This is a genomic window from Hominisplanchenecus murintestinalis, assembly GCF_943193015.1.
Classification (GTDB): domain Bacteria; phylum Bacillota; class Clostridia; order Lachnospirales; family Lachnospiraceae; genus Hominisplanchenecus_A; species Hominisplanchenecus_A murintestinalis.
The window spans coordinates 1-57,671 of the sequence record NZ_CALPCM010000002.1; the positions used below are offsets into that span (position 1 = coordinate 1).

42 protein-coding genes, 1 other RNA gene and 2 pseudogenes (1 of these 45 running past the window's edge) are annotated in these 57,671 nt (G+C 47.9%); 10 read left to right on the forward strand and 35 right to left on the reverse strand.

What is annotated here, in order from left to right; translation table 11 throughout:
• The first annotated feature begins 290 nt into the window (after window positions 1-290).
• From NFR99_RS01190 to NFR99_RS01200, 3 genes are all read left to right on the forward strand, one after another.
• The gene (locus tag NFR99_RS01190) at window positions 291-1,001 is read left to right on the forward strand and encodes a trigger factor (protein WP_251352308.1); all 711 of its coding nucleotides are present in this window, start codon (window positions 291-293) and stop codon (window positions 999-1,001) included.
• Between the two features lie 85 nt (window positions 1,002-1,086).
• Entirely contained in the window at window positions 1,087-1,752 is a 666-nt protein-coding gene (locus tag NFR99_RS01195; RefSeq protein WP_251352309.1) for a hypothetical protein, read from the forward strand.
• A 24-nt stretch (window positions 1,753-1,776) separates the two neighbouring features.
• Entirely contained in the window at window positions 1,777-2,277 is a 501-nt protein-coding gene (locus NFR99_RS01200) for a hypothetical protein (RefSeq protein ID WP_251352311.1), read from the forward strand.
• Window positions 2,278-2,446: 169 nt separating this feature from the next.
• Here the strand turns inward: NFR99_RS01200 and NFR99_RS01205 are convergent.
• The 9 genes and pseudogenes from NFR99_RS01205 to NFR99_RS01245 all read right to left on the reverse strand — a co-directional run.
• Window positions 2,447-2,647: pseudogene (locus tag NFR99_RS01205) on the reverse strand (DUF3788 family protein); the annotation flags it as partial.
• A gap of 49 nt (window positions 2,648-2,696) precedes the next feature.
• Window positions 2,697-4,406: an AAA family ATPase gene (locus tag NFR99_RS01210; protein ID WP_251352313.1), complete on the reverse strand. Its 1,710-nt coding sequence runs from the start codon at window positions 4,404-4,406 to the stop codon at window positions 2,697-2,699.
• Between the two features lie 153 nt (window positions 4,407-4,559).
• Window positions 4,560-5,657 carry a sugar kinase gene (locus tag NFR99_RS01215; protein ID WP_251352315.1) on the reverse strand — a complete coding sequence of 366 codons (1,098 nt, stop codon included), beginning with the start codon at window positions 5,655-5,657 and terminating at the stop codon, window positions 4,560-4,562.
• The gene (gene eda, locus NFR99_RS01220; protein WP_120480820.1) at window positions 5,654-6,313 is read right to left on the reverse strand and encodes a bifunctional 4-hydroxy-2-oxoglutarate aldolase/2-dehydro-3-deoxy-phosphogluconate aldolase; all 660 of its coding nucleotides are present in this window, start codon (window positions 6,311-6,313) and stop codon (window positions 5,654-5,656) included. Before eda ends, NFR99_RS01215 begins: the two co-directional genes overlap by 4 nt.
• 1 nt (window position 6,314) lies before the next feature.
• Window positions 6,315-8,078 (reverse strand): dihydroxy-acid dehydratase, encoded by a 1,764-nt coding sequence (ilvD, locus tag NFR99_RS01225; RefSeq protein WP_120480821.1) that lies wholly within the window; start codon window positions 8,076-8,078, stop codon window positions 6,315-6,317.
• Between the two features lie 19 nt (window positions 8,079-8,097).
• Window positions 8,098-9,459: a GntP family permease gene (locus tag NFR99_RS01230; RefSeq protein WP_251352317.1), complete on the reverse strand. Its 1,362-nt coding sequence runs from the start codon at window positions 9,457-9,459 to the stop codon at window positions 8,098-8,100.
• 122 nt (window positions 9,460-9,581) lie between these two features.
• Window positions 9,582-12,719, reverse strand: a complete 3,138-nt coding sequence (locus tag NFR99_RS01235; RefSeq protein ID WP_251352319.1) for a response regulator — start codon at window positions 12,717-12,719, stop codon at window positions 9,582-9,584.
• A gap of 105 nt (window positions 12,720-12,824) precedes the next feature.
• Window positions 12,825-13,955, reverse strand: a pseudogene (gene rlmD, locus NFR99_RS01240) (23S rRNA (uracil(1939)-C(5))-methyltransferase RlmD); the annotation flags it as partial.
• Between the two features lie 10 nt (window positions 13,956-13,965).
• On the reverse strand, window positions 13,966-14,403 hold the full coding sequence (locus tag NFR99_RS01245) for a GatB/YqeY domain-containing protein (protein ID WP_120480825.1): 438 nt from the start codon (window positions 14,401-14,403) through the stop codon (window positions 13,966-13,968).
• A 273-nt stretch (window positions 14,404-14,676) separates the two neighbouring features.
• Here NFR99_RS01245 and NFR99_RS01250 point away from each other — a divergent pair, with 273 nt between their 5' ends.
• The gene (locus NFR99_RS01250) at window positions 14,677-15,741 is read left to right on the forward strand and encodes a PTS sugar transporter subunit IIC (protein WP_120480826.1); all 1,065 of its coding nucleotides are present in this window, start codon (window positions 14,677-14,679) and stop codon (window positions 15,739-15,741) included.
• Window positions 15,742-15,847: 106 nt separating this feature from the next.
• Window positions 15,848-16,381, forward strand: coding sequence for a cob(I)yrinic acid a,c-diamide adenosyltransferase (locus tag NFR99_RS01255; protein ID WP_120480827.1), 534 nt, complete (start codon window positions 15,848-15,850; stop codon window positions 16,379-16,381).
• 289 nt (window positions 16,382-16,670) lie between these two features.
• On the opposite strand, the gene NFR99_RS01260 is transcribed toward NFR99_RS01255, so the two are convergent.
• The 3 genes from NFR99_RS01260 to NFR99_RS01270 form a co-directional block, all read right to left on the reverse strand.
• Complete coding sequence (locus tag NFR99_RS01260) at window positions 16,671-17,558, reverse strand: S1 RNA-binding domain-containing protein (RefSeq protein ID WP_243126490.1); 888 nt, start codon at window positions 17,556-17,558, stop codon at window positions 16,671-16,673.
• A gap of 188 nt (window positions 17,559-17,746) precedes the next feature.
• Window positions 17,747-20,236 carry a hypothetical protein gene (locus tag NFR99_RS01265; protein WP_251352321.1) on the reverse strand — a complete coding sequence of 830 codons (2,490 nt, stop codon included), beginning with the start codon at window positions 20,234-20,236 and terminating at the stop codon, window positions 17,747-17,749.
• 17 nt (window positions 20,237-20,253) lie between these two features.
• Window positions 20,254-22,359 carry an efflux RND transporter permease subunit gene (locus NFR99_RS01270; protein ID WP_135975291.1) on the reverse strand — a complete coding sequence of 702 codons (2,106 nt, stop codon included), beginning with the start codon at window positions 22,357-22,359 and terminating at the stop codon, window positions 20,254-20,256.
• Between the two features lie 311 nt (window positions 22,360-22,670).
• On the opposite strand from NFR99_RS01270, the gene NFR99_RS01275 reads away from it, so the two are divergent.
• Window positions 22,671-23,537 (forward strand): homocysteine S-methyltransferase family protein, encoded by an 867-nt coding sequence (locus NFR99_RS01275; RefSeq protein WP_120480830.1) that lies wholly within the window; start codon window positions 22,671-22,673, stop codon window positions 23,535-23,537.
• A gap of 95 nt (window positions 23,538-23,632) precedes the next feature.
• Here NFR99_RS01275 and trxA read toward each other — a convergent pair whose 3' ends face one another.
• From trxA to NFR99_RS01290, 3 genes are all read right to left on the reverse strand, one after another.
• Complete coding sequence (trxA, locus tag NFR99_RS01280; protein ID WP_251352324.1) at window positions 23,633-23,938, reverse strand: thioredoxin; 306 nt, start codon at window positions 23,936-23,938, stop codon at window positions 23,633-23,635.
• Window positions 23,939-24,033: 95 nt separating this feature from the next.
• An RNA gene (gene ffs / locus NFR99_RS01285) (signal recognition particle sRNA large type) lies at window positions 24,034-24,295 on the reverse strand.
• Window positions 24,296-24,680: 385 nt separating this feature from the next.
• On the reverse strand, window positions 24,681-25,709 hold the full coding sequence (locus tag NFR99_RS01290; protein WP_120480832.1) for a LacI family DNA-binding transcriptional regulator: 1,029 nt from the start codon (window positions 25,707-25,709) through the stop codon (window positions 24,681-24,683).
• Between the two features lie 245 nt (window positions 25,710-25,954).
• Between NFR99_RS01290 and NFR99_RS01295 the strand changes: the two genes are divergently transcribed.
• Complete coding sequence (locus NFR99_RS01295; RefSeq protein WP_120480833.1) at window positions 25,955-26,803, forward strand: DegV family protein; 849 nt, start codon at window positions 25,955-25,957, stop codon at window positions 26,801-26,803.
• Here the strand turns inward: NFR99_RS01295 and NFR99_RS01300 are convergent.
• From NFR99_RS01300 to NFR99_RS01320, 5 genes are read right to left on the reverse strand one after another with little or no spacing between them, the layout of a single operon-like run.
• Window positions 26,733-27,848 carry an ABC transporter permease gene (locus NFR99_RS01300; RefSeq protein WP_251352326.1) on the reverse strand — a complete coding sequence of 372 codons (1,116 nt, stop codon included), beginning with the start codon at window positions 27,846-27,848 and terminating at the stop codon, window positions 26,733-26,735. The two genes, NFR99_RS01295 and NFR99_RS01300, sit on opposite strands and share 71 nt — an antisense overlap.
• Window positions 27,845-29,497 (reverse strand): biotin/lipoyl-binding protein, encoded by a 1,653-nt coding sequence (locus NFR99_RS01305; protein WP_251352328.1) that lies wholly within the window; start codon window positions 29,495-29,497, stop codon window positions 27,845-27,847. Before NFR99_RS01305 ends, NFR99_RS01300 begins: the two co-directional genes overlap by 4 nt.
• A gap of 9 nt (window positions 29,498-29,506) precedes the next feature.
• Window positions 29,507-30,364, reverse strand: coding sequence for a carbohydrate ABC transporter permease (locus NFR99_RS01310; RefSeq protein ID WP_251352330.1), 858 nt, complete (start codon window positions 30,362-30,364; stop codon window positions 29,507-29,509).
• A gap of 20 nt (window positions 30,365-30,384) precedes the next feature.
• Window positions 30,385-31,254, reverse strand: coding sequence for a carbohydrate ABC transporter permease (locus NFR99_RS01315; protein ID WP_251352332.1), 870 nt, complete (start codon window positions 31,252-31,254; stop codon window positions 30,385-30,387).
• 12 nt (window positions 31,255-31,266) lie between these two features.
• Complete coding sequence (locus tag NFR99_RS01320) at window positions 31,267-33,717, reverse strand: extracellular solute-binding protein (RefSeq protein WP_168354740.1); 2,451 nt, start codon at window positions 33,715-33,717, stop codon at window positions 31,267-31,269.
• 239 nt (window positions 33,718-33,956) lie between these two features.
• Between NFR99_RS01320 and NFR99_RS01325 the strand changes: the two genes are divergently transcribed.
• Window positions 33,957-34,652, forward strand: coding sequence for a response regulator transcription factor (locus NFR99_RS01325; RefSeq protein ID WP_135975279.1), 696 nt, complete (start codon window positions 33,957-33,959; stop codon window positions 34,650-34,652).
• 24 nt (window positions 34,653-34,676) lie between these two features.
• Window positions 34,677-36,002, forward strand: a complete 1,326-nt coding sequence (locus tag NFR99_RS01330; RefSeq protein ID WP_120480840.1) for a sensor histidine kinase — start codon at window positions 34,677-34,679, stop codon at window positions 36,000-36,002.
• Here the strand turns inward: NFR99_RS01330 and NFR99_RS01335 are convergent.
• From NFR99_RS01335 to NFR99_RS01380, 10 genes are all read right to left on the reverse strand, one after another.
• Complete coding sequence (locus tag NFR99_RS01335; RefSeq protein ID WP_251352334.1) at window positions 35,968-36,798, reverse strand: purine-nucleoside phosphorylase; 831 nt, start codon at window positions 36,796-36,798, stop codon at window positions 35,968-35,970. The two genes, NFR99_RS01330 and NFR99_RS01335, sit on opposite strands and share 35 nt — an antisense overlap.
• 38 nt (window positions 36,799-36,836) lie before the next feature.
• On the reverse strand, window positions 36,837-37,283 hold the full coding sequence (locus NFR99_RS01340; protein ID WP_251352336.1) for an RrF2 family transcriptional regulator: 447 nt from the start codon (window positions 37,281-37,283) through the stop codon (window positions 36,837-36,839).
• A gap of 161 nt (window positions 37,284-37,444) precedes the next feature.
• Complete coding sequence (locus NFR99_RS01345; protein ID WP_120480843.1) at window positions 37,445-37,930, reverse strand: deoxycytidylate deaminase; 486 nt, start codon at window positions 37,928-37,930, stop codon at window positions 37,445-37,447.
• Between the two features lie 16 nt (window positions 37,931-37,946).
• Entirely contained in the window at window positions 37,947-38,576 is a 630-nt protein-coding gene (gene upp / locus NFR99_RS01350; RefSeq protein WP_120480844.1) for a uracil phosphoribosyltransferase, read from the reverse strand.
• 26 nt (window positions 38,577-38,602) lie between these two features.
• On the reverse strand, window positions 38,603-39,067 hold the full coding sequence (locus NFR99_RS01355; RefSeq protein ID WP_120480845.1) for an arsenate reductase/protein-tyrosine-phosphatase family protein: 465 nt from the start codon (window positions 39,065-39,067) through the stop codon (window positions 38,603-38,605).
• Between the two features lie 13 nt (window positions 39,068-39,080).
• Complete coding sequence (locus tag NFR99_RS01360; RefSeq protein ID WP_120480846.1) at window positions 39,081-40,127, reverse strand: L-threonylcarbamoyladenylate synthase; 1,047 nt, start codon at window positions 40,125-40,127, stop codon at window positions 39,081-39,083.
• Window positions 40,128-40,185: 58 nt separating this feature from the next.
• A complete protein-coding gene (locus NFR99_RS01365; RefSeq protein ID WP_168354739.1) occupies window positions 40,186-41,604 on the reverse strand; it encodes a glycoside hydrolase family 3 protein in 1,419 nt (472 codons plus the stop codon).
• Between the two features lie 140 nt (window positions 41,605-41,744).
• The gene (locus tag NFR99_RS01370) at window positions 41,745-42,446 is read right to left on the reverse strand and encodes an N-acetylmuramoyl-L-alanine amidase (RefSeq protein ID WP_120480848.1); all 702 of its coding nucleotides are present in this window, start codon (window positions 42,444-42,446) and stop codon (window positions 41,745-41,747) included.
• A gap of 173 nt (window positions 42,447-42,619) precedes the next feature.
• Window positions 42,620-44,308: a glycosyl hydrolase family 18 protein gene (locus NFR99_RS01375; RefSeq protein WP_120480849.1), complete on the reverse strand. Its 1,689-nt coding sequence runs from the start codon at window positions 44,306-44,308 to the stop codon at window positions 42,620-42,622.
• Between the two features lie 176 nt (window positions 44,309-44,484).
• Window positions 44,485-44,760 (reverse strand): hypothetical protein, encoded by a 276-nt coding sequence (locus tag NFR99_RS01380; RefSeq protein WP_120480850.1) that lies wholly within the window; start codon window positions 44,758-44,760, stop codon window positions 44,485-44,487.
• A 466-nt stretch (window positions 44,761-45,226) separates the two neighbouring features.
• Between NFR99_RS01380 and NFR99_RS01385 the strand changes: the two genes are divergently transcribed.
• The gene (locus NFR99_RS01385) at window positions 45,227-45,826 is read left to right on the forward strand and encodes a TetR/AcrR family transcriptional regulator (protein WP_120480851.1); all 600 of its coding nucleotides are present in this window, start codon (window positions 45,227-45,229) and stop codon (window positions 45,824-45,826) included.
• A gap of 23 nt (window positions 45,827-45,849) precedes the next feature.
• Here NFR99_RS01385 and NFR99_RS01390 read toward each other — a convergent pair whose 3' ends face one another.
• The 5 genes from NFR99_RS01390 to NFR99_RS01410 form a co-directional block, all read right to left on the reverse strand.
• Window positions 45,850-46,368 carry an IbrB-like domain-containing protein gene (locus tag NFR99_RS01390; RefSeq protein ID WP_120480852.1) on the reverse strand — a complete coding sequence of 173 codons (519 nt, stop codon included), beginning with the start codon at window positions 46,366-46,368 and terminating at the stop codon, window positions 45,850-45,852.
• Entirely contained in the window at window positions 46,358-47,689 is a 1,332-nt protein-coding gene (locus NFR99_RS01395) for a phosphoadenosine phosphosulfate reductase (RefSeq protein ID WP_251352338.1), read from the reverse strand. Before NFR99_RS01395 ends, NFR99_RS01390 begins: the two co-directional genes overlap by 11 nt.
• Before the next feature lie 363 nt (window positions 47,690-48,052).
• Complete coding sequence (locus tag NFR99_RS01400; RefSeq protein ID WP_251352340.1) at window positions 48,053-51,550, reverse strand: LamG-like jellyroll fold domain-containing protein; 3,498 nt, start codon at window positions 51,548-51,550, stop codon at window positions 48,053-48,055.
• 16 nt (window positions 51,551-51,566) lie between these two features.
• Window positions 51,567-53,840 (reverse strand): hypothetical protein, encoded by a 2,274-nt coding sequence (locus NFR99_RS01405; RefSeq protein ID WP_251352342.1) that lies wholly within the window; start codon window positions 53,838-53,840, stop codon window positions 51,567-51,569.
• Window positions 53,841-54,001: 161 nt separating this feature from the next.
• A protein-coding gene (locus tag NFR99_RS01410; RefSeq protein ID WP_251352344.1) for an alpha-L-fucosidase crosses the window boundary here: on the reverse strand, window positions 54,002-57,671 show its 3' portion. The gene runs 215 nt beyond the window's last position; 3,670 of the gene's 3,885 nt are visible here — the last part of the coding sequence; its start codon lies beyond the right edge, outside the window; the stop codon is at window positions 54,002-54,004.

Below are 57,671 nucleotides of genomic sequence, written 5' to 3' on the forward strand. Positions count from 1 at the left end.
ATTGATTTCACGGGAACTGGTTCAAGGATTTGTAGTATCGAGCATTTTTATATGCTCATGAATAATTCAGGTTTAATATTATAATTATATATTTGACATTTTACAGAATATTATATATAATATAAAAGCAACCAGTATATAGACTGAATTGCAAGTTTTTGTGAGGCAAATATAGTCAATACAAAAATCAATACAATCGTTTACAGGAGCTACTAGTATATGAAAAAAAAGTCAAAAAACTGATTCTCTATTTAACTGTATGTATTGGCACTTTAGGCATTCTTATTCTTATGTCAAGTAACAAAATTGCATCATATCCGGAAATAGATGTGCGTATTCAAAAAATGCTAGATTATATGAAAATAGAAAATTGTAAAATCAAAAGAATAGCAGAATATGATAGATTGCAGATAGAATTACCTGAAGTTAGCGTCTCAAAAAAAGAAATACAAGAAAGCATTGATGAATTGCTGGATATTTATGGCGAGAAAAACATATCAGAAGATTTTGTTAAGAAAGAATTGGAAATGAATTCTGTTCAAGAATATTATGAAAGCGTAAGAAAGGAACTCACCGCAGGAAAAAGAAATCAGGAATTCATTTCAGCAAGAAATAAAGCTATGGATTATCTGATAAAAGAGAGCAAGTTTGTACTGGACAAAGAAAGTGTAGCAGAATACTCTGTAGAAATAGTGGATTCGTATGAAACAGAAGCGTATCTTTATGATATGGAGCTGGACAGATATGTTGCAGAGGAACTGCAAATGACAGAAGATGAGTTTTTTGAAGAATGTTATCGTGAAGGAGATGAGCTGATAAAGAATTATTTAATTGTGGGAGCTATTGTAAAGGAAGAAAATCTGGAGGTTACAGAAGCGGATATTAAAGAGCTTAGCGGGGTTTTTGAAAAGGATTTTGATGAATATTCAGAGGAAGAAAAAACATATATCCAATATCAAATCCTGGAAAATAAGGTATATAAAATGTTCATTAAAGAATAAAACAACAAAGAAGAATGAAATTTGTAATACTGTTTTTATGTCGCTAAAAAAATTTATTAAATACATGCCAGGAGAACGAAAAGTTATGAAAAATTTCAAATATACTATAGGTATAGGTGCCTTTCTGGTAATCGCAGGAATATTGTTTCTCTATCATAAAGAAAGTAATACTGGCGGTGAGCGGCTTCAGGAAGTATACCGTACACAAAACCATGAAACGGAAGATACGAAGATGGAAACCACCTACAATAGCGGAGAGTTGAATGCAATATGCAGCAGGATTGAAAACAGAACAATCGTAGAATCCTTTAGTGAAGCGGCAAAGCGAACTGGAGATGAAAATGCAGATAATATTTATGAGGAATGGTATGGAGGAGCATATATTGAGGGGAGCAAGCTGATTGTCTGTGTTACAGACGAATCTAAAATCTCTGATTTTGACGAGGATATTGTCCAGAATGTTTCTGTGGAGTTTCAAAAGGTAACGTATTCTCTAAATGAATTACATGGTTTTCAAGATGATATCGAAAAGAAATATAAGAAGTACTATGCGGAGTATCAAGGAACCGATACTCCAGAATTTGAAGTAGTATCTTCTATTGCGGGAATTGGACTCAGTCACAAGGGAAACAACATTGTGATTGATTTTGTCCAGGTGACGCCGAAAAAGGAGGAAGTTTTCAGACACCTCTTCGGAGACTATGAGTATATCGAACTAAATCATGTAAGCGATAGAAATTATGATGCGTAATAAATTGAAGGAGAGGCGAAAGTGATGGAAAAAATAAAATTACAAAAAATATATCGAGTGGCAGTTCTTATTGGCAGTATCTTTTTTCTGTGCGCCTGTGAAAAGAGCTCTGCGGAAACTGGAAGAATATGTGATTTTATTGAGATACAGAAATTTGAAACTGATTTTATTACAGAACCCTGTATTGTCCTGCAATCCAGAGATGATGTTTCATCGCTTGTGAAAACGATGAAAGAAAAACATTATTCAGAGGAAATGCTTAAGACAGATTTTAAAGAAGAAGCTTTGCTTTTTCTCACAATTTGCAGAGGAATTGACGAGGCGAGCGCCATAGAATCCGTGAAGCTGGTCAAAGACGGGCAAGGTAATCTAAAAGGACAGATTCAGATAAAACTGACAGCGCTTCAGGAAACCACGAGACTGGCAGCATGTTATGAAAATGCCATCCTTCGTTTGCCCAAAGAAGATGCGGACGCAGCAGCGTCTTTTGAAATCATATATGTTTCTGAAGCATGGAAAGAATAGCATCGTACATGATAAAAGTATTTTTTCAGTACAAAATAGTCTGTACTTTTGATAAAAAATCACTCCTTTTTAGCAAGAATAAAGCTATGACACTTCTTACTAAAAAGGAGTATTTTTCGTCGCATATGCAACAGCTGACCACATCTGCTACAGAGAGACTATACAATTTTCAAGACGCCCTTATACTCAGAATCTTCTTCACATCATCATACTTTTTGTCATAGTCCTCCATCTCTATCATCAACCACTTTTGCCCATTTCCTTCTTTGGTTGTTTGATAAATCTGCTGTATTTCATCACAAAAAGAGGACAGCTCTCTCTCAAACTCTTCTTTTTCCTTTTTGCCAATGACAACCATGACGGCAAAATAATTTTCTCTTGGATAAACTGTGCATAAGGCTCTGCCGCCTGTCTTGTTTTTATTCTGAAAGCTCTCCGTCTATCAGTACTTCTTTTCCCCGAAACGCAAACCCGTATTTCCGTATCCGCTCATGAGGGATTCCTTTTGCGCGCAGCGCTGCGGCATAATCTTTCTCTTCTATCTGTTTCAATGCCGCCTGCACAGTGTCTTGAAGGTTCTCTTCTTTTCCGGGCTGATGTACTTTAAATTCCAGTATGAACGCATCATCTTCTGCACGCAAGGGTTCCAGCATCACATCATATCTCCCGAACCCGCTTTCCCGGTTTGAAGTCAGTACATAGCGCCCGGCCATATCCACCATCAGCCCGAGGACAAAGCCATGATAAAATCTTTCCGGCTCCTGCCGGGATGGGTTTTTTCCTGTATCAAAAGAGCTGAACGTCACGGAAGCTACCGTATTCATGTAATCATTCATCGCATATATGTCTCCGAGAAGCAGCGCCTTAATAAAATCATTGTACGCTGAAGAAACGCTCCCAAACCACCCGCGGATTATGCTGCGGAACATCCCCCTTACTTCAAAATTGGTCAATTCCAGCTCATATTCTTCCTTCCACTCCCCATTCTCTGTTATGTGGGCGTTAAACTTCTTTACTTTCAGATACCCGGTTGCAAGCAGGAAGCTCCAGATTGCCTGTTCACTGCTGTCCAACTGGCTGTAAACAATCTGCTCGTCTATTTCTGCACATAAAGTCCCGCCCCGTATCAAATCCTCAAAAATCTTCTTGATACCCTTTCCACCTTCACGGATTAGTTTCCCCACCAGGCTGTTGGAGCTGGTGTTTGCCCAGTATGCCGCCAGTTTCTTCTTATCTAGATAATTTAGGATCGACCAAGGGTTATAAATATCTGTAGTTGTTCCAAAAGTAAACCCATCATACCAACTTTTTACTTCCTCTTTCCTGTCAGACAAACTATACTCCTCCAGAGCTGAAAATACTTCTTCTTCTGTGAACCCAAAGCTATCTGCGTATTCATCCGAAGTAGTCGTCACCACATTCAGATTATTCAAATCCGAAAAGATAGACTCCTTACTTACCCGGGTAATCCCCGTCATAAGCGCACGCTCCAGATAAGGATTCGTTTTAAACGTAGAATTGAAAAGCCCCCGGATAAACTCAGACATCTCTTCCCAGTATCCGCCTACATACGCTTCCTGCATGGGCGTATCATATTCATCCAGGAGGATAATGACCTTTTTCCCCCCACAATAAGAACTCATATAACCCGATAAATTTTTCAGGGATGCCGCCGCTGTGGAGCTTTCCATATTCTTCGACACTTCCTCGAAGTTCTTTTTCTCCTTTTCATTTAAAACATTCCCCTCCAGAAGAAAGTCATATTTATTGTATAATTCCTCGATAATCATACAGATTCTTTTCCGGGCCTGTTCAAAAGAAGTCTCCTTCACATCCGCAAAGCTGATAAAAAGTACAGGATACGTCCCCTGCAGCTTCCTGTACTTTTCATCTTCCCATACAGCAAGCCCCTCGAACAAATCGTCCCGCTCGGCGTAATCCACGGAGAAGAACTGCTCCGTCATACTCATATTTAACGTCTTTCCGAAACGTCTCGGGCGGGCAATCAGCGTCACGTCATCCTCCGCTTCCCACCACTCGCGGATAAATTTTGTCTTATCTATATAGAAAACGTTCCTTGTCCTCATCCTTTCGAAATCCTGCCGCCCGATACTGATTGTCCTTGCCATAGAAGCGCCCCCTCTCTTCCGTTTCTTTTTCCTGCTGTCTTAGACTGCTTCTATTATACCCAATCAGCATATTCTTTTCCACATAGAATCTAAACTTTTTTGATTTCCCGGTAACAGTTCAGCCTTCGGCTTCCTTCCCCGGAGGTTTCTTTTCTACCGCTGCACTCTCGCCCCCGCGCCGCCCATGACAGCTTCCACTTCTTTCTTTACCGCCATCGTCGTATCGCCGGGCGTAGTCATGGCAAGCGCGCCGTGCGCCGCGCCATAGTTTACCGCCTGTTCCGCGTCTCCCGTCATCAGCAGCCCGTAAATCAGTCCCGAAGCAAAGGAATCTCCTCCGCCCACGCGATCCATGATTTCCAGCCCTTTGTAGTCCCGCGCTTTGTATATCTGTCCGTCTGCCCAGCAGATGGCGCTCCAGTCGTTGACTGTAGCGGTCTTTACCTCGCGGAGCGTCGTCGCTACTGCCTTGAAATTGGGATAGGTTTTTGCCGCCTGGTTTATCATCTTTTTATATCCCTCCAGGTTCAACGCTTTGAGTTCGGCATCGTTGCCTTCAATCTCAAATCCCAGACACGCGGTGAAATCTTCTTCATTTCCTATCATGACGTCCACATATTTTGCAATTTCTTTGTTTACCTCCTGTGCCTTCGCCTTTCCGCCAATTGCGCTCCACATAGACGGACGGTAGTTCAAATCATAGGAAACGATTGTACCATACTTCTTTGCAGTCTTAATCGCCGCCAAAACCGTTTCGCAAGACTGCTCTGACAAAGCCGCATAGATTCCTCCCGTATGAAGCCACCGCACACCCATTTTACCAAAAATATAGTCAAAATCGAAATCTCCGGGAACTGCTTTAGAAACCGCCGTATTTGCCCTGTCAGAACACCCCACCGCTCCGCGGATACCGAATCCCCTCTCTGTAAAATTCAGCCCATTCCGGCAGACGCGCCCAATTCCATCTGTTTCCATCCAACGGATCAGTGAGGTATCCACGCCCCCTTGAAGCATCAAGTCCTCCAGCAGCATTCCCACCTCATTTCCGGCAAGCGCTGTAAGCACAGCCGTCCGCATCCCAAAGCATTTTCTCAGACCCCGGATAACGTTATACTCCCCGCCTCCTTCCCATACGCGGAAGGAACGGGCAGTGCGGATTCTGCCCTCGCCCGGATCGAGACGGAGCATAACTTCTCCCAGAGATACCGCATCATATTTGCACTCGTCTGCAGGCCTTACATCCAGATTCATAGCTCTCCTCCTTTGGCTCCTCGGATTTTGGCTGCCAGCTTCACTGCCTCGGTGGCAAGCCGTTTGATTTCATCAAATTTTCCCTCTTCAATCAAGTTTCCTTTCACCATCCAGCTCCCTCCACAGGCAATAACCGAACTGCATCCCAGATACTTTTCCAAATTCTCAGGCGCGATACCGCCTGTAGGAATAAAGTGTAACCCCGTATAAGGTGCAGACAACGCCTTGATAGCCGCCGCCCCTCCAAACGATTCCGCCGGGAAAAACTTTACTGCCTGCATCCCTCTTTTGACCGCCTGTGCTGCTTCGGAAGGCGTAACACAGCCCGGAAATACCGGGATTTCTCTCCCAAGGCAGTAGTCCACGACTTCCGCGTCAAACCCCGGGCTTACGATAAACTTCGCTCCCGCTCCTGTTGCAGCGTCCACCTGCTGCCTGGAGAGCACAGTTCCCGCCCCCACCAGCATATCCGGGAACTTCTCTGCCATGATATGAATCCCCTCCTGCGCTGCCACCGTGCGGAACGTGATTTCCGCACAGGGCAGCCCTCCGTCGCACAGCGCTTCTGCTAAGGGTTCTGCGTCCTTTGCCCGCTGCAGGACAACCACCGGGACAACGCCCCATTCTCTTATTTTATCTGCTATTGATAGGCTCATATTATCTGCTATTCCTTTCCTCAAATTCCAGGTATGCCCCCTTCATAGGACTGGCTGCATGTTCGCTGAACAGGCGCAGCACACCGCTCTTATACTTAGGCTCCCTTGGCCTCCAACACTTCCTCCGTTCCTCCAGAACCTTCTCCACCTCTTCCGGCGTCATCTGCTCTCCATGAATGCCAATGATATTCAGCTTTCTCCCAAACACATCTATTTCAATCAAATCGTCCTCTTCCACCAGTGCAATCGGCCCTCCGTCCAGAGCCTCCGGGCTGCAGTGGCCGATAACCGGACCCGTAGACGCGCCTGAAAATCTTCCATCTGTAATCAATGCAATACTTTTTCCCAGCTCCTGATCACTGCTGATTGCTTCCGAGGTGTAGAACATCTCCGGCATTCCACTAGCTTTCGGCCCTTCATACCGGATAAACACCGCGTCCCCTTTCTGAACCTTATGGTGAAGCACTGCGTCCAGGCATTCTTCCTCACTGTCAAATGGTTTCGCCCGGAGAACTGCCTGAAACATTTCCCTCGGACATGCCGTATGCTTAATCACCGCTCCCTCCGGAGCCAGGTTTCCCCGCAGCACGGCAATGCTTCCATCCGTACCAATCGCTTTCTCATAAGGCCGTATGACGTCCTCTTTTTTAATAGAAACACCGTATCTCTCACCAAATTTCTGAAGCCATTCCCCGCACCTGTCATAAAATCCATCTTTCCTCAGCCTTTCCAGGTTTTCTCCCAGCGTGCGCCCGGTAACCGTCTTTGCCTCCAGATGAAGGTGCTGTTTAATTTCTTCCATAATCGCCGGAACTCCGCCTGCGTAATAGAAACACTCTGCCGGCCAGTGCCCCGCGGGACGTATATTTAGCAGATACCTGGCATTCCGGTGAAGCCTGTCAAACGTATCCCCTGTAATCTCCAGCCCAAACTCATACGCTACTGCCGGGATATGGAGAAGGCAGTTCGTACTTCCCGAAATCGCGGCATGGACGAGTATCGCATTTTCGAAACTGTCCATCGTAACGATATCCCCCGGGCGCATCCCCGGCGTCTGTGCCAGTTTCACGGCCAGTTCCCCCGCCTGCCGTGCATAAGTGAGCAAATCCGGGCTTTCAGCCGGCATTAGCGCGCTCCCCGGAAGCGCCAGCCCCAGAGCCTCTGCCATAATCTGCATCGTAGAAGCCGTTCCGATAAAAGAACAGGCGCCGCTTCCCGGACATGCATTACATTTTGCCCAGTTTAGCTTTTCCTCATTAATTTCCCCCCTCTGATGCCTCGCACTGTACATCCCCAGCTGCTCCAAAGTCAGCATTTCAGGTCCCGCATTCATCGTCCCGCCCGGAACTACGACGGAAGGAATATTTACCCTCGCCAGCCCCATCAGGTTTCCCGGCATTCCTTTATCGCAGCTTGCCAGATATACTCCCGCATCGAACGGCGTGGCATTTGCGTGGATTTCAATCATATTTGCAATCATCTCACGGCTTGCCAGACTATAATTGATACCGTCCGTCCCCTGGCTTTCCCCGTCGCAGATATCAGTGCAGAAATACCTGGCTCCATATCCTCCCGCCTGTTCTACGCCTTTGCGCACCTCCTTTACCAGCAGATCCAGATGCCTGCTGCCCGGATGGCTGTCTCCAAAGGTGCTCTCTATCAATACTTGAGGCTTCTCCAAATCCTCCAGGCGCCACCCTGTCCCAATGCGCAGCGGGTCCAGCTCCGGCGCCAGCTTACGCATTTTCTGGCTTACTAATTCCATAAAACTCTCCTTTCTGCAGTTATCCTGCAAAGAACGATATCATCAATGCCACCAAAAATCCTACGCCTCCTACAAGTGTTTCCATAACCGTCCAGGTCTTTAACGTCGTTTTTTCATCCATGCCAACCAAAGATTTCACCAGCCAGAACCCGGAGTCGTTAAAATGAGAACACACGGTTGCGCCTCCCGCGACTGCCGCAGTGGTACATGCCAGATACAGCGGCGGTAAATCCGAAATTCCAGGCATGGCCGCAATGATTCCCGCCGCCATCGTCATGGCCACGGTTGCCGACCCTACACAGATACGCACCAGCGCCGCTACCACAAAAGCCACTACCACAATCGGAAGGTTTGCAGACGCCACTGCATTTCCAATCACATCCCCAAGCCCCGAATACTGCAGCATGTACCGCAGCACACCGCCGCAGGCCGTCACCAGAAGAATCAGCCCGGTAGGCTCCAAAGATTTTGTCATTACTTTTTCCAAATCCTCCAGCGTATATCCATGCCGCAGCCCCAGGACAGCCATAGCTGCCACTGTAGCAATCAGAAGCGCTACAAAAGGTTCCCCCAAAAATGCAAACACCGGAGCCAGTCCCCCAAAAGCAGGAACCACCCCTGAAACAGAATCCAGGATAATCAATATCAGAGGAATCAGAATAATACCTACAATTGTCCAAAAGCTCGGAAGCTTAGATTCATCAAAATCCTCCTGGTTCGCCACATGTTCCGGAACCGGGATATTATATCGATTGCCGCAGATAGAACCCCATATGGGCCCCGCGGCAATCATTGCCACAACGCCGCACGCAATACCGACCAGAATCACCCAGCCAAGTTCTACGCCCAGCAGATTTGCCACCAGCACTGGCCCCGGCGTAGGCGGGATATAGGCATGTCCCACAGCAAGCCCCGCCAGCAGCGGAACCGCATAAAACAGAGACGAGCGGTTCGTTCTCTTTGCCAGGGAAAAAGCAAGCGGAATCAGGATTATCAGTCCCGCGTCAAAAAATACCGGCATCGCTATTACAAGTCCCGTAATTCCAAGCGCCCACGCCGCTTTTTTATCGCCAAAATACTTTACCATCGTCACCGCCAGGCTCTGGGCGCCGCCCGATACTTCCAGAATCGCCCCAAACATGGAGCCAAGCCCTACCAGAAGCGCAATCCCCTTTAGCGTATTCCCAATGCCGTCATTGACCGCCGTTATAATATTTTCAAAAGGCATACCCGCCAGAAGCCCAATTGCAATCGCTCCAATCAAAATAGAAACCATTGCCTGAATCTTAAATTTGATGATTAATACCAACAGAATCACAAGCCCCACCGCCGCCGCTATCATCAGACGGACAGGGTCTAAAGCCAACGCTTCCTCTGCCATAGAATCATTCTCCTCTCACCACTTTGTACAAAAAGAAGCGGGATTCCATTTTGAAATCCCGCTTCTTTTGTTCTTTCTTTTATATTCATTATTTCATGATTCCCGGCAGATTATACGTCTGTTCAATCTAATATTTCTTTTAAAGTACTATACAGATTTTCTACGTCAATTGGTTTTGGCAAATGTCCGTTCATCCCACAACGCAAAGCTTCCTGCCTATCCTCTTCAAATGCATTGGCTGTCATTGCCAGAATCGGCACTGAAGCCAGCTCTTGTGATTCCAGTTTACGGATTGCTTTTGCCGCCTCATATCCGTTCATCACAGGCATCTGGATATCCATCAGCACCAGCTGATAATATCCCGGTTCAGAAGCCGCCAGCATCTCTACGGCAATTTTCCCGTTTTCTGCCACATCTGTAGAGAATCCTGCGTCGCCCAGGATTTCCACGGCTATCTCCTGATTCAGCTCATTATCCTCTACAAGCAGAATGTGTCCCGTACTGAATTTCATATCCACGCTGCTATCCACTATCTTTTCTTCTTCGGTATTCACAATAGAATACAGACAGCTTCTGAGTTCTGACATAAACAGAGGCTTGCTGCAAAATGCCGTAACACCGGCCTCCTTAGCTTCATCCTCCACATCCGACCAGTCATACGCAGTCAGAACGATAATCGGCACATTCTCCCCCATTTCTTTACGGATTCTCCTGGTAACTTCAATGCCATTCATATCCGGAAGGAGCCAATCAATAATATATACGCAGTAATCATCTCCGCGCATAACTGCCTGGCGCGTACGCAGCACTGCCTCTTTTCCTGACAGCGTCCATTCCGCGCGCATCCCAATCTGTCCCAGCATATAGGAAACGCTGTCGCAGGTATTGAAATCATCATCTACGACCAAAGCCCTGCAGTTCTTAAGCTCCGGGATGTCCTGCTGCTCTTTTTTTCCTGCATGGATACGGAACGTAACGGCAACGATGAACTCTGTCCCCACTCCCTGTTCGCTCTTTACAGAGATGGAGCCGTTCATCATATCCACAATATTTTGGGTAATCGCCATTCCAAGCCCTGTACCCTGGATTCCGCTGACTGTCGTGTTCTTTTCCCGTTCAAACGGCTCAAAGATATGTTTCACAAATTCAGCGCTCATGCCGATTCCGGTATCCTTGATATGAAATTCATAGTCAGCCCAGCCCGCGGGCGCTCCGGGTTTCTGTATAATCCTCATGCTGATAATGCCCCCCGGCCCCGTATATTTTACGGCATTGCTCAGCAGATTTAAAAATACCTGGTTCAGCCGAAGCTTATCGCAGTAAATTTCCTCATTTATCACATCCACCGTATCAATGTACAGCTCCAGCTGTTTTGCATGAATATCTGCCTGCACAATATTACGCAGCCCATGAAGAATATCCGGCAGACGGCAGGGCTTCTCCTCCAGATGCATCTTGCCGCTCTCAATACGGCTCATATCCAGTACATCGTTAATAAGGCTCAGCAAATGGTTTCCTGACGTCATGATTTTCTTAAGGTACTCTTCCACACGTTCCCGGCTGTCCACATGGGTAATTGCCAGCGCTGTGAAACCGACGATTGCGTTCATTGGCGTACGGATATCATGGGACATATTTGAAAGAAATATACTTTTCGCATGGCTCGCCCTGTTTGCCTGTAAGAGAGCATCTTCCAGCAGATTTTTCTTCTCCATCTCACTGCGCATTTCCTCATCTACACTGCGGAATCCCAGCACAATGCAATGGCTCTCTCCCCATGTACCCGTGCGCACCGCTTTCATCTGGAAGTATTCCATTTCCCCATTCTTAAACGCACGGTAATTCATATAGCACTGTTTGCTTTCTGCCAGTTCTCTTTTCAGCCTGGCGCGTGAAGCAGCCTCCCGAACCATATCCTTATCTTCTTCATAAACAAATTTCTGTATGTAAACCTCCATGCATTCTTCCAAAGAAAGGACGCCGGAAAAAATCTCTCCAAGCCTGCCGCTCTCATCATCAATCCGCAGGACTTTTCCCTTTCCTGTATGCAAGTCAAAAAAGCATACAAGATTATAATCAATGCTCAGCGCATGAATCAGTTCCATCTGGCGTCTTTCGTTTTCCTTTTCCTGCTGCTTCTGGGCAGTACAATCCAGAAGAAAACGCTGGTACAGCAGAGCGCCTTTCTCTTTCAAGAGCTTCACGTTCCCCATCACATGCCGGATTCCCCCGTCTCTATGACAAACCCGGTACTCCACGCTGATACTGTCGCCTTCTTTCTGCAGCTCCCTGATGGATTCCCGCAGCCCCTCTCTATCTTCAGCCACAACCGAGGAAGCCACCATATCAAATCCATCCGCCTCAAGCTCCTCTTGGGACTTATATCCCAGGATTTCCAGCGCTGCCCTGTTTATGCTGAGGATATGAGAGCCATCCACCGTATGGCACATCACACCGCAGTCCATAGTCGTAAAAATCGTCTCCAACGTGTGGTTTTTCTGTATGATTTCCTGCTTATAAGCATGTTCCTGGGTTACGTCTATTGCCACGCCCACGGTTCCCATTACGCTTCCGTCAATGTCATACAGCGGAGACTTATAGGTTGTAAGAAGCCTCTCCCCGGCTCCTGTCTGAATCGTTTCCTCAGACACACAGGTTTCCCTCCGGCTCATAACCTCACGTTCTGATTCAATACATGCAGGATCATCCTGCTCCACATCCCAGATATATGCGTGCCCCCGGCCTTCAATCTGTTTCTTTGTCTTGTTCACCGTCTGACAGAAACTGTCATTCACCTTCTCATGGATTCCCTGTTTATCCTTATACCAGATGAGATTCGGCACATTGTTGATCGTCGCCTCCAGGTACTGGCTGGTTTCCCAGAAGTCCTTACTCTGTTTATAACTTTGCTGCCATCTCAAAAAGCGGAACCCGGTCTCCTCTTCCGTCATGGGCGCTGTCCATATATCTTTCACTTCTTCCAGGCTGTCTGCCAAAAGCACAAGCTGCTCCTTATCTGCAAGGAGAATCAGCTCCGCTTCCTTAGTTTTTCCCGCTGCCAGAGCCTGCAGCGCCACCCCCGCTTCCATACTACGCAAATCAGCCAAAATCACATCCGCCCTGCCCGTCAGGATATCCTCTGGCTGTCCACTCTCAAAAAACTCATGCGTAAAATGTTCCAACGGCGGCATTTCCTTTATAATTTCAAATTCTCTGCAAAGACCTCCTACTAAATAGAAATGAATGTGGCAATGATACATTTCCCTTTCCTCCCATGCTTTGTGAATTCATGCCTGTTAAATTCTATTCACACTGCTTATAATTTTTGTATTCCTAAAGTAAACCAACGCTTTCATTGGACATCGTTATTTGCGGGAAAGCATTACCACGGTCTCCACGCATCCTGTCCACCCAAACATATCTACCGGCCACGCGCCCTCAGCCTGATAGCCTTTCTTTTTCAAATATTTCAAATCCCTGGCCAGACTTTCCGGCTCACAGGAAATATATACCACCCTTTTCGGAGCCATCTTTGCCAGACAATCCAAAAATGTCACATCACTGCCGCTTCTGGGAGGGTCCATAAACACCACATCTGCTTTTACGCCGTCAGCCGCCATATCTACCATAAATTTCCCTGCATCCGCACAGTAAAAGCTTACGTTCTTCACCTGATTCCGCTTTGCATTGGCGACGGCATCCCGTACTGCATCCCTGTTCAGCTCTACGCCAATCACCTGTCCCGCCCCGCGGCTGGCAATCAGCCCAATCGTCCCTATCCCGCAGTATGCGTCCAGCACCAGCTCTTTCCCTGTAAGCCCTGCCAGCTTTATCGCTTTCTTGTACAGGATTTCCGTCTGCGCAGGATTGACCTGATAAAAGGATTTCGGGGAAATGCGGAACGTATAGCCGCACAGGATATCTTCAATATAGCCTTTTCCATAGAGCGTCTTTTCCTGGTTTCCCAGCACCATGCTGGTTCCCCGTCCGTTTACATTCTGGACAATCGTGGTAATTTCCGGATGCAGTTTCCTTAATGCTTTCACGAAATTATTCTTTGATGGAAAAACAGGCGATGCCGTCACCAGCACCACCAATATCTCGCCGCTTGCAAATCCCCGGCGCACTAAAACATGGCGCAGCAGCCCATACCCGGTATCCTCATCATACGTCCTGATTTTAAAAGATTTCAAAAGCCCCCGGATGCTGCCTATGATTTCATCCGCTTTCTCGTCCTCAATCATACAGCGTTCTACCGGAACTACGATATGTGTTCCCTTCTGATAGACGCCCGATACGGCATTCCCCTTTTTGTCATGAGAAAATACAGCATGAACCTTATTCCGATAATGATAAGGATTTTTCATACCGGCAATCGGATGCACTTTACAAAAAGGCGCTAAAAGCTGCCGCACCTGCGTTTCCTTTATTTTTAATTGTTCCTCATACGGCACTCCCTGAAAATCACAGCCGCCGCACTTTTTGTAGACCGGACACCTTTCCATCTTATTTGCAAAGCTCCCCTACCACCTGGTTAATCACTTTGCCGTCTGCCTTGCCTTTCAGCTCCGCCATAACCGCCTTCATAATCTGCCCTTTGTTCTTCGTAGCAACGATTTCGGAAAACTTTTCCGTAATATAGCGTCTCACCTGCTCCTCAGACATCAGCGCCGGCGCATACTCTGAGATAACGTCATAGCGCGCCTGATACTCTGCTTTCAGGTCTGCGCGGGTATCCGGACAGGTATCAATCTGCTCTTTCACCGACTTCAGCTCTTTTAGGATAACGCGGTCAACCAGTTCTGCCGGAATATCATCCCGGCATCCCTCGTCAATTGCTGCCTTTTTCACTGCCGACACCAGGGAAGAAATCGAATCCTTACGCGCTTTATCCTTTGCTTTCATCGCTGCTACCATATCTTTTCTCAACTGTTCCAGTTCCATCCGTAACCCCTCCTGATTTATTTTTCTTTTTCATAGTAAATGCCTATGTTCAGCATATTTCTCACAGTAATACTCTTCTTCTGTCTACTATACTTCATTTTCCCGGAAAATGCAACGAGGCGGCGGTAAAATTCCAGGGCTCAGCCACACAAAATCTCTATGAAAACGGCATGAATCATAAAAATGCTTGCTTAAACAGGGAAGATGTGATAGAGTTGGTTACTGACAAGACAGATGTATAGACTAATGATTGACACATTGAGGAGGAGAAAAATGAAAACCGTAAAAAAAGTTTTAAACCACATTTTTATTGATGGATTAAGCGGTATGGCTATGGGGCTGTTTGCCACCCTGATTGTAGGAACGATTATCCAGCAGGTTGGAAACCTGATTGGCGGACAGGCAGGAGAAATGCTGTTTTTCCTTGGAAAGATGGCGGCCGCTATGACCAGCGCAGGCATCGGCGTCGGCGTCGCGCATAAATTTAAAGAGCCGCCTTTGGTAGCAGTATCCGCAGCGACAGCAGGTATGGTGGGCGGATTCGCCAGCAAGATTCTGGCAGGAACCGTGCTGGTAGACGGGACCATCGTGCTGGCAGGCCCAGGCGAACCGCTGGGCGCATTTATTGCCGCATATATCGCGATTGTCATGGGGCATCTCGTATCAGGCAAAACCAAGATTGATATTTTGGTAACGCCGGTGACAGCGATTCTGGCTGGTTCTGCAGTAGGGCTTCTGGTGGGACCTCCCATATCTAATTTTATGGTATGGCTTGGCTCTATTATCAACTGGGGAACCGAGCAGCAGCCGTTCCTGATGGGAATTATCGTCTCCGTACTTATGGGTATGATTTTGACACTGCCCATCAGCTCAGCAGCTCTGGGAGTTATCCTGGATTTGTCAGGGCTGGCAGCAGGTGCGGCAACCATTGGATGCTGCTGCAACATGGTGGGATTTGCGGTGGCGAGCTACCGCGAAAATAAAATCGGCGGCCTGATTGCCCAGGGTGTGGGGACATCCATGCTCCAGGTTCCGAACATCGTGCGGAAACCTGTCATATGGATTCCGGCAATTGTCTCCAGCGCGCTCCTGGGGCCTGTAAGTACGATGCTTGTAAAGATGACCAGCAACGCCACCGGTTCCGGTATGGGAACCGCCGGATTTGTAGGCCAGATTATGACATATCAGACCATGTCGCCTGAAATCGGCGGGACTGTGACGATGGTAATTATCGTGGTATTCCAGATTCTGCTCCCGGCGGCGCTGACCCTTGCAGTATCCGAATTTATGCGGAAGAAAGGCTGGATTAAGGAAGGCGATATGAAGCTTGATCTGTAAGCTTGCCATAACGGTGAAAATCGTATAAACTGATAATCACCCGGTATTCCGGGGATGATACTATAGCAGAAAGCGATTCACGGTTAAACAGCAGGAGGTATTTCATATGGAAAAAGAGACAGGATGCATCCATGTTTACTATGGAGACGGAAAAGGAAAGACTACTACAGGCATGGGACTGATTACCCGTGCGGCGGGATACGGCTGCCGTGTGCTGCTGTACCAGTTTATGAAAAACAATAAGACCAGCGAGCGGAAGATCCTGGAACGTGTGGAGAACATTACAATCATTGACGGTCTTGAAACAGAAAAATTCAGTTTTCAGATGACGCAGGATGAGAAAGAAGCTCGCAGGAAGTTTTATGAAACACAGTTCAAATCAGTGACAAAAAAGGCAGAAGAGGAAAAGTACGACGTACTATTTCTGGACGAAGCGGTGTATACCATCAGCGCAGGGCTGCTGGACGAGGAACTGGTGCTGGACTTTTTAAAGAAGAAACCAAAGAAACTGGAAGTCATCCTGACAGGAAATACCCCGGACGCCCGTCTGATCGACCTGGCAGACTATGTATCGGAAATCAGAAAAATCAAACATCCCTTTGATAAGGGGATGAAGGCAAGAGCCGGAATAGAAAAATAGCCATAAATGAGGAGTGCCCCCCAGCATGTAATATGCCGGGAGGCTATTATGAAAAAATTTATCTCTATATGAATGATGAAACCCTCTAAGCTTTCCTCTCCTTGAGGACATTTAAAGTATAGCAAGAGATTATGAACAAATTATGAACGTCTGGTAAATTTATTGTGAAAGCGCACAAAAACACAAGGAAATTTTAAAAGTTTTTGTGGAAATATAACGAAAGAAATCCCCGTTCCTGCAACAAGGACGGGGATTTTAACACGTAATTATGAAAATGATGAATCATTACCTATAATTTTATATTTGCAAACAGGGAGCCGAGACTCGTAGTCAGCCCATCGGACTGCGGCAGATCATAGCTTTCCTCTTCGATTTCTTCGGCTGCTATCTCATTAAGCGCCTTCATGCTGAGGCTGAGCTTACCGTCTTTGATATTGATTACCTTTACCTTCACCTTATCGCCCACATTCAGGACAGAAGCCGGGGATTTGATGCGTTTCTCGGAAATCTGAGAAACGTGTACCAGACCGGAAAGTCCGTTCCCCAGGTCGATGAACGCGCCGTAAGGCTGCAGAGTTTCTACTGTCCCCTCTGTCACCAGACCAATCTGCACATTGGAAATCCTTGCTTTTTTCTCTTCTCTTTCTTTTTCACGCAGAATATCGCGGGCGGAAAGTACCAGACGCTCTTTTTCTTCATCCACTGTAATGACGCGGACTTCGATTTCTTTGCCCAGCCAGTCCTCCAGATTTTCCACATAGCCCAATGCGAGCTTAGATGCGGGGATAAACCCGCGGATGCCTTCTACATAAGCGATCACGCCCGATTTTACCACGCCGCCGATTTTTACGGTGAGGTTCGTGCCGTTTTCCATGCAGGCTTTCAGCTTTTCCCATGCAAGCGTATCGTTTGCCTCTTTGGATGAGAGGAGGATATGCCCCTGGCCGTCGTCCGTACGGATGACGGCAGCAGAAATCTCATCTCCCACATGTACAACATCTTTCAGGATAATATCCTGGTTGCTGGAGTAATCCTCCAGACGGATGATTCCCTCCGTGTAATATTTTAAATCCAGAGTCACTTCGGTTTCCGATACATTGATAACGGTTCCCGTCAAGATATCCCCTTCCCGTACTTTCTTGAAAGAAGCTTCCAGCTCTGCTGCGTAATCCGCCATAGATTCGGATGTTTCCGGTGCTTTGATGGCATCCTCCAGGATGTCGGCCGGTGTTTCATAAGTTTCTGACATTGGTTTTGCCCTCCTTGTATAAGTCATTTCTTAGAAAAAACTATATCATTTTTGAAGCGCAAAGTAAAGCGTCAACCGTGATTTAATATTGTACTGCATACAAATCAATCCTCTATTTAGTTTTCAAATCCTGTCTCTATGATGAATTTCACTTTACCTTTCATTCCCGTTTTTGCCCCTGAGAAGGTTTGGTATGACTTTCCGGCGTCTGCCACCAGTTCAATCCTGTCGAGAATCTTCTGAACCCCATCGTCAAATACGCCTGTCAGCTCCTGGATTCCGTCTTTATCAAATTCTTCCATCCCATCGCGCAAAGTTCCGGCTCCGTCCAAAAGTTCATCCACGCCGTCAGTAAGCTTCGTGCCGCCTCCCGCAAGTTCTGCCGTTCCATTTTTTAAGAGACTGCTTCCCTCTGCCAGCTTCCCGATGCCATCGCTCAAAGTTCCGGCTCCTCCCTGGAGCTTGCCGCCTCCCTTAGCCAATGCGTCGATTCCGTTATTTAAGGCGCCGACGCCTTTCTGAAGTTTTGCGCCGCCTTTTGCCAGCGTCTCGATTCCCGTCATAAAGCGTGCCGTCCCTGTTTTTACCTGACCGATTCCCCCGTCCAGAGAAGCCGCGCCCTCTGCTGCGTCCTTAGCCCCTTTCTGAAGCTCGCCGCTCTTATCCGTAAGCTGCTTTGCCCCTGCCCGCAGGGTATCGGAAGAGCCTGCCAGCTGCGTCGCTCCCCCAACCAGTGCGTCGGCCGCTGCCTGATCTGCCAGCGGTGCAGAAGCTTCTGCCATACCGGAAACCGTCTGCGCCACACCTGCCAGAAGCACAGACGGGTCGGCCGCTGCACCCGAAACTGCTGTATCTGCCGCCGCTCTTGGAGCCGCCAGCGCCGCCGCGCCTTCTCCGATGCTGTCCAGGGTGTTGTTCAATGTCTCCACATTAGCGGATGCTTTGAAATCCTCCCAGGCTTTCAGCGCCTTTTTCTGTACCCGGATATCATTTTTCAGATAAGAAATATCTGTGTTCAGCACATTTACATAGTTTTGATAGGTATCTGAATACCCCGCAATCAGCGCTCCCGGAATTTCCCCAAGCCTGCCCTGCACATCCTCCAGCGTATCCAGCACCGCCTGATTCTGTTCTATGGAAACAGACAAGCTGCTGATGGTACCGTCTGCCAGCTCCATCACCTGTGACAGATTTTCTGCTTCCCCTTTTGCTGCACGTGCTCTCACCTCTAGCTGTTTTCCAGCCTCCTTGTCTGCCTCCGGCTCCTGCTGCTGCGCCTGGGACGCGCCTGCCGCCTGCTGAAGCTGCCCATTCAGAGCCTGGACTCCCTGTGCCAGACGATATGCCCCCGGCACATAAGCGCCCACGCCTGCCGCCAGGGTATCGGTCCCTGCCGTATATGCGCCAACCCCTTTCGCAAGCTCACCGGTTCCTGCCGTATATGCATCAATTCCCGCTTTCAGCGCCTCGCCCCCTGTTTTCAAAGCGCTGCTTCCTGCTGACAGTGTATTGATTCCCTTCGTCAAAGAGCCTTTTTCTTTGTTCAGGGTATCCAGGCCGTCCTTCAACCCATCCACGCCCTTTTTGAGAGTTCCTTTCTTTTTGTCCAGCGTATCCAAACCATTCGCCAGAGTATTCAGCCCTTCAATCAGTTCGCCCTTCTTTCCGTCAAGTGTGCCGATGCCATCCGCCAGTTCACCCATTTTCTCATCTGCCGTATTCATGCCGTCAAGCAAAGTCCCACAGGCATCCCTCAATTCCTGAACGCCGTCCGCCAGCTCTCCACTTCCGTCCACCAGCTTTGTAGACGCGTCCTGAAGCTCATCCAGAGAATCCTTCAAATCATCCAGACTGTCTACATCATCCAGCCCATACTCACTTAAATCACCTGACGCCGCCACGGTTGCCGTCATGGACAGTGAAAAATCTTCTGCATCAGCAGTAATCTCAAAATAATCCGGTACTTTCAAGTCCTCGGTAAGCTCTGACTCCGAAAGCTTTAAGCTCTCTGCCAGTCCGGGAAATCCCATCCCCACCACGATATTTTTGCTGCCGTCGGAGATTACCTTTCCGTTTTCAGCTTCGACATTCGTAAACTTTTCTGTGGGCAGTATCACGCCTGTCACCATCGTAAACGGTGTGTACACCTCCCCCTTCCGGCTGCTGTTTGTATAATCAAAGCGGATTCTCACTTTCCCGCTCTTTCCCTCCAGCTCTTCTGCCGCTATCTCCTTCCCCTCCAGAAAATACGTGATTTTTACGCCGACGGGCAGCTCTTTATCCGTCTCTCCCTGATAATAAATATCATTTCCGGCCGCCTGCCAGGTAAGGCTCTTTCCATCCCTGGAAAATTCCTCGTCTCCTTTTACATTTTTGATATCTGTCAAATCCGACTCATCCTTGATTTCCTGCGCACCGCCCTCATTTTTCAGCCAATTGCTCACTATCGTTTTCTCTACTGTTCCGTCTGCATTTGCTTTCACATACACTGTTTCTTCCTTCTCCTGGTTTGCCGCATACACGGTATTTCCAAAACATGCGTTTCCCGCCATCAACACGGCAAGCCCGGCTGCCGCTGCCTTCACTGCTCTTTTATTTCTATTCATAAATAAACCCTCCTGTCTCAAGACTGTGCGGCCTGTTCTTTTCCTGCCGCTTTTTGCTCCTTCGGCAGAAAGCCGATGGAAGTTTTACAGATTACTTTGTCAAATGCCATAAACATTGCCGGCAGAATACAGATTACTACAATGGTACTAATCACTGCGCCCCTGGAAAGCAGGATGCACAGCGCACTCACCATATCAATCTCAGAATACAATCCTACGCCAAACGTCGCGGCAAAAAAGCTGATACCGCTGACCAATATAGATTTCATAGAGGAACAATGCGCCCTCCGAATTGCCTCCTTCTTGCCCGCGCCCCGGCTCCTCTCCCTCTGGTACTTGCTGGTCATCAAAATGGCGTAATCCACAGTAGAACCAAGCTGCACCGTACCTATTACGATACTTGCTACAAAGGGAAGCTCTGTCCCTGCATAACAGGGAATCGCCATATTTACAAAAATTGCAAATTCTATTACCAGAACCAGAAGGAACGGGAGGGAAACCGACTTAAATACCAGCATAATTATCACAAAAATTGCAGCAATTGAAGCAATATTTACATTCCTTGTATCCGTTGACGAGACATCTGACAAGTCCTTCATCAAAGGCGCCTCCCCGATAACCATGGAATTTTTATTGAATCCTTTTACAATCCGGTCTACCTGTCTAATCTGCTCATTCTGCTCATCCGTGGCGCTGGCAAAATCAGACGCCACAAATTCCACCTCATAATTTTCTCCCTGAAGCATTTTACTCAGTTCCTCCGGTATCATCTCCTCCGGAACCCCGCTTCCCACAACAGAGCTCATACCGATGCACCACTTCACGCCGTCTACTTCTTTCACCTGCTCTATCATCTCCTGCTTATCTTTGGCGTCTATGCCATTTTCCAGAAGCAGCATATATACATTGCTGAGATGGAATCGGTTCGACAGTTTTTCGTTTGCCACTGCGCTCTCCAGGGTGTCCGGCAAAGATTTATCGATATTGTAGTACACCTTGTTGTGGTTATTTCCGTAGAGCGCCGGGATGAAAAGCGCCAGGAAAATTGCCATCCATACTTTATAATGCTTTGTTACAAAATGTGAAATCTTATCCAGGCTGGGAATCAGCGGCTTATGCCTGGTCTTTTCAATCGCTTTATCAAACAGCAGTACCATCGCAGGAAGCAGGGTCACGCAGCAGACAACCCCGATCGCCACACCTTTCATCATTACAACGCCGATATTAAGTCCAAGCCGGAACGTCATAAAGCAAAGAGCTGCAAACCCGGCAATCGTCGTTATCGAACTTCCTACCACTGATTTGAAGGTGTTGGCAATCGCATGGCTCATGGCACGCTCCTTATCCCCTTCAAACCGCTGCTTATTCTCCTCGTAATTATTCAGCAGGAAAATGGAGTAGTCCAGCGTTACCCCAAGCTGCAATACTGCCGCCAATGCCTGGGTCAGATAAGAAATATCCCCCAGAAAGCTGTTCGTTCCCATATTGTAAACAATGGCAATCCCAATACTCAGAAGAAAAATCAGCGGAACAAGAAAAGACTCCATCGTCAGCCCCAGGACAATCAAACTCAGGACAACTGCAATCATCACATAAATCGGCATTTCTCCCATTGCCAGATTCTTAATATCCGTAACCACGCCGGACATTCCGCTAATGTAACACTTTTCCTGACACAAAGCCCGCATATCGCTGACAGCCTGCATCGTATTGTCCGTCGAAGTCGTTTCATCAAACAGGGCAATCATCATCGTTGCGTTTCCCTGGTTAAACGCCTCCCGGATTTTATCCGGCAGCATTTCAATCGGCACGCTGATATCCATTACGCTGTCATACCAGAGGACGTCCTTCACATGCTCCACACCCTCAATCTCTTCCTTTAGCTTCACCACATCCTTCGGTTCCATATCTTCCACAATCACCATGGAAAATGCGCCCATGCCGAACTCATCCACCATAATATCCTGCCCCTTTACCGTCTCCAGGCTATCCGGCAGGTAACTCAGAATGTCATAATTCACCCTGGTATTCAGGTAGCCCCACCCGGCGGGAAACAGAAGCAGCATACACAGGATAAAGATAGGCGCCCGGAACTTCACAATCTTTTTTCCGATTTTCACCATAATATCCATCTCCTCCTTAAACTATGTCTCACAAATAACTATTAGTCATTTATCTATATCACGTTATACACTATAAATGACCAATAGTCAATTCTATTTTTGCATTTTTAGAATTTATTTAGAAATTGCCCAAGCCTACTGCCTGTCTCAAAAGTCTGCCGAAGCGATTCTCGCCACCGACAGCTATACCGGCTCTATATTGACATTCCCCGTCTGCCATGCTACTTTATGAATACCAACAGATTTGAGGAGGCTCCCACGGAGTCCTGATTGGTTATCACTCAAAAACCACATACAGAAAGGAAACGACCATGACAAAACAGGAATTTCAAAATCTCGTAAGCCGGGGACCTCTGATTTTGGACGGCGCTACCGGCTCTAATCTTATGAAAGCCGGGATGCCTAAAGGTGTCTGCACAGAACAATGGATACTGGAACATCCCGCGGCGCTGACCAAACTTCAGCAAGAATATGTAGACGCAGGTTCACAGATTATCTATGCCCCTACCTTTGCCGCCAACAGGATTTCCCTGAAGGAGCACGGACTGGAGGACGAGATGATATCCATGATTTCCCGGCTGGTAAGTCTCTCAAAATCCTGTGCAAAAGAACGGTGTTACGTCGCAGGCGACCTGACTACTACCGGAAAGACCGACATTCCCTATGAAGAACTTTACAATGTATACCAGGAACAGATTTCCTGCCTGGCAGATGCAGGCGCAGACCTCCTGGTGGCAGAAACCATGATGACGTTAGATGAAACTATGGCCGCTGTGGAAGCAGCACATGCAGTCTGCGGTTTACCTATTCTCTGTTCATTAACAATTGAATCTGACGGAAGCCTGTTCTTTGGAGGAAACATTTTCGAAACGGCTGTCACCCTGCAGGAAATCGGCGCAGACGCTGTGGGTATCAACTGCTCCTCAGGGCCGGATCAGTTCGAATCCATCATTTCTTCTTTAAAAGACAGCCTGACGGTTCCCGTCATTGCTAAGCCAAATGCCGGAATGCCCACTATTGATGAAAAGGGCGAGGCTCATTACAGCATGGACGCTCCGGAGTTTGCCCGTCATATGAAACGGCTGGTAGAGTTAGGGGCGGATATTGTCGGAGGATGCTGCGGCACCACGCCGGAATTTATACGGGAACTCGTAAAGATATTGAAGAAAACTCCTTGATAAGAAACAAGAGGAAAACAGCTATATGAATACATGGCTGTTTTCCTCTTTCTTTTTCAAAATATAAATATTAAGCACTTTTGATTCCCGAAATTTTATTTCAGAAGATTCAGAATCTCTGCTTTCGATACAGCGCCCACTGCTTTCTTTACCACTGCTCCATCTTTAAATACCATTAAAGTAGGGATGGACATAATCCTGTATTCCGCCGCCAGCTCCGACTGCTCATCTATATTCACCTTACCAACCTTCGCATCCTTCAGTTCCTTTGCAATCTCCTCAATAATCGGCGCGACCATTTTGCATGGCCCGCACCAGTCTGCCCAGAAATCCACCAAAACCGGAATCTTAGACTCCAGCACCTCTTTTTTAAAATTGTCATTCCTCAATTCCATTGCCATAAGAACTTTCTCCTTTTCATAAAAAATGCGTGAAACTTTTTCTATTTACAAAGTTCCACGCATTCTTTTGTCTTATTCATCTAAATTTATTTAATCCGCGCGCATTCCGTCGAATCCCCATCACAGACGTTACCTCTACAGTTAACTCGGCCCAGGCTGCCTCGCGGCACACAGAAGATTCTGCTTAGTGCTGCTGCATTCCTGCCCTGACACGGTTCACAGAGTTCTGTTGCGCAAGACCCAGACGTCAACGCCACTTATAAAGGGCAGCTCCGCAATGAAAGACCCTCTGTTCTGCATCACCCCTGCTGTAGCGGATTGCAGGTACAGGGCACCGCTAACTCCCCGGCTGCGCGGAAATGTTATGACATATCCAGGACACATGATTTCATGTGCTTTCTTACTATAACCCGAATCGGAATATTTGTCAATTCTCACTTTTTTTATTATGTAGAAAACTTTTGTAACAGTTCAGCCCAGGACTTTGCACTTGCTGCAAGTCCGTGAGAATGCGTAAATTCAGCCGGAGAATCCAGCCCTTTGCGAACAGCAAACTTTAAATGGGCTGGATTCCGTAACAGTGAAGCCGCAGGCTGAACTGTTACAAACTTTTTTGCAGGATTATGGCATTTCCATCTTCTGCTCTTAATTCTTTCACACCTTCCCCATTCTCAAATAAATACCTATACTTTTTTGCATAAATATTTACTTTTCGTATCAAAGAAAACGAACAGGAACTGCTTTATTTACTAAAATTTAATCCGCAGGCCGCAACGCTTCTTCTCTCTGTCAGCGTCAGCGGCAAAACCACCTTATAAGGCAGCTTTCCGGGAGCTTCCATACGCTCCTCCAAAAGCCTCACCGCCTCTTTCCCCATACTCTCCAGATGGGCATTGACACTCGTCAGAGGCGGGTCAATCAGTATAGACAGCGGGGTATCGTTAAAGCTTATGATAGAAATGTCCTCGGGAATCCTGATTCCAACCTCACGGAATACGCTCATTGCCGTGATAGCCGTCCCTTCGTTATATGCTATGAATGCCGTAGGCCGCTCTTCGCCTGATTTCATCCACTTTTCTACCTGCCCGCGCGTTTCCTCAATCGTCAGCATAGTATCAATCATCCAGCGCTCGTCATAACGTCCTGTTTTTGTCATATATTCTTTAAAATACTGCCTCCGCACTTCCAGTGCAGGACGTTTTTTCTGATCCAGTTTATATGTAGGCCCCAAAAATCCTATTCTGTGATGCCCATGCCGCATCAGGTACTCCAGCGCCTGCTCCACGCCCAGCCTGAAATTCAGCACCACCGAATCAAACTGCTCCTCCTCAGGTGAAGAGTCTACAAATACAATCGACTTAGTAATACCGGCCATCTGTGTAATCTGGTTCTCTGAAAAAATCCCTATCGCCAATATCCCATCCAGCAATTCATTTTCCAGCGCCTGATAGTTCCCTTCGCTTTCTGCCAGATAGGAAACCCTATACCCTTGCTCCATACATGCACGCACCACATAATTTTTCAGATACAGATAATAAGGATCCGCCAGCTTTTCCCGCTGGGACATCATCTCTGCAATCGCAATATGCCGCAAATGCTGTTTCGCTGCATATTTAGGTTTTGTCCGCACATAATTCAGCTCATCTGCCGCTTCCAGTATCTTCGCCCGCGTACTATCTGTTACTTTCATCGCCGGGTCATTATTCAAAACCCGCGAAATCGTCGCTACCGAAAATCCGGTTCGCTTCGCTAAATCTCTAATAGTAGCCATTCTTGTTCCCCCGCCTTGCTTTTACTAAACACTAATTTATTATACTGGTTATAAATATAATTGGCAAGGATAATTTTCAGGCGGACGAAATTGTGCCTGCTCTATTTCTTCTTGCCTGCGCCTGCCGGAACTGTTACAATGATTTCATCGGCAGAAACGTTCTAAAATGTCCCGCGGACAGACGCCGGATGCAGGCGCATCGCCTGCTGCCCGCAAAAATTAAATACATATAGGGGGAAATAAGGATGAGTGTTAAAATTATCGTAGATTCTGCATGTGATATCACACAGGAAAAAGCAAAAGAAATGAATATCGACGTCCTTCCATTAAAGACCATGTTTGGCGATGAGGAATTCCTGGACGGCGTTACGCTAAATCACCAGGAATTTTTTGAAAAACTGATTGAAACGGGAATCATGCCGACGACCAGCCAGCTAACGCCTTATGAATATGGAGAAAAATTCAAAGAAATAAAAGAAGCCGGGGATACTGCCGTATGCATTACGATTTCTTCTAAGCTTTCCGGCTGTTACCAGAGCGCCTGCGTGGCGGCGGCAGATTATGAGGATTGCATCACCGTTGTAGACAGCCAGAATGTATCTCTCGGAGAGCAGGTTCTTGTAGAATACGCCCAAAAGCTGCGCAGCCTTGGGAAGTCTGCCCCGGAAATTGCGGCGGATTTGGAAGAGAAAAAGGGCAGTCTACGGTTGATTGCCCTGCTGAATACTCTGGAATATCTGAAAAAGGGAGGACGTATTTCTTCTGCCGCCGCCCTGGCCGGCACTCTGCTTTCCATTAAACCGGTAATTGCCGTTGAACATGGAGAGGTTGCCATTCTGGGGAAGGCCAGGGGCTCGAAAAATGGAAACAACCTGCTGACAGAGTACGTAAAACAGTCCGGCGCTATTGACTTTACTATGCCTTACCGCCTGGCTTACAGCGGTTTGTCAGACTCTACGCTGCAGAAATATCTCGCAGACAATATTCAGCTTTACCACGGCCAGACAGCGCAGCCTCCTGTGACTACCATCGGAAGCGCGATTGGCACCCATGTCGGACCGGGGGCGATTGCTGCTGCTTTCTTCGCCAAATAGCAGCTATAGCAGTCAGGAAGGCGCAGCATTCCAGCACCAGCGCTGCGCCTCCAAAGCAGAGGCTTTCATAAAAGGCTTTCATATACGCCGCCTCAGGCACGCGTTTTTCCATCTCAAGCAGAAAAGAAACCGCCTGTCTCTTTTCCTCCCACAGCCCAGACCAGAACGCAAAGTCTGACCAGGTGGATGGAAGCATATCCGCAGGAATCTGCACCTGGGAAGCCACTCCCCATATCGTTCCCAGAACCCCTCCCCAGAAACATAGCTTCCAGAAAATCTTTTCTCCGGCTCCGCGCGCTTCCCTCACATTTCTCCGCACATAAGCTAGCAAAGCTGCCGCGGCTGACACTGGGAACAGAAGAAAAACGAACCTGGCAATGCCGTACAGCAGCCCCCATTCTTCCAAATCCCCACCGATTCCATAACGGCTTTCAAGAATTTCTTTCTGTTCTTCCAGACGCTTTTCCCCTGCCGCCATTGTAAGAGTATCAAAAGCCGCCGTTTCCGATGCTTCCTGTACCACCATTACGCCTTTTGCTTCTTCCAGTACCCCCCGGACTTCATACTCCGCATTCCCCAATACCAAAATCTGTCCGGCACAATCTCCTTCTCCAAGTAGTTCTGTGACAATATCACGGGAAATCAAACATCCTTTCCTATCCTCCTGCGACAAGGCGTTTCCTCCCCAAAACAGCAGCTCCACATTCCCTGCCGCCCGCACCAGGCGCACTGCCGTCCCCCGTCCCGAAAGCTTTGCCTCCACGTCCGCCCTGCCCTCCTCTGTCCAGAATACCGGACAAAGCGGCTCCTCTTCTTCCTGCATCTTCTTTAGCAGCTCCCGGGCATCCCTTGCCGGAACCTGTTCTCGGCAGACAAAAGAAACTTTTTCTGCCGCTTTCCCCAGGCTCCCCAGCGTATGGATTCCTCTCCAGAAACAAAACAGGCACAGCGCGCACAGAATACCTGTCAGAAAAATATATTTCAGGCCATTCTCCTTTTGCAAGGCAGGCAAGGCAATCATACCCTCTGCCCTTTGCCGCTTCATTCTTCTTCCAGGCGGATTCTGCCGCCCGGCTCTACACTTCTGTCCGAACTTTGCACAAGTTTCTGCTCAGGTGTCAGATCCCCTTCTTGAATCGCTGCATATTTTTCATTCTTATCCAGTACCGTGACATCCACCCGGCGGGCTGTCATTTCTGTCCCCAGCACTGTCTGGCTTTCCTCCGCCACCAATACATACGCCTGCTGGCTGTCGTAGTGCAGCGTTTCCAGCGGGACGCAGCTTCTGGAGCTGCCTGCTTTCCGGCTTACCTCCAGGGTCGCCGCCTGCCCCATGCTCAGGGTATCCGCCGGAAGATTCACCGTCACGTCCAGCTGCTCCTGATTCTCCTCATTCATCTGAACGGAGGCGATTTCTAACCCTTCGATTTTTTTATCGTCTCCCCCGATGAGCGTGGCTGCGTCCTTCCTGGCGATGTACTTTTCCTGTTCCTTGGGAACCTGCGCTACAAACTTACATCCCGACGACAAATCCGCCAGAAGAATTGCTGTGCCGTCCGGCGTCCGGTCGCCCGTGGTCAATGCTATTTTCGTAATTACGCCACGGATGGGTGCCATGATTTTTCCCTGTGCTTTTTCAAGCTTCTGAAGCTTTGAAAGCGCCAGCTCTTTCTGCTCCATCTCAATCTCTCCCAGCCTTGCGGTGCTGTCCTGGGCATCCGCCACAGAAGCGCCTGCCACCGCATTTCCCGCACTGCGCAGACTGCTTTCACGGGAAGCCTGCGCATCCTCATACGCTGCCTGTTTATCTCTGACAGCCTGCTCCAGCTGCCCCTTCTCCGACTCCCTCTGTTCTTTGCGCTGTGCAGCCCCATTCTGATACTCTTTCAGCGCTTCCTCTGCATCCTGCATTTCTTTTTCTGCCGCGTCTGTTTTTTCTTTCGCCGTGTCCAAGACATCCTGATACCTGCTTTTCAGTTCATTTTCTATCTGCCCGGCTGTCGGGACGGCAGTCTCCTTCGTTTCCGTTTCTCCCGTCTCTGTACTCCCCGCCGCTTTTACCTTCTCCTCTGCAATTGCATCTTCCAGCTCTTTTTCTAACGCCTGCAGTTCCTTTTTTGCCGCGTCCCAAGCTTCCTTCTTTTCTTTTACTTTTCTTTTTAATTCTGCCGCCTGCTTTTCAGAAGAAGGTTTCTTATATTCCTCCAAAGCCTTTTTTGCTTCCTCCAGCTCCTGTCTGGCCCTTTCTACCGCCCGGTCTCCCTGGCTCTGGGCGTCCGCGTAGTCAGACGACGCCCTCTGCTGCTCCAGCGCCTTCCGCTCTGCCTCTACCGCTTTCGAACTTAAGCTGTCCTGTGTCTGGAGCTTCTGCTTCTCAATCTCCTGCTCCATGTTCAGAATCTGTTCCCTGAGCTCTTCCATATCTATTTCAAACAGAAGCTCCCCTTCTTCCACCTGCTGCCCTTCATTTACATAGATTGCCTTCACCCGCTGGTTTGCCTCGGTAGTCACTGCCTGTTCCCGGTTTTCCTCTACCTTGCCCTGCGCCGTGACCTTATGTACAATGGAAAGGCTCTGTATCGTAGTCGTGGTTACCCTTGGAATCCCCGCGCTGTCTGCCGCCCTGGACAGAAGGGTAAACAATATCATTAAAGCCAGAAATCCCCCCAGCATCTGGATTATTTTTTTCTTCATATAGACCTCCTATTCCTTCACCGCGCCTGCCATGATTCCCTGCTCCAGATAATCCTGCCCTCCTAAAAACACAAAAAATGCCGGTATCAGCATGGATACGGAAGCCGCAAATGCCAGCCCCGCCCTTGATAAATCAATGTTTGGCAAAAACAGAGACATCGGCCAGAGGGATTTATCTTTCAAGAATGCCAGCGGCTGCTCAATCAGGTTCCAGTACTCCAAAAATCCCAGTACTAGGGCAGATATCACTCCCGCGGAACCTATAGGCAGCCCCACATGCAGAAAAACCTTCAGATGTCCCGCCCCGTCAATCTTCGCCGATTCGATAATGGCATCCGGCACACCGCAGAAGAAGCGGTACATAATAAAGACCGGAAAGGTAGAAAATACCGTCGGAAGGATTACGGAAAGCGGGTGGTCCAAAAGCCGCATTCCGTCAAGCACCAGATATTCCGAGAGCATCAGCACCTGGAACGGCATCATCATCAAAATAATATAAACCGTAAAGAAAATCTTTTTCCCCGGAAAACGGTATTTTGCAAATCCCCAGGCCGCCGGAACCCCTACAAGAAGCTGCCCTGCGAGAATCGCCAGCGTCATTTTTACCGAATTCCAGAACATCACAAACGCTTCCGGCGTATCAAGCAGCAGCCGCACCCACTCCCTGAGCGTAGGATATGCCGGAAGCAAAGACCACCGGATAAAGCCTGTTCCCCCCGACAGCACCGGGGACAGGTTCGCTTTCAGCTCATCTCTTCCCATCAGAGAGCCTGCCAGCAGGAACAGGATTGGATAACACGCGGCAAAAGCAGGAAGCGCCAGAAATCCGATGACCAAAAGCTTTCTTATAGAAAATCGTTTTTTCATAGATACCCCTCAATCCCTTCTCAACCTGCCCCGTCCCCGGACTCCCACACTCGTTTAAGAAGCAGAATCAGCATGAAAATAGCAAGTCCGTTTATCACTGCTGCAGCCGCCATTTTGTCCAAATCTAAATCCAAAAACCAGTTGTTGAATAAGTGCTGCATCAGATATATGCTTTCGTGAGGATAATTCCCTGCCACCAGGTACGCTTCCCTGAATACTTTAAAGGAATTCAACAGGGAAAGTACACTGATGGTAAACAGGGAGGGAAGCAGGTTCGGCAGGGTAATGCTGATAAAGCATTTCCACTCCCCCGCGCCGTCTACCCGCGCCGCCTCATATATGTTTTCCGAGATCCCTGAAAGCCCCGCAATCCAGAGCACGATATCATACCCCAGGTTCTTCCAGATATAGCTAAATACCAGAATCCAGAAAGCATAGCCTGAATTCATCCAGTCCTGCCCCTGTATCCCAAGCTGATGCAGCAGCCCGTTCAAGAGCCCCTGCGGCTGGAACAGAAACCTCCACAACAGCACCACCGAGGCTGCCGGAATCGCCATAGGCACCAGAAACGCGCTCTTTAACATACTTCCCGTTTTCCCCATCCTGTGCAGGAATACCGCCAGGAACAGAGAGAATACCAAAAGAATCGGGATGCACACAAGCGTAAACCGTATTGTATTTTTCCCTGCCAACAGAAATGCGGGGTTTGAAAAAATCGCCTGATAGTTGGCAAATCCCGTCCACTTCCCGCTGACAGCCTCCGAAAAGGAACGGCGCACCACGTCCAGCAGCGGAACCAGCAGGAAAATCCCTGTGCCCAGGAGGCTGGGCAGGACAAACAGCAGCCCCGCCAAGTCTCCCCTTTTGTATGTTCTTTTCCCAAGCTTCATCGCATCATCGTCCTATTCTGCCAGATACAGATTGACCTTCTGTACAAGCGCCGCGACAGCGTCCTCCACACTGCACTCGTCTTTCATATATTTTACCGCCTGCTCTATGACAGCCTCCTTGATGACGTCATCCATAAGTGTCGGCGTGTCCAGAGATTCTATCTTTTCACGCAGAGAATCGAAATCTGCTTTCTTTGGCCACGAAACCGTCAGCTCAACCATCTCCCCTGTCTCCTGATTGCTGTGGCAGATAGACATCTCCGGCATATCTTTCATATCTATGGTTGCCGCGTCAAAGGCTTTCCTGTTTATTGGGAATCCTCCGCCCTGGTCCAGTTTCTGAGCCTCTGTACGGAACACATAGCTGACAAACTTCTTTGCATCCTCTGCCATAGCGCTTTTGCTGCTGACGCCAAAAATTGTCTGCGGACAGTAGACCTTCTGTCCCGCCAAGTTCCACAGGGCATATCCCTGGTTTAACTTGTTATTGACCGCCAGCATCTGGTTAAATCCTGAAACAGAGCTCAAGACTCCTGAAGCCGCTTTGAGGCTTCCCCCCAAAACATTCATACTGTCCATATCTACCCCGCCCCATATACTGGTTCCCGTAGTATTTATCGTATAAACCATGCTCTCTTCTACTTCTTTCGGATATTTCCCGGTGCCGCTGATTCTCTTTAGCTGCGTATAGAACTCTTTTACATTTTCCTGATTCAGAGTGCCGTCCCCGTTCAGCAGGGCTGGCGAATAGGACTGGTAGAATTTCTCCGCAGTCAGCTCTGGAGACGCCGTATTCACAATCGCTTCCACATCCTTATCTTCTTTTCTCAGCTCCTCCACTTTATCTGCAAACGCACCGATATCGGCAGCAGTCTTTACGAGTTCCTCATTTCCTGCTATGGCCGGTATGCTGAAACGCGAAGGAATTCCATAAAGGCCGCTTTCGCTCCGGTAAGTTTCCGCAATATTTTCAAAGCAGCCGTCACCCGCTTTCAGTTCGTCCAGCACATCTGACAAATCAGCAAGCAGCCCCTTTTCCATATAGGATGCGATCGGCAGTCCGTCCAGTACCAGAATATCCGGGCCTTTGCCTGCCATAATATCGGCATTCAGCGTCTTAAGCGCGTCAGACACCGTAGTCCCGTCCTCTCCGCTGATTCCTGTCTGGAAATTTATATAATAATCCGCATTTTCCTTTTGGAAAAGTGAGATTGCCTGGCGTATATCCGTATTGTCGCGCAGGGAATACAGCTTCAGCTCCTTACTGGGCTTGCTGGGAGTATCCTCCGACCAGCTATATTTCAGAAGCTTACTGCTCCCGATTCCCCCGGTCTGGTTCGCCAATACCAAAAACTTTCCGTCCTCCAATGCCGCCATCGCTGCCAGTCCGATATCCGGACTGCCCAGGGAATTCAGGTTTCCGTCTACAATCTGCTCATTCACAGAACCGCCTGAAATATGGCGGAAGATTCCCTCTCTGGTACAATAATAAAAACAGTTATCCTCAATCCCGTCTGTAAACAGTATCTGTTTTCCTGATGTCGTGTAGATTTCTACACCCCCGGCCTGCTTTACCGCATCAAGCAGCGCCTGGTCCTGGGGCGCGGGTTCACCTGTCGCCATATCGTAAAGCGCCGTATTCCCCCCTACGCTGGCAACCACCATATCCCCGGCAATCCCAAAACCGCTTACGTCCGATAAAAACTCTTCAAGCTCCCCCGTTGACGGATGAATCTTATATAGCTTGCTGTTATAATCATTTCCGAACAGCGTCCCGTCCGGCGCATACGCTATACCTGAAAATCCATTTGCCATATCCATATCAGATTCCCCGAAAGATGCTTCTTCTCCTTCTTCCGGCTCTGTATCTGCGCCTTCACTCTCGGCTCCTGCCTTCGAGCCCGCATCTGCTCCTTCACTCCCGGATTCTGTCTCCAGCTCTACATCTACTGCGCCGGTATTCTCTGCCACAACGCTGCCCGCTGTCTGGAAGTCTCTGTCCAGTTCCCCCAGTTCCAGGTTTACCTCCTGAAACTGAACCTGGTCTGTCATATAAAAGCAGCTCTGCTTCTCTCCTTTATATCCAACTATAAAAGCTTCACCCGAAGGTGACAGGGAGGCGTCCATCAGGTAAATATCTTCTCCGTCTCCATTGCCTGTAAATTCCCCTTTCTCCTCCCAGGTAGCTCCGCCGTCCGACGAATCCCAGACCTTGTAGGCCATCTCCATATTGCACCCCAGAACACGCATCTTTCCGTCCTGGAGCTGTGTGATATCCAGCGCCGCCTCCATTCCTTCCGGCAAAGGCACTTCCTCCTCCAGATACCTGCCCATAGCCTGCCCTCCGGATGTACCGCTGCTTTCCCCCGGACTGCTGCCTTTCCCGGAGCAGCCTCCGAGAGCCGTTACTGCCAGCACTGCCGCCAATGAAAAGGGCAGCGCTTTTCTTCTGATTTTTTTCATATGCATCCTCCTCGCTTTAAAATTAAAACTCCTGCGCCGCCGTTCTGCATTTTTCGCGGCTGCGCTTTTGTCTTCTGCGTCTACAATACCATACGTTTCTCTATTTTTTCTCTAAAATAAGAAAGACACAAAAGATTCACGTTTCCACTGCGGGAGGTACGGATTTTTAGAGATTCTTTAGAGATTCTTTAGAGATTCTTGTGATATAGTATACTTTAAAGAAGAAAGGACTGATTCACTTGAGGATTTTGATAATAGAAGATAATGAAGAGCTTTGCCATTCTCTTGCTTTTCAGTTGAAAGCAGAGGGTTTTGAGACAGACGTGTGCTGCGACGGTGAGGATGGGCTTCATTTCATAAAGCAGAAAGCCCACGACCTGATTCTCCTGGATCGGATGCTCCCCCGGATGGACGGGCTGACTGTGCTTCATACAGTACGGCGGCTGAGTATCCCTACCCCCATTATCCTGATTACGGCGCTGGGCGAGCTTAACGACCGCATCGCCGGGCTGGACTGCGGCGCGGATGATTATATCGTAAAGCCTTTTGCCTTTCCGGAGCTCATGGCAAGAATCCGCTGCATTCTCCGACGGCCAAGGCAATGGGAAAACAGCCAGGGTCTGCGCTTCGGGGATGTGGCCTACGACCCTGCCCTCCGGAAAATGACCTGCCAACATACAGAATGCTCCCTGTCCAGACGCGAAGGAGAACTCCTTGAACTTTTTCTCCGAAATGGCGCGCAAATCCTCCCCCGGAATACCATACTTACCCGCGTATGGGGGCCTGACGCTGCTGTAGAGGACGGCAACCTGGATAATTACATCCATTTTCTGCGCCGGAGGCTGAGAAGCCTGGGCAGCCGCCTTTCCCTGCGGACGATACGCAGCGTGGGCTACTGTCTGGAAGATCCGGGCTTACCGTCGCAGCTTCTATAATACTGCCACAGCCAGGAGGACTTTATGTTTCGGAAACTTCATTTACAGATGACAATCTTCTGTGCACTGATTACCAGCCTGATTTTAACAGGTTTTTCCTGTATCTGCCTTTCTATTTCAGAACAGGGCGCAGAGCAGAACAGCTACATCGTTTTTCAGAACAATATCAGTTCCATGCTCAGCCACCTGGAAAGCCAGACCACGATTTCCCACCAATGGCTTCTTCAGATGAAAGCCTCCAGTAACCTTGACATTTTTCTTTATGATAATGGCCAGCCCCTTCATTTTAACACGATGGAACATGCTTCTGCTTTAGATAACGTACTGGAGCAGGCTATCCAAACAGCGCGGGAATCCCACGGACTGAACCTTAACGCCGATAGCAGCCAGACTATCCTGACACAGCATACGGAATTCTCTATGAAAGGTTCTAACGGAAAAGACTATTATATTTCCGCCGCCCTTCTTCCCCGGAGCGGCGGTGTACTGTCCGCCGTGTTTTTGCACTGTCTGGATGCCGAACATGCGGCGTTTTTCCGTCAGCGTATGTTGTTTTTTTCGATTGATCTGGCCGCCATCCTCCTGCTCTCCGTTTTTTCCTGGTTCTTCACGGGACGTATCATCCGTCCTCTGCGAGAAAGCCGGAAGCGGCAGATGCAGTTCATTGCTTCTGCCTCCCACGAGCTGCGCTCACCCCTGACCGTGATCCTGAGCAGCCTCTCTGCCATGAAAATCGCAAAAAAAGAAGAGGCCGAAGCCTTTTCCCATGTTATCCAGTCGGAAGGCGAGCGCATGTCCCGTCTCATCGGAGATATGCTTACCCTTGCAGGCGCTGACAACGGCTCCTGGAGCATCCAGCCTGCCCCTGTAGAGCTGGATACGCTCCTGCTCCAGTCCTACGAAAAATTTGAAACAGTAGCTGCCCAAAAAGGAATGCAGCTCCGGATAGAGCTTCCCGATACTGCACTCCCCCCTTACGTATGTGACGGAGAACGGATTGCCCAGGTTCTTTCTATTCTTCTGGATAATGCCATGAGCTACACGCCCCAGGGCGGGCATATTCTTCTCTCCCTCTCGAAAGAAGGAAACCGCTGGATGCTGCGCGTGCAAGACAATGGCCCCGGCATCCCGCAGGAAGCCAGGGCTCAGATTTTTGAACGCTTTTACCGGGCGGAAAAATCCCGCAAAGACAAAGAGCACTTCGGACTTGGACTTTGCATCGCCCAGGAAATCGTACGGCTCCACAGGGGACGGCTGTACCTGGACGATACCCCCGGCGGCGGCGCTACTTTCGTAGTGAGTTTGCCGGCAAACCTTACTCCCGGAACATATTCACAATGCATCCGGTAATCAGCTTTTTAAACAGCGGCGCCACTCTGTCCGCTGTTTCCTGCACTTCTGCGTGGGACAGCGGCTGCTCCTGCATTCCGCATCCCATATTTGAAATACAGGATATCCCGCAAATTTTCATGCCCATATGGTTCGCTGCAATTGCTTCACATGCAGTACTCATACCTACTGCATCGCCTCCCAGGATACGGCACATTTTCACTTCATGGGGCGTCTCAAAATTCGGTCCGGTAAGCTGCACATACACGCCCTCTTTTATAGAAATTCCCAGTTCCTTTGCCGTTTCCCGAATTATCCCCTGTAAGTCTTTGTCGTAAATTTCACTCATATCACAGAACCTCGGTCCCAGTTCATCAATATTCGGCCCAATCAGGGGCGACGGCACAAAGTTTGCAATCTGGTCGGTAATCATCATAAAATCCCCGACGGAAAAATCGGGATTCAAACCGCCCGCTGCATTTGTAAGAAACAAAAGTTCTGCCCCCATCATCTTCATCAGACGGATGGGAAGTACAACATCCGTTATGGGATATCCCTCATAGTAATGAACCCTTCCCTGCATAATAACAACCGGCACATCACCCACATACCCAAATAGGAACCTTCCTTTGTGCCCCGGCACAGTAGATACCGGAAAGCCCTCAATATCGTGATAGTCCAAAGTGCTCTCGACTTGTATACTCTCCCCGTAGTCTCCGAGCCCCGAACCCAGTATCAGCGCTGCCCGGGGCTTAAAATCAATCTTTTCACGAACGCTTTCATAACATTTCACTAGCTTTTCATACACTTCATTCATTTTACTATCCTCCCGATTTATCTTTAATCCCACAGCCTCTAAATGTAATACATATCTTTCGCATCCTCTTTATAAGCAAGATATGTTTCCGCCATATCCGCAAGGCTTATTCCTCTGAACAGCCTGTCCAGCTCTTTATTCACTTTATCAATCAGCATCGTCTGGATAACTGCAGGAATTCCCCCAAATCCCGCTTCGCTTTCCATTTCCTCATCTTCAATCAGATAACTCCCATCCAATGCCTCCAGGATTTCCGCCGCCAGGATATCCTCCGGCTTTTTCGCCAGGAAATATCCTCCCTGGGAACCTTTGACGCTTTTCACCAGCCCTTTCTTCCGCAGCGCGGCAAATACCTGCTCCAGATACTGAAGTGAAATATGGTTCCGCTCAGCAATCAGATTCAGCGGCACCCGTTCCTCTTTTGAATTTACCGCCAAATCAATCAATGCCCGCAGGCCGTATCTGCATTTCTTTGAAAAATCCAAATAAATCCCTCCTTTTCCTCCTTCCTTTCGCGCGGCACTTCATCATAATTACAGTATAGCAAAAGATAAAAACGAATACAATTTTTTCTTAAATTTTTATTCCTGCATACAAAATAAGGCGTAAAGCCCTGCCAGGACTCTACACCTATATTTCATTATCCTCAAAGCTCCAGCTCAATTTTCCTGCCGGTCCTCCGGTACTGATAGTACTCCACTCCTGCCGCCTTTAGCATACGTTTCGAAGCACGCACCGACGGTGTGTCCGCATACTTATCGCAATCATACACCACCGTTCGGATTCCTGCCTGTATAATTGCTTTCGCACATTCATTACACGGAAACAGGGAAACGTACAATTTCGCCCCTTCCAGGCTCCCTCCCCGATAATTCAGGATTGCGTTCAGTTCGCTGTGGGTTGTATAAAAATATTTATTGTCAATATCTTCTCCTATCTTACTCCACGGAAACTCCTCGTCAGAACATCCGATAGGAAACCCATTGTATCCCACGGAAAGTATCTTATTATCCGCCCCCACGATACACGCCCCCACCTGAGTGCTGGGATCTTTCGAACGCATAGCAGACAGCATAGCTACCCCCATAAAATACTCATCCCAGGATATATAACCCTCTCTTTTGTCACTCATCGGTTATTTCTCCTTCTTATTTTGTCCCGAAAATACGGTCGCCCGCATCTCCCAGTCCCGGCACAATATAACCGTGGTCATTTAGATGCTCATCCAGAGCGCCAATATAGACATCCACGTCAGGGTGCGCCTCCTGCATCCGTTTCACACCTTCAGGCGCTGCGATAATACACATAAAACGGATATTTTTGACGCCTTTATTTTTTAACATCCTAATTGCTTCCACTGCCGAACCGCCTGTAGCCAGCATCGGATCAACGACAAATACTTCCCTCTCCGAAGAATCCGCCGGCAGCTTGCAATAATACTCTACAGGTTCCAGTGTCTCAGGGTCACGGTAAAGCCCAATATGTCCCACCTTCGCTGCCGGAATCATCTGAAGCATCCCATCCACCATGCCAAGCCCGGCACGCAGGATCGGTACAACCGCCAGCTTCTTCCCCCTCAGTTCTTTCACCCGGGTAGTACAGATTGGCGTCTCAATCTCTACATCCTGCAGCTTCAGGTTCCTGGTCGCTTCGTAGCACATCAGCATGGCAATCTCACTGATCATCTGCCGAAAATCCTTAGAACCTACTTCTTTTCTTCTGATAATTCCTATTTTATGCTGAATCAATGGATGATCCATTACGGTTACTCTCGACATTCTTTTTCCTCCGTTCCTTAACTTCATTAACTATTCATCAATTCCTGCTCATTCAGCAGTACCACCAGTTTGGAAACCAGCTTTTCCAGTGTCTCATAACATTCTCCATAATCTGCCAGCGCTCCGCCCAGCGGATTAATGATATCCTCTTTGCACCCTACATATTCCGTAAGCAGATATACATTTTCCACATGGGAATGTTCCTCACATACCTTTCGTTTCAATATCTGATCCATCACCAAAATCAGTGTGCGCTCCTTAAAGTCCGCATCGTCAAGCTGCGTCGCCTCATGCGTCTTCATGGTAATCCCATGACTCATCATCACCGCTTCTGCTTTCTGGTTTACGGGTTCCGGAAAAAGCACCACTCTTCCGCGGGACTCAATCTCCAAATCTTCCAGTAAAAACTTTCCTTTCATAATAAACTTTGCCATGGGGCCCCGGCAAGTGTCGCCATTGCTCACAAAAATCAGCTTATCATACTGTTTCATAGCTTTACGCTCCTTACACCTTGCATATCTGATGCCCCGCCGCTTTCATCAAACGATTCATGATAGCTTGTCCCATCTTCGGGGTATCAAATGACTCTGAGTATATCTTCGTCACTGCCAGACCGTCAAACTCTCTGAGAATCCCATACAAATGTTTTGAAATTGTCAGCTCATCGCGGACGCTTCCGATGGATTTCACAATCCCGCCACGGTAACATGCCGCTGTCTCGTCTGTGCTTATGACTCCGATTTCCTCCCCTTTTTCTTCCCCTTGTGCAATCAGTTTATTAATCTTATCCACTACCGCAGCAGATTTCCCCTCAATTATCACCAGCTGCGCCTTCGGTGCGTAGTGCCTGTATTTCATCCCCGGCGCTTTCGGCCGGATGCCGCTGTTTTCAGCAATCAGTCCCCGATCCATCTCCACCGGGCCGATAACTCTGTCAAGCATATCCTGATTGATATATCCCGGCCGGAGTATCACCGGAGTTTCCCCACTCAGATCCACAATCGTAGACTCCAAACCAATCTCCACGCTCCCGCCGTCAATAATCATATCAATCCTTCCCCTCAAGTCCTCCGCTACATGCGCAGCTGTTGTAGGACTCGGCCTTCCGGAAGTATTTGCACTGGGTGCGGCAATATAGCCTCCTCCCTGCCGTATCAGCTCTCTGGCTATTTCATGCGCCGGCATCCGCACTGCCACCGTATCCAGACCGCCCGTCGTGCCGTATGGGACTCTCGGATTTTTGCGGAAAATCATCGTAAGAGGCCCTGGCCAAAAGGCTTCTGCCAGCCTCCGGGCATCTTCCGGCACCTTCTCCACAATCCCTTCCAGCGCTTCTATATCCGCAATGTGCACAATCAGCGGATTATCCGACGGTCTCCCTTTTGCCGCATAGATTTGCGCCGCTGCTGCCTCGTCCAGCGCGTTGGCCCCCAGTCCATACACCGTCTCTGTCGGAAATGCCACCAAACCGCCGCTTTTAAGTATCTCCCCAGCCCGGGCAATCCCTTCCGGACAGATTCCGGCTGTCATGTTTTCAATGATTGTATTCATAACATACGCCTCTTCTTTAATCACCCTGTGATTTGTTTACAAGTATACCACCTTACGGCTAAAAGGGCAATCTTTGAGGGATTTTTTTATATTTCAAACGGAAAATCCGTGCCAGGGATTCATCCACCCGGGCTTCTTTCAGCGTCCCGTCTTTCACTGCTTCCAGCACTCCCTGATACGCTTCCTCAAAGTTTTCCGGCATCAGCAGCATGTCCGCTCCTGCCTCCAGCGCTTTAATGCTGGCCTCCGCTGAAGTATACTTCTGGGTAATTGCTCCCATATTCAGGGCGTCTGTGATTGCCACGCCTTCAAACCCCAGATATGCCCGCAGCACCTCCGTCACCCAGAAGTAAGAAAATGTTGCCGGAATATCTTCGTCCGACGCCTTCGGCGTACAGATATGCCCAATCATCACCTGATCTGCCCCTGCTTCTATTCCCGCCTTAAACGGCACCAAATCTTTTTTGTCCATTTCCTGTATCGTTTCTGAAACGCTGGCAATCTCATCATGGCTGTCTTTCGAAGTCCCGCCATGTCCCGGAAAATGCTTTAGCGTCGCGCTTACGCCGTGCTCCTGCAGTCCCTTTACCGCTTCCGCCGTCATCTGGGCTACCAGCTCCGGATCGCTTCCGAATGACCTCTTCTCCACTACCGTATTGTCACTGTTCCACCACACATCCGCTACCGGGGCAAAGTCCACGTCAATCCCGAAATCGCTCAGATATTCTCCCAGAACCGACCCCGCCTCATAAGCCTTTGACACGTCTTTTCCTTTTCCTACATCTGCCATATCTTCCACATCCGGCACGTCAAAGTCCTCATGGTTCCCAATCCGCGCCACTGTGCCTCCCTCTTCGTCGATTCCGATTAATAGAGGAAGCCCTGTCCGTTCTCTGCTGTAGCTGTGAAGGTTGGATACCATCGTTTTCAATTCCTCCGGTTCCGACAGGTTCTGCTCCATCAGCACGATCCCGCCCACCGGCATTTTTTCATACGCCTGACGTGTGGCAGTTCCGGCCCTGGTAACCTGGTCATATCCGGTAAGCGCTTCCGGCGTTACCATAAAAAGCTGCGCCACTTTATCTTCCAGCGGCATCCAGTCTATCAAAGCCTGTATTTCCTTTTCGGCGCCATCTTCACTTTCAGATTCCGTTTCTGTCTCTGTTTCTGTCTCTGTTTCTTTCTTTGTTTCCTTCTCTCTTTCAGTTTCCGCCTTTGTCTCCGTCTGGGATTCCTTTTGGGGTTCTGTCTCTGTCTCTTTCACAGTTTCTGTCCCGCTTTTACTTTCTGTCTGCGGTTCCTCTTTTTTTCCTGCCCCGCGCAGCCACATAACCGCTGCTACGGTAATCACCACCGCCAGCACTGCCAGAAGGCCAATGCATACTTTTACCGCAGCTTTCCTGAATATCTTTTCCCTGCGCCTCCGCGTATAAATATCTGTTCCTCTTTTTTTTCTGACCGTCTTTCTTCCTCTCATCCCGTACTTCCTCATTTCCAAATGGTATCTTGCACGCTATGCCGCGCCTGATTCTATATTATACCCCTTCCAAATCATCCGCAAGTATCACCTTACGGCGCTTTCTATAACAGGCACCTCCGCGTTTGCCGGAAAACTCCTTACATCCCGGCCGCGCCCCCTTTCAGGTACCCCTGAATTCCTTCACACACAGCCTCCGCTACCTTTTGCTGATACTCCTCTGTCACCAGCTTTCCTGCTTCTTCATGATTTGAAAGAAAACCACACTCTACGATAACAGTGGGAATTTTTGTCCTTTTGAGCAGATAATACGTATCATTTGCTTTCATTTCCCTGGGGCGTTCCACCGAAAGTCCGGTATTCAGCGATTCCTGTATGTACCCCGCCAGCGCCTCCGCCTCCGCGGAATTTTTATAATAAAATACCTGCGGTCCTTTTACAGACTCCTGATGGTAACTATTCTGATGAATGCTTACCGTAAGCGCCGCGTTTGCCCCATCTATAATGTCGCACCGTTTCCGCATATCGTCCTGTTTCTTGTTCACTGCATCTGCGGCGTAAAGTCCGTTTTCATCCTCCCTTGTCATCACTACGGCAAATCCTTTGCTCTCCAGCAGCTCCTTAAGCTTCTTCGCAACCGCCAGGTTTACATCCTTTTCCCGCTCTCCATTGACGCCCACTTTCCCAGGGTCATCTCCTCCGTGACCGGGATCCACAACCACCGTCCGGCCTGCATCCTGCGCGCGCTGCGACGCCGCCTGCTTCACTCCTCCAGTGGCAAGCAGCAGAGCCGCCGCCAGCAGCATGATTCCCATAACTGTCTCCATCTTCTTTTCCCGCATATCGTTTCTCCCAAAAGCTGTTACCTTAGTATATGCGGTTTTCCGTTATTTCAGATGTTAAAATTATGGATATAAAGGATATTTCATACATGCTTTTAAAACATCTTCTGCAACAGGACAGCCACAGTATGCCTTCTGCACACTGCGGCTGTCCATGAAAGAAGTTTTGCACATTAGCTTACATATTTGTAGAGGACATCCCAAATGGACGACCGCTCAAATCCCAGCTTCCAGGCAGCTATTCCTCCAAGATTGTATTCCTTTACCAGTTTCGCCTTCTCCTCCAGCGACTTCTCATTCTCCAGCCATATCTGGTATTTACTTCCGTCGGAAGCCTCCAGTTCCGCATAGTCCTGGGAAGTCTCCTGGCTCCAGTTGGCAGTGACGCCATTATCCGAAAGCCACTGCTCCGCCGTATCCATTCCAAACGCTTCACTCGTCACACCGCCCTGGGCATCTGTATTCCACAGTCTTGTATAAAAAGGAACTCCGCTGATAATCTTCTCTGCCGGAACCTCTTTCAGCGTTTCCTGAATTCCATTTCTTTCAAAAGACAGAGATGCTACTGTCCCGGCTTTCTCCGAACCTGCATAATGCTCATCATATCCCATGATAATTACATAATCTGCCACGATGCCCTGCTCTTTCCTGTTATAATGCATCGTATAAGGCATCGGCACAGGATTATCTATAGACAGCACAATTCCATTTTTACGGCATTTCACGGAAATCTCACGGATAAACTGGATATACCCATCTGCCGCTTCTTCCGGGATTGCCTCAAAATCAATATTAATCCCATCCAGGCTATACTGTACTGCGGCAGCTACAAGCTGGTTGGCCAGCTTTTCCCTGGACGCGCTTGATGCCAGCACGGTCTTTGTATCAATAGCCTCATTAAAATTATCCACCAAAGCCCATACTTCTAATCCCTGTGCATGTGCGTTTGTTACATAAGTCTCACTCACCAGGGACGAAATCTCTCCATCATTGCTGATAATCGAAAACCAGGTAGGTGAAATTACATTTACGCCTTTCATCCCGGCAATATCATTCAGCAGGCTGTCATTTGACTCCATGCTTGTTATCTGATGCCATACCAGGTTAATCTTATGATTCCGCCGGATGCTGGTGTATACAGGCTCCTCAAATTCCCTGCTCGCTGTTTCCTGATAGCTTTCACCCAGCTTACTGTTACGCACATAGCCTATGTACCCATCCTCAGTCATCACTTTCGTCCAGTCATCCAGTTTCTCCAGCACTGCCAGCTTCATGCCCTTTATTCCATTCGTAAGAATCGGGCTCTTAATCCCGCCCTGATATCTGACTGCCTCATCTTTTTTCAAATCAGCGTATTCCCTCTCGCCCCATTGGTTCGTAATAATCAGCCTCTCCGGATTCTCCTTCCTGGAAAACTCTATATTGGTATACTGCTGAACAAATGCAGCTGCAATATATGCCTGGTTCCCATTCACTTTTACAATAGGATATCCCGCATCCTGCGTCGTCCCGGACAATGTGTAGCTGCTCCCGCCTGCCGGAATATTGATAATATCCGTAGGCGTAGTATAGACCATCAAATTTGCACTGGAATCCCAGTAGAATCTGTCATTCAAATATTCCTTAACTGCCTGATAATCCAGGTAGGGCGTTCCATTATCCAGAATCCCCTTATAGTGAACCAGCTCATCCTGAATGATCAAAGCCAGACCACTCCCCTCCTGCACGCCAAAATATTCTGCTGAAGGCATGACTTCATCCGAGGGCGTATATCGTTCCACAATCTTGCTTATGATGCCAATTGCCGCGACAATCACAATCAGTACGACTGCCGCAAGTATCGGCACTGCCTTTTTTTTCATCCATTGTACCTCCAAACCCTTTTTTGTATCGCAGCAATTTAATTATAACACACTTTCCGCCGGATAATGACTTATTTCGACATTTTTTCTGTTCTTACTTCACATTTCCATATGAGATAAAACAGATGTTCTTTTGTTCCTGGGTGACTGTAAAGGGGACTGCCTTCCGGAAACTCTTATTTTATGTCTTTTACAAAATCAAACCCGATTCCCCATATTTCATTGGAGTCGTTGCTGATATAATCCCTCATATAGCATCTGTCTTCTCTGATTGTACATGTCCGGGCGATCTCCTCCGGGCTGCTGGGAGACCCATTCAGCAAAAGCCGGATACCTTCTTTCTTATACTGCTGCAACTCCTTACACAACTGCTGTGCTTTGACCTTGTTCTTATCTTTTATTCCATTGTCACATCCCTTCCTGCGCCTTTCCGATATTTCTTTGTATGCCAAAATCCCTGCACAGAATCATTGGCAGGCCGCCAGCCTGTTGTGTAAACTGGCTGCAAATGTGATATATTACCTTCGGTCCGGCTTTTTATATGATTGTATGGCCGGCCGGCAGCCAAATACCAGGATATCTCCGGTCTCTCTGCCCGCCTTATCAGAGAAAACGAAAAAAATGCGTCGTGTAAATTCAGGGTTAGGTGCAATGAATGATTGCTTGAAACTCATAGAATGTATCGCGAAGAACTCGCTTGAACTTTTAGTTGCCGGTTATTTAACTCGTTTCGTTTTCTCTTATTGTTTATTATATATAATAAGATAATAAAATGCAAGCCCTTTTTACTTCTTTTCATCCGACTAATTCCTATAAGCTCCGCAATCTGATTGCGCTGCGGCACGCCGGAATATGCAAACTTTTGATTGACTTCCGGTTATTTTTATTTGATAATGGTGAAAAGAAGGGAGCGCTGTCATGAGCAAACTGGAGATAAATAAACAAAAAAAGAGAGATGCTCTTTTAAATACCGCTTTTGAGCTCTTTGTCTCAAAGGGTATCCAAAAGACATCTATTTCGGATATTGTAGAACATGCCGGAGTAGCCAAAGGAACTTTTTACCTTTATTTTACCGACAAATATGATTTACGAAACAAGCTGATTTCCCACAAGGCAAATCAGCTCTTTCAGGCAGCCTACCTGTCCATGCGTCAGGAAAAGCCGGAAAGTTTCGAAGATCAGGTTATCTTTCTTTGCAGCCACATCATTGACTGCCTGGAAGCTGCTCCCTCCCTCCTTATATTAATTTCCAAACATTTAAGCTGGGGGATTTTCAAAACTGCCATAGCAAAACCTGACCCGTCTTCCGAGAAAAACGTATATGAAATTTATACACAGATTATCACGGAATCCGGCCAGGCGCTAAAACAGCCGGAAATCATGATATATATGATTGCGGAGCTAATCAGCGGAAGTATTTACAATCCCATCCTTTACCGCCAGCCTGTTCCGCTTTCCGAAATCAAGCCTTATATCTTTGCCACAGTCCGTGAAATTGTCAGAAAGCACCTTGCCTAGAGCGTGTTTGAAGCTTGTGCGGCTCACTCATCAACAGGCCGCCAGGCTTTTCCAAACTTTATATCTTTAAACAGCGCAGCCAGACCCGTAATTTGTTTTAGGCGCAGAATTTCATCTTTGTCCATGCCCAGATGTTTTGATATCCAGGCATCCGAACGGCCCAGCTCATGCAGTTCTTTTACGATATTACTCATCAAATCCACATCATGGCTTCCCCTGGCGCGGTTATGCCGGATTGTACTGGCCATTCTCTGGTCAATCGATTTGTTTATGACAGAAACCGGCAGCATCCCGTTTTCCCTCTCATAAATATCTTCATGCTCCATCATAATGCGGTAGCGGTGGAATCCGTCTACTATAATATAGGTATCGTTTTCTTTATTGTAATAACACACAATCGGCATCGTATACCCGTCCGCCTTAATACTCTCATAAAGCAGCCTCATCTCCGGCGGCGCCACGCTGTTTGGGTTATAGTCATTTGGCTTTATCTTATGCACCGGAACCGGAATCACATGATAAACAGGACTCTTACGCTCCATAATCCATCCTCTCTATACTTCTGTACTTACATCGGATTAAATCTATACGCCTCTGCTGTTCCCTGGTCACTCCAAATCCCATAAAACGGCAAATATGATCATTTTTTAAAATGCAGTAACACATTCTTTTCCAACTGGGAATATCCTTCGTCGACTTAATGTCGTCCGTGTCATCAGGAATTTTCTCAAGGAATACAACGCGTGACTTTTTATTTAGCGTATAGTTTGACACACCATTACGCCGTATTTTATAACCATGTTCCTCCAGTTCCTGAATGCACTCTTCATCCAATCCGCCTCCTGTCTTATGCCAGAAATTAATAGAAGAATTAAATTTCCGCGCATAATTATTCCGAAGCCTGACCGGAAGCGTGTCCAGCAAAAACATTGTATAAGACTTCCAGGTATGCCCCTCAGGAAGAGTAATATTACGGTATCCCATCGCCTTTGTCCGCCCATAAATGTTGGCAAAGTTGGCCCCCCGTACCCGTCCTACGAGCTTTACCCATATTTCCGGGTCAATCACACGGTACAAATTCAGGGAATCTTTTGAATAGTCATTAAAAGGAGATGCTACACGCATCTGAGAGACTTTCAGCCCGGCCATATGATAAAGGTCATAGAGCCGATTATAATCATAATTAAATACATAATTGGCATGCCAGATGTCCTCAGATCTCCAGTCAAAGAGCGGCGACGCGCACCACACATCTTTAAATTGCCTGCTAATCCAGCATTCCCCTTTATATCCATATTTTTTATTTAAAAATCCACTGTATCTCTGCAGAGATTCATCTGCGCGCATCCCCAGGAGGCACACCGTTTTCTTGTTCCCATGAGACAGCCGATACCAGCGTCCAAACTGTTTCGCCAAATCCTCCTGATGCATCCGGTAGCGGTATGTTGACATCGGATTATTTTCCAGATTGATAACATACTCCTTCTTAGGCATATCCCGGACCCATATCTCTTTCTTCTTGTCATCCCAGGGATACCAGTACATCTCATAACTGCTGAGAGCCGTCCGCGTCGCCATGGGCAGACACACCCAAAACGGCTCTACGTCATCTTTTATTCTCTCGAAAGTACGCTCTACGTACTCCGATGTCTTTGTATACTGCGCTTCAAAGTCCTGATGAAATACTCCAATCTTCCTTTCCGGATAGTACTTTTTCTGAAAGTCCAGCACAAGATTCAAAAGCAGGCCGCTGTCCTTTCCTCCGGAAAAAGACAGGTAAATATTTTCAAATTCCTCGAAAAGAAAACGCAGACGTTCCTGCAGCGCCTGATATACATCCTGCTCTAAATATTCTCTCTTCATATGCATTCACCTGTATAAAAAAGCATCGCCATCACAATCTCAAGATGGCTCTTAATCTGCTGCAACAAAAAAATTACCAATATTTGGTAATTTATGTATATATTAATTTAGCACAAAAAAAATCGAAATTCAACAAAAAACTACATTTTCGTTGCAAAACGTTGCAAAACGTGTAACAGTTCAGCCTTCGGCTTCACTGTTACGGAATCCAGCCCATTTAAAGTTTGCTGTTCGCAAAGGGCTAAATTTACGCATTCTCACGGACTTTGCAGCAAGTGCAAAGTCCTGGGCTGAACTGTTGCCAAAACGTCACTATTTTATCTGTAAATTGCAAAAGCGGCCCGCTTTACGCGGACCGCAATTTTATCTTTTTCTGCTGACTCTTTTAGAATAAGGACTATACGTGGTTTTCTTTCCCAGCTTCACATAACTCTTTATTTTATAGTAACAAACTTTTCCCTTCTTTGCTTTCTTGTCAAGGTAAAGCTTTTTCGTTCCTTTCTTAATCGTCGCAATTTTCTTATAACCTTTTGCTTTCTTGTAAGAACGGTATATTACATATCCGCTGGCGCCTTTTACCTTCTTCCAGGTAAGCTTGATGCCTTTGCTCGTCTTTTTTGCTTTTACACTCTTAGGCGCAGCTGCCTTAACTACCGGAGGTTTCGCCGGAGGGCTGACATTTTCAGGCGGTTTCACCTCTGATTGTCCCGGTCTTTCCGGCTGCTCCGGTTTTCCCGGATTTGTTCCCGGATTCTCTGGAGGTACAGTGGCGGATTTCTTTACAAAGCGCGCCTGAAGTTCAACTGCTTCTGTCACTATGCATTTATAAGCAAGCTCTACGGATACCAGTTCTTCTCCCCGATACCACCCCTTGAAATCATATCCTTCTTCTGCCTCTGCCGTAAAGGTTACCTCTGTCCCCGTCCAGACAGACGTATGGCTGACTGCTGCTTTTCCCCCTTCGGAAGACGCCGCTTTTATTACGATTTCCGGTGGAATCCTGAAAGCTGTAACAGAATGCGGTGCAAGGAGACTGGAAAGATTCTCCTCTGTATTGGTAAATTTTGTCTTTTCTACGTCTACATAATCCGGATTTGCTGTAGTGTTTACATCATATGCGTCCTCAGAAGTCAGGCACCACTTTTCAATCTCTGCCCCCTTAAGGCTCTTTCCATCCACTGCTATATCCACAGCCGTCTCATCATCTTTCCGGTTATTGACAACCGTAATATAAAGACTGCCATCCCTGTCTTTGGAAGCCAGCGCTTTTACTGCCTGGACTTCAAAATCACCGACCTGCCCTTTCTGGCTATTGGTGTTTGTAAACGTATAGTATCCTGCGTTATCCGGAATATCCAGACCAATCTGCATATCTCCAGTCATATTGTTAAACACGGAAAATACCTTTGCCGACGGCGTAGGCACAAAGGAAAGCTCACTAACTCTCTGGTTATTATTGTCAATTTCCGTCACGTTTGGCCTAAGCACCTGGATCACAGCCTGGGAACCATTTCCCACCGCATCCGCACCATATGGCTCGTCCACCAGACAATGCTTGTTTATATACGGCGTCCCCATTTCTATATAATCAATCATCTCATTCGCAATATAAATCCCATGTCCTAAGGAACGTGAATACTGATTGTTATGAGAATATACGCCAAATTCGGAAAGTACCGGAATTTTCCCCGGCAACAGCTTATCTGACAAAGCTTGCACACGAGTTATGTTATACTGGAGAGAGCGCCCCAGCATCTTTTCATAAAATTCCGGATCGTCATCCTCCACTTTCAGATAGCCTCCGTTATTGCTGTTCGTTTCACTGTAAGGATGAATAACAATACCATCGTATTTCCCTGTCTCATTATGGAGGTTCACCGCTGCCGTTTCTTCCATACACGAATAGACCCCGATTTCCATACCCATTTTCTCTGCCAGTTCCTTCAGAGCATCGTAATAATCATTAAATCCGTCCTGTTTGCTTCTATAAGTAACGTTGACTGCCTGATTGCTTGCCGGGATATTTCCGTCCGTCCCGTCGCCAAAGGCAATTTCTCCTGTCTCGTAATCGAAAGTACAGACGTTTGCCTGTCCCTGCCCCTCCAGGGTGTCTACAATCGCCCATGACGCCCCGCCTACCGTAACCGAAGCGCTTCCTTCTATTACCGGATGATAACGCGCATAACGCTTTTGGTTCGGAGTGCCGTCTCCGTTCTTCGCCCCGTCCCGCCAGTCGTCCAGCTTTACTGCCGGCTGATTTGTAAAGCTTACTTCTCCGCCGTTTACATAAGCGTCCGCCATCTGTGCATAGCTGCCTCCTGTTTTTCCGGTCAGCCAGTAATTCTGTCCCCATTTTCCGATTTCATTTCCGATTTCAAAACGCGTAACGCCATAGGGCTCCGGATGCCCGTTCGCGGCGCGCACTGCCGCCCAGTCTACTCCGTCGCCATCCGGGTCTTCACCCACCTCAGCATTCAGATATTCAAAAAGCTCCAGGGCATCTTTCACATTTCCCTGTCCCATGCCGTAGACCCAGATGGCTTCTGAACCCAAATCATCATAAATCCATCCCATAGCTTCATCTACGCCAAAGTTCGCCTGAACAGGCGCATAAGTACTTCCATGAATTGTGGCAACTCTTTCCTCCGGGTCTCCAATCGCTTTTTTCCAATCATAAAGGTTTGCCACCGTACCGCCCGGATAACGGATAGAGCCGAATCCCGCCTCTTTTACATATTCATTAAATGAATCACATATTTTCCAATTTTCCACATCCCAGGTATGGTATGCATTGTTAGCAAAACGATGGTTCACGCCGAACATCGCATCCGCTATTTCCCGCTTTTCCTCTGCCGGATTTACTTGAATATGGATGACTGCTGACAACTGGCAGTCCCTGACTGCGGCTTCCAGCTCGCCAATCATATCCTGAACCTCCTGAACACCGGCTGATGCCGCTGCCAGCATCTCTCTCGCCGCTTCCAGCTTTTGAGCCAGAGCTGACGCCGCTGTCTCTGAACCGCCGGAAACCGTCTCTGCACGCTGTATGGCTTTCTGAAGCTCCTCCAGCTCCCTCACCACTGCATGCTCTTCATAAAGCGCCGCTACGACATCCGCTTCCACAACTCTGTCGTAAATGCACAGTTCATCCACAAATCCTTTCATTGCTGATGCCGCCTGCGGATTCTTATGTGCGCCCACCAGAAGATCTGTCATGCCGTCATATACTCTGTTCGCATTGTCTTCCGGAAGTGTATTTGTCTTTGCCTGAACGCCATTCACATACACTGTCATGGTTTTTGATGTATGGTCGGAAGTCACTGCTACATGCATCCATCTGCCAAGTTCCACTGCATCCGTATTTCCCCATCCATCCTTCCCTGAAAGGAATGTGCTATACTGTTTACTTCCATTCAGCAGCAGAATCGTCCTTCCGCTGGCTCCGGCTCCCTGTGAAATGTCTGATGTCTGCTGGAACAGGTTAACGTTTGAACCACTGGCGAACGCATCGCTGTCATACTTTACCCAGGCGGCAATTGTAAAATCATCCTGTGCCGCATTCATCACACTCCCCACTTTTAGGTAAGAATCCGCCTGCTTGCTAAAATATGCGCAGCCGCCCGAAACCCCTTCTCCATTTTTCAGTTCTACGCCGTTCCCCGCTTTTGTCATAGCCAAAGCGCTTCCGCTCACTTCATTTGCCAGCCTGTCTGTTCCGTCAAAGCTCCATCTGCCTGTCAGTCCCTGCGTGACGTCCGTTGTCTCTCCCTCAGCTCTCGCCTGCAGTGTTCCTGCAGCCGGCAATACGCTTCCTGCCATGACGCATGCCGCTAGCAGCACGGCAAATATTCTTCTCTTCATCATTTCCCTCCTTCTTTTATTTAAAATCTTTCTCATAAAGGATAATCCGGTCTTCACTGTCATATCGCTTCTTGCTCAGAATCATCCCCAATTTGCGCAATCCAAGTTTCTCTGAATTCCTGATAGCGTCATCTACGATATCTTTCACGTCCAGTACCGTCACCGGATGTTCAGACGTCTGTTTCTCCCCAATGCGGTTATACAAGACCATTGTAGCCATATCGTCTATCTTATAATCCTCGTCGAATGCATACGTTTTCCCGAAAGCCACCAGCTCATCGTTGGTGAAAATCGGCACCGTTACCTCAGAGGTAAACTTCTCTGCCAGCTCCGGATGCCTGTCAAATAATGCTTTCAGAAGATGTTTCTCATCTTCAAGAATAATTACCAGTCCATCCGTACGGAATTCCATTGCCTTAGCAAGCTGCTTTGCAACGCTGTCAGACAAATCCCCGGCTTCTTCGATGATCAGAGTTCCTCCTGCAATCTTTGCCACCGTGCTGGGAATATCTTTCTTATTAAAATCCTCCGCATAAATTTTTGCCACCCTTGCAGAGTTTTCCCCTTTATATTTGCTCAATGCCTTTGCAATGCGGATAGCCAGTGTAGTTCTCCCACTTCCCGGAAGCCCCGTAATCACAACATTCCCGCTCCTGGATGTCCTATCCAGCTTCACTTTCTGCTTCGCATCCTGGAGAGCTGCCGCGATCTGCTCCCGCAGTCCCTGGATAGATGAAAAATAGGAAAAAATATACTGCTCCTCTAAAGTAAGCTGGGGAATGGCATTTGAAACGGATTCTTTCTTTGCTTCCTCTTTTGCTGCATTTGGTTCTGCCGTATTGGGACGCATATTTTCTACGCCTGCTGCGCGCTCCAGCGCGGCAGATAAATCTATCGTATCACCTGCCGGTTTCTGTGTGTCAGTTTCCGGTACCTGTGAAACTTCTCCGGTTTCCCGGATTTCAGCAGATATTCCTTCTTCTTCCGTTTCTGCCTTCGGCTGTTCCGCCCCTTTTTGTGCCTCTGTATCCGTCCCCGGAACCTCCGGAACTTTTTCTTCCTCCGATTCCTTTGTTTCCGCTTCTGATTCCTCCTGCGCCGGTTCACTCTCCTCTTCTGCCATTGCCTGTTCCTCTGTTCCCACTGCCATTGCCATCAGCACGTCGTCAATATTTTCCTTTGGGGGCTCTGTCCGTTCCTCTGTCTGTGCGGTTCCGCTGTGGACAGGCTTGTCATTCATCGGCTCAATGATTCCCTCGTCGCTTTCTTTCCTCGTTATATCAGACACAAGCTCCCTCATGCTGTTTGCAATCTCCCGCTGCAAATCCTCCACACTGGGCTCCTGCTTATCAGAATTCTCTCCCGGAATCTCTTTTGGGCTGTTCTCACCCTCAGCAGAAACTTCCTCCGCGCTCTTTTCCTGTTCAATCTCCGCCTCTTTGTGCTCTTCCTCTGTCCTTTCCGGTCCGGTATGGTACCGCCAGCTATTATCCTGGTCTTCCTTTTCTGCCTGCGCTTCTGCCGCATGCTGAGATACTGCCTGCGCCAGTTCTTTTTCCGTTTCTGAAATAATATTGTCCGTAATCGCTTCCTCTTCCGATGTAGGCATTTTTTCCGTAATAACCTTCTCCAGCGTCGGCACAGCCGCCTCTACCAGCTCTGCTTTATTCGGCGTCAGCTCGTCCCTATGCTCATAGATTGCACGCTGCTCTGCCGTCAAAGGTGTCAGCCTGCTCTTAAGCTCCAGAGCTTTAATGACATAGTCCCCCTGCCGGAACCAGAGCACCAAATCATCACACTCTTCCACGCATTTCTGTTCTTCACCTGCTTTATAATAGAGAAGCGCCAGCTCATATGCCCACTTTTCTGTATACTCCTTCTCCTTGTATTCCTCCAGGATCGCAATCTGCTCCTCAAGCCTGGAACCCCGTCCTTTATAAATCTTATACTTCAGCACATAGCGTGAATAATCATTCGGCGCAATATCTGCAAACTCGCTGTAATATTCAATAGCCTCGTCAAACTCCCTCATCTGAATCGCTACTTCTGCCAGGCGGTAAACAATCATACGTCCCCCCTGAGCTCGCCGATAAGCCCGCATCAGAACATCCCTGCTGTCCTCCAGCCTGTCATTTGCTTCGTATATTTCGCTGACCATACAGAGTGTCCTTGCATTCCGAACCCGCTTCCAGTCAACCGTATCTGCAATCTTTGCCGCATCTTCATAGTTGTCATTTTCAACCAGTCTGTTGATTTCCTCCAGCTTCAAGCTGTATTCATATTTATCCAAAATATTCACCTCGACAATTTGCCTATAATTAAATCAAGTTTATCACACCTCTATACGGATGTCAAAGAATAACCTGCCTTCCAGAGCAAAAAGGGCAACACAGCAAAACGCCGCGGCAGACGAATTTTTTTCTATCTGCCACGGCGCCTGCTGTCTGCCGTTTATTTCTTTATTTTCACACTGCGCACTTTGCTCGCCGGACTGTAAACTTTTCCCTTTTTCACAACTACTTTGTAGAAATTATTTCCTTTCTTCGCTTTCTTATCTACAAAAGTTGTCTGTTTTGCTTTTAACATCTTGACTTTTTTATATTTGCCATTTTTCTGCGACGCGCGGTAAATAATATAATTCTTTGCTCCTTTTACTTTCTTAAAGCTAATCTTCACATTCTTCCCTGCCGCCTTTGCCTTGAGCTTCGTTACCGCTTTGGGAAGCGTTATGCTTGCACCTGCGCTTTCCGCGCTATTTTTGTAAACTGCCCCCGATGAAACGGCCACTACCGTATAGGTAGACTTTTTTCCTCCTGCCGGCTTGTGATCTACATAAGAAAGCTTTGTCACTGTGCCAATCTTCTTTGCTGCGCCATTCCCTATCCTGCGGTAAATCTCATAAGAAGCTGCGTTGGCAGATGCCTGAAAAGTTACTTTCACATCCCCGGTGCTTGTACTCACTGCTTTCACGCCTGCCGGTGCACGCAGAGCTGTAACTGCCGGCGTTGGTTTTGGAGCCGGGGAAGCTGTTTCCGGTTTAAGCGCTTTCTGTGCCTCTTCAAGAGCTTTCTGAAGCGCTTCTATCGTTTCCACTGATGCATTCGGATCCCTTTTGGCCGCTTTATGATACGCATCTGTAAAAGCCTTCCAGGATGTTTCCGTATAGTTCCCTTTCCCTGCATCGATGAACGCCTTCGCACGATTTACAGCAATATCGAGATTTTCCAGGGCTTTTTCCTGAGCTGCCACTTCCGGGTCTTCGCCCGCATACTTTATCCTGAATTTATCAATCACAGGGCTGTCTTTCTCATCTGCCGTAAAAATCAGCTCGCCATTTCCCTGAGCTATAACTTTTACAGTAATCTCTGCCGCAAGGTTCTCTGCTACGCCTGTCTCACCGTATACATCCAGGCTTCCGTCCCTCACATTTGTACCGCCCCAGTTTAAAGTGTGGGGATTATCCTCTGTCCTGTCACTTCTATAAAAAGCGGTTACCGTATAGATTCCTCTCTTCGCCGCATAAAACGGAAGCTTTATCCTGTTTCCGTTTTTAAAGTTTTCAACAACTATGCCATCCTCTGTCTCGGCAACGCGCACTCTATCAGCCTCTGCTGAAACTTTCGAAAAATCCAGCTCAAAAGCTTCCGCTTCCACTGTCTTTAATGTATCGCTTCTGCTCGGGAAGTTAAATGGATTATCTGCCGTATAATTCCCGTCTTCTTTTTCCAGGGCATTCTTCGCATCCATCAGGTTCTTTGCGGCTGTCCTTAAAGCTTCCGGTGTAGACGCGCTGTCCGCTCTGCACTCTTTCAGCGCCGCCAATGCTTTTTCAAACTCTGCCACGGTCTGTCTCTTATAAGTATCTAAGTTTATAGATTCACATTCTTCCAAAATCCGCTCACTGTCAGCGTTATAAAGAACCACATTTGCGCTCGGCTCTGTGCTTATACCCGCCCCTTGCGAACCGCTCAAAAGAATGAAATAGAAATCTTTTCCATCAACGATCCTGTCATCATGCGCCGGACTTCCGTTTTTATCATATGCCGTGAGTGTAACCTTCTTCACTGTCTCTCCATCTGCAAAAGTTACGCTCCCTGCTGTGTGTTCATAATTCACTCCCTGTTCCGCGCTTGCCGACTCCGTAATGTAATGAATCGTTGCTTCTCCTTTAGAGCCGCCCTGCCTGATAATCTCAACTTCTATGGTTGCCCCATACACCAGGCCATATTTCTTTTGTTTTATATCGAATATTCCGGTGCCGTCTGCATACTGCACCTTCGACAATCCAATAGCATCCTTTGTACACGTTATCTCAACCGTATGTTCCCCGTATTCCAGTTCCGGAGTAACATAAAGACATGCCCCCACTGACTTCGCAGACGCCCATGTATCCATGATACCTGCCGCTTTTCCATCAATCTTGATATCTGCCGTCCCATGTCCCGGATCTTTCTTTCCGAAAATCCATGCCTGGGTTCCTGTGAATGTAAAAGACGCCACACCATTTTTATTCGCATTTGACCACGCCGATCCAGCTTCTTCCTTTGACGCTCCGGCATTCATCTCCGCATCCTGATATGACCATGAGCTATCGAGTGTAAAATCCTGAATCGGAAGCTCTCTTAAATTTGAAGGAACTTTTATTGCTGCGCTGTCCAGTTCAAAACCTCTCACTGCCTTGAATACGCCTACATTATTAATCATCGGCGTAGAATACGCAGATTTAATATTGATACGTACCGCCGTGCCTTCTACCGGCACAGTTCTGCACAAACGCTTTGAAGAAACCGTAGCGCTCTCGTCAAAAAGCTGCCATTCCCCTTCTGTATCCTTATATTCTACCGAAAAAGAGGAAATCGTCTGCCCTTTCTGAATGTACTCTTCTATAGACACTACGTCAAAAACTCTCGCCTGTCCCAAATCGATTTCCAGGCTTCCTGTAGTCTCTCCTTCCGCGGGCGCCCAGTAGGTTTCATCATATTCCTGCCCGTCCGGTATTTCATCCAGTACATTTGCCGGAGAATATGCTTTTGCATTCCCCCATACCGATGTAGCAGACGCCGTTACGCCTTCTGCTTTCGTGAAATCATTGGCGAATGTGCCTTTAATATTTTCACCTAACTGCTTAAATCTGTTTAACTGCTCTTCTGAAACTGCGCCTGTTTTATTTGGCGACATATTAAGCAGGAATGCAGCGCCGCGCCCTACAGACTCAAAATACATCTGTGCCAGCCTTCTCTCAGATTTGAGCGTATTTTCATTCGCCCCGTCTGTCCAGAACCATCCGCTAAGTATACGCGCATCTACCTCCGGCACAGACCACTGATCTCCGTCCGGTTTTCCTTCAATCGCACCCTGCGGCCTTGGAAACAGAGTCGTATTCTCATAACTCTCCCCCGCTGTAACCTTTGCCCATGTTGTAGTCGACGCCTTCCCTTCTTCATTCCCAATCCAATGAATGCCTCCGGTGGAAGCAAGGGCAATATCTTCCTTCCCATTTTTTCCGTTTATCGCCGCATGTGTTCCGAATACCTGACAGCTGGGATTCCATTTGCGGATTTCTCCCAGAATCCCTTTCCAATCAAATGTCTGCTCATTATTTGCATTTCCTTGTGCGCCGTCCATCCACCACTCTACAAACGCGTCGGAGCGTCTGTTCGGATTCCTGTTTCCATATTTATAGCTTCCGTCCTCCTTCTTCGCTGTGCATATTTCCTTTATGCTGTCGATATAAAGCTTATTGTAGTCCGTATACCCTCCTGTATTTTCTCTATTATTGTTGTCGCCAAAACACCCGTATTTATCTTCATGGATATCCCACGGAGACAGGTAGCATCCCATATCCAGATTATACTTAGTACACGCGTCGGAAAGCTCCTCAAGGATATCTCCCTGATACCCTGCCTCACAAATATTGTAGGTTGTGGTTTCTGTGTCCCACAGACAAAGGCCATCGTGATGCTTTGCCGTGAGGATAATACGGCTAAACCCTGCTTCTTTTACCGCCTTCACGAGCCCTTCTGCATCAAATCCCTCCCGCAGCCCAAAAATATCACTCGGCTCACGGGTACCATAATTTTCGCCCCATTCTATATTGTTATACGTATTTGGCCCGAAATGG

What these genes read in the sequence shown, in the direction of transcription:
- NFR99_RS01190 (WP_251352308.1), top strand. Translation starts at nt 291, where the DNA reads ATGTCAAGTAACAAAATTGCATCATATCCGGAAATAGATGTGCGTATT.
- NFR99_RS01195 (WP_251352309.1), top strand. Translation starts at nt 1,087, where the DNA reads ATGAAAAATTTCAAATATACTATAGGTATAGGTGCCTTTCTGGTAATC.
- NFR99_RS01200 (WP_251352311.1), top strand. Translation starts at nt 1,777, where the DNA reads ATGGAAAAAATAAAATTACAAAAAATATATCGAGTGGCAGTTCTTATT.
- NFR99_RS01210 (WP_251352313.1), bottom strand. Translation starts at nt 4,406, where the DNA reads ATGGCAAGGACAATCAGTATCGGGCGGCAGGATTTCGAAAGGATGAGG.
- NFR99_RS01215 (WP_251352315.1), bottom strand. Translation starts at nt 5,657, where the DNA reads ATGAATCTGGATGTAAGGCCTGCAGACGAGTGCAAATATGATGCGGTA.
- eda (WP_120480820.1), bottom strand. Translation starts at nt 6,313, where the DNA reads ATGAGCCTATCAATAGCAGATAAAATAAGAGAATGGGGCGTTGTCCCG.
- ilvD (WP_120480821.1), bottom strand. Translation starts at nt 8,078, where the DNA reads ATGGAATTAGTAAGCCAGAAAATGCGTAAGCTGGCGCCGGAGCTGGAC.
- NFR99_RS01230 (WP_251352317.1), bottom strand. Translation starts at nt 9,459, where the DNA reads ATGGCAGAGGAAGCGTTGGCTTTAGACCCTGTCCGTCTGATGATAGCG.
- NFR99_RS01235 (WP_251352319.1), bottom strand. Translation starts at nt 12,719, where the DNA reads ATGTATCATTGCCACATTCATTTCTATTTAGTAGGAGGTCTTTGCAGA.
- NFR99_RS01245 (WP_120480825.1), bottom strand. Translation starts at nt 14,403, where the DNA reads ATGGAACTGGAACAGTTGAGAAAAGATATGGTAGCAGCGATGAAAGCA.
- NFR99_RS01250 (WP_120480826.1), top strand. Translation starts at nt 14,677, where the DNA reads ATGAAAACCGTAAAAAAAGTTTTAAACCACATTTTTATTGATGGATTA.
- NFR99_RS01255 (WP_120480827.1), top strand. Translation starts at nt 15,848, where the DNA reads ATGGAAAAAGAGACAGGATGCATCCATGTTTACTATGGAGACGGAAAA.
- NFR99_RS01260 (WP_243126490.1), bottom strand. Translation starts at nt 17,558, where the DNA reads ATGGCGGATTACGCAGCAGAGCTGGAAGCTTCTTTCAAGAAAGTACGG.
- NFR99_RS01265 (WP_251352321.1), bottom strand. Translation starts at nt 20,236, where the DNA reads ATGAATAGAAATAAAAGAGCAGTGAAGGCAGCGGCAGCCGGGCTTGCC.
- NFR99_RS01270 (WP_135975291.1), bottom strand. Translation starts at nt 22,359, where the DNA reads ATGGTGAAAATCGGAAAAAAGATTGTGAAGTTCCGGGCGCCTATCTTT.
- NFR99_RS01275 (WP_120480830.1), top strand. Translation starts at nt 22,671, where the DNA reads ATGACAAAACAGGAATTTCAAAATCTCGTAAGCCGGGGACCTCTGATT.
- trxA (WP_251352324.1), bottom strand. Translation starts at nt 23,938, where the DNA reads ATGGCAATGGAATTGAGGAATGACAATTTTAAAAAAGAGGTGCTGGAG.
- NFR99_RS01290 (WP_120480832.1), bottom strand. Translation starts at nt 25,709, where the DNA reads ATGGCTACTATTAGAGATTTAGCGAAGCGAACCGGATTTTCGGTAGCG.
- NFR99_RS01295 (WP_120480833.1), top strand. Translation starts at nt 25,955, where the DNA reads ATGAGTGTTAAAATTATCGTAGATTCTGCATGTGATATCACACAGGAA.
- NFR99_RS01300 (WP_251352326.1), bottom strand. Translation starts at nt 27,848, where the DNA reads ATGAAGCGGCAAAGGGCAGAGGGTATGATTGCCTTGCCTGCCTTGCAA.
- NFR99_RS01305 (WP_251352328.1), bottom strand. Translation starts at nt 29,497, where the DNA reads ATGAAGAAAAAAATAATCCAGATGCTGGGGGGATTTCTGGCTTTAATG.
- NFR99_RS01310 (WP_251352330.1), bottom strand. Translation starts at nt 30,364, where the DNA reads ATGAAAAAACGATTTTCTATAAGAAAGCTTTTGGTCATCGGATTTCTG.
- NFR99_RS01315 (WP_251352332.1), bottom strand. Translation starts at nt 31,254, where the DNA reads ATGAAGCTTGGGAAAAGAACATACAAAAGGGGAGACTTGGCGGGGCTG.
- NFR99_RS01320 (WP_168354740.1), bottom strand. Translation starts at nt 33,717, where the DNA reads ATGAAAAAAATCAGAAGAAAAGCGCTGCCCTTTTCATTGGCGGCAGTG.
- NFR99_RS01330 (WP_120480840.1), top strand. Translation starts at nt 34,677, where the DNA reads ATGTTTCGGAAACTTCATTTACAGATGACAATCTTCTGTGCACTGATT.
- NFR99_RS01335 (WP_251352334.1), bottom strand. Translation starts at nt 36,798, where the DNA reads ATGAATGAAGTGTATGAAAAGCTAGTGAAATGTTATGAAAGCGTTCGT.
- NFR99_RS01345 (WP_120480843.1), bottom strand. Translation starts at nt 37,930, where the DNA reads ATGAGTGACAAAAGAGAGGGTTATATATCCTGGGATGAGTATTTTATG.
- upp (WP_120480844.1), bottom strand. Translation starts at nt 38,576, where the DNA reads ATGTCGAGAGTAACCGTAATGGATCATCCATTGATTCAGCATAAAATA.
- NFR99_RS01355 (WP_120480845.1), bottom strand. Translation starts at nt 39,067, where the DNA reads ATGAAACAGTATGATAAGCTGATTTTTGTGAGCAATGGCGACACTTGC.
- NFR99_RS01360 (WP_120480846.1), bottom strand. Translation starts at nt 40,127, where the DNA reads ATGAATACAATCATTGAAAACATGACAGCCGGAATCTGTCCGGAAGGG.
- NFR99_RS01365 (WP_168354739.1), bottom strand. Translation starts at nt 41,604, where the DNA reads ATGAGAGGAAGAAAGACGGTCAGAAAAAAAAGAGGAACAGATATTTAT.
- NFR99_RS01370 (WP_120480848.1), bottom strand. Translation starts at nt 42,446, where the DNA reads ATGCGGGAAAAGAAGATGGAGACAGTTATGGGAATCATGCTGCTGGCG.
- NFR99_RS01375 (WP_120480849.1), bottom strand. Translation starts at nt 44,308, where the DNA reads ATGAAAAAAAAGGCAGTGCCGATACTTGCGGCAGTCGTACTGATTGTG.
- NFR99_RS01385 (WP_120480851.1), top strand. Translation starts at nt 45,227, where the DNA reads ATGAGCAAACTGGAGATAAATAAACAAAAAAAGAGAGATGCTCTTTTA.
- NFR99_RS01390 (WP_120480852.1), bottom strand. Translation starts at nt 46,368, where the DNA reads ATGGAGCGTAAGAGTCCTGTTTATCATGTGATTCCGGTTCCGGTGCAT.
- NFR99_RS01395 (WP_251352338.1), bottom strand. Translation starts at nt 47,689, where the DNA reads ATGAAGAGAGAATATTTAGAGCAGGATGTATATCAGGCGCTGCAGGAA.
- NFR99_RS01400 (WP_251352340.1), bottom strand. Translation starts at nt 51,550, where the DNA reads ATGAAGAGAAGAATATTTGCCGTGCTGCTAGCGGCATGCGTCATGGCA.